At 31.9% G+C, this 57,671-nt stretch carries 63 protein-coding genes, 2 tRNA genes and 4 pseudogenes (1 of these 69 running past the window's edge); 18 read left to right on the top strand and 51 right to left on the bottom strand.

The annotated features are described in order from the left end of the window. Positions 1–653, bottom strand: the 5' portion of a protein-coding gene (locus JMI89_RS08575) for a leucyl aminopeptidase (RefSeq protein WP_187755260.1). 832 nt of this gene lie to the left of the window's left edge; only the first 653 of its 1,485 coding nucleotides appear in the window; it begins with the start codon at positions 651–653; the stop codon falls past the left edge of the window. A 261-nt stretch (positions 654–914) separates the two neighbouring features. On the opposite strand from JMI89_RS08575, the gene lptF reads away from it, so the two are divergent. From lptF to JMI89_RS08545, 6 genes are all read left to right on the top strand, one after another. Beyond that, a complete protein-coding gene (lptF, locus tag JMI89_RS08570) occupies positions 915–2,030 on the top strand; it encodes an LPS export ABC transporter permease LptF (protein WP_187755246.1) in 1,116 nt (371 codons plus the stop codon). Between the two features lie 12 nt (positions 2,031–2,042). Continuing rightward, positions 2,043–3,107, top strand: a complete 1,065-nt coding sequence (gene lptG, locus JMI89_RS08565) for an LPS export ABC transporter permease LptG (RefSeq protein ID WP_187755245.1) — start codon at positions 2,043–2,045, stop codon at positions 3,105–3,107. A gap of 93 nt (positions 3,108–3,200) precedes the next feature. Continuing rightward, a tRNA-Leu gene (locus JMI89_RS08560) sits at positions 3,201–3,287 on the top strand. A 385-nt stretch (positions 3,288–3,672) separates the two neighbouring features. Next, positions 3,673–6,054 (top strand): ABC transporter permease subunit, encoded by a 2,382-nt coding sequence (locus JMI89_RS08555; protein WP_187755244.1) that lies wholly within the window; start codon positions 3,673–3,675, stop codon positions 6,052–6,054. Between the two features lie 54 nt (positions 6,055–6,108). Next, positions 6,109–6,600, top strand: coding sequence for an L-2-amino-thiazoline-4-carboxylic acid hydrolase (locus JMI89_RS08550; protein WP_187755243.1), 492 nt, complete (start codon positions 6,109–6,111; stop codon positions 6,598–6,600). Then, positions 6,590–7,825, top strand: a complete 1,236-nt coding sequence (locus JMI89_RS08545) for a M20 family metallo-hydrolase (protein WP_220679843.1) — start codon at positions 6,590–6,592, stop codon at positions 7,823–7,825. The genes JMI89_RS08550 and JMI89_RS08545 overlap by 11 nt, the downstream gene beginning before the upstream one ends. Positions 7,826–7,953: 128 nt before the next feature. Here JMI89_RS08545 and JMI89_RS08540 read toward each other — a convergent pair whose 3' ends face one another. Next, on the bottom strand, positions 7,954–8,838 hold the full coding sequence (locus JMI89_RS08540) for a LysR family transcriptional regulator (RefSeq protein WP_187755242.1): 885 nt from the start codon (positions 8,836–8,838) through the stop codon (positions 7,954–7,956). A 131-nt stretch (positions 8,839–8,969) separates the two neighbouring features. On the opposite strand from JMI89_RS08540, the gene JMI89_RS08535 reads away from it, so the two are divergent. Then, positions 8,970–9,932: an aldo/keto reductase gene (locus JMI89_RS08535; protein WP_187755241.1), complete on the top strand. Its 963-nt coding sequence runs from the start codon at positions 8,970–8,972 to the stop codon at positions 9,930–9,932. Positions 9,933–10,531: 599 nt separating this feature from the next. On the opposite strand, the gene JMI89_RS11895 is transcribed toward JMI89_RS08535, so the two are convergent. Next, the gene (locus JMI89_RS11895) at positions 10,532–10,654 is read right to left on the bottom strand and encodes a hypothetical protein (RefSeq protein WP_255562880.1); all 123 of its coding nucleotides are present in this window, start codon (positions 10,652–10,654) and stop codon (positions 10,532–10,534) included. A gap of 358 nt (positions 10,655–11,012) precedes the next feature. Between JMI89_RS11895 and JMI89_RS08530 the strand changes: the two genes are divergently transcribed. The 3 genes from JMI89_RS08530 (at position 11,013) to JMI89_RS08520 (ending at position 13,615) form a co-directional block, all read left to right on the top strand. Next, positions 11,013–12,053, top strand: a complete 1,041-nt coding sequence (locus JMI89_RS08530) for a methionine ABC transporter ATP-binding protein (protein ID WP_187755240.1) — start codon at positions 11,013–11,015, stop codon at positions 12,051–12,053. Beyond that, positions 12,046–12,723: a methionine ABC transporter permease gene (locus JMI89_RS08525; protein WP_187755239.1), complete on the top strand. Its 678-nt coding sequence runs from the start codon at positions 12,046–12,048 to the stop codon at positions 12,721–12,723. Before JMI89_RS08530 ends, JMI89_RS08525 begins: the two co-directional genes overlap by 8 nt. A 64-nt stretch (positions 12,724–12,787) precedes the next feature. Then, complete coding sequence (locus tag JMI89_RS08520) at positions 12,788–13,615, top strand: MetQ/NlpA family ABC transporter substrate-binding protein (RefSeq protein ID WP_187755238.1); 828 nt, start codon at positions 12,788–12,790, stop codon at positions 13,613–13,615. A gap of 367 nt (positions 13,616–13,982) precedes the next feature. On the opposite strand, the gene JMI89_RS08515 is transcribed toward JMI89_RS08520, so the two are convergent. After that, positions 13,983–15,578 (bottom strand): ABC-F family ATPase, encoded by a 1,596-nt coding sequence (locus JMI89_RS08515; protein WP_187755237.1) that lies wholly within the window; start codon positions 15,576–15,578, stop codon positions 13,983–13,985. Positions 15,579–15,787: 209 nt separating this feature from the next. Here JMI89_RS08515 and yddG point away from each other — a divergent pair, with 209 nt between their 5' ends. Continuing rightward, a complete protein-coding gene (yddG, locus tag JMI89_RS08510; RefSeq protein ID WP_187755236.1) occupies positions 15,788–16,699 on the top strand; it encodes an aromatic amino acid DMT transporter YddG in 912 nt (303 codons plus the stop codon). Positions 16,700–16,809: 110 nt separating this feature from the next. Here yddG and fabV read toward each other — a convergent pair whose 3' ends face one another. The 5 genes from fabV to msrA form a co-directional block, all read right to left on the bottom strand. Further along, on the bottom strand, positions 16,810–18,015 hold the full coding sequence (fabV, locus tag JMI89_RS08505) for an enoyl-ACP reductase FabV (protein WP_187755235.1): 1,206 nt from the start codon (positions 18,013–18,015) through the stop codon (positions 16,810–16,812). 153 nt (positions 18,016–18,168) lie between these two features. Further along, positions 18,169–19,599 carry a deoxyribodipyrimidine photo-lyase gene (gene phrB, locus JMI89_RS08500; protein ID WP_187755234.1) on the bottom strand — a complete coding sequence of 477 codons (1,431 nt, stop codon included), beginning with the start codon at positions 19,597–19,599 and terminating at the stop codon, positions 18,169–18,171. 35 nt (positions 19,600–19,634) lie between these two features. After that, on the bottom strand, positions 19,635–20,081 hold the full coding sequence (gene msrB, locus JMI89_RS08495) for a peptide-methionine (R)-S-oxide reductase MsrB (protein ID WP_187755233.1): 447 nt from the start codon (positions 20,079–20,081) through the stop codon (positions 19,635–19,637). A gap of 78 nt (positions 20,082–20,159) precedes the next feature. After that, entirely contained in the window at positions 20,160–20,678 is a 519-nt protein-coding gene (locus JMI89_RS08490; protein ID WP_187755232.1) for a cytochrome b, read from the bottom strand. Positions 20,679–20,695: 17 nt separating this feature from the next. Continuing rightward, the gene (gene msrA / locus JMI89_RS08485; protein WP_187755231.1) at positions 20,696–21,229 is read right to left on the bottom strand and encodes a peptide-methionine (S)-S-oxide reductase MsrA; all 534 of its coding nucleotides are present in this window, start codon (positions 21,227–21,229) and stop codon (positions 20,696–20,698) included. A gap of 221 nt (positions 21,230–21,450) precedes the next feature. On the opposite strand from msrA, the gene JMI89_RS08480 reads away from it, so the two are divergent. Further along, positions 21,451–21,723, top strand: coding sequence for a DksA/TraR family C4-type zinc finger protein (locus JMI89_RS08480; RefSeq protein ID WP_187755230.1), 273 nt, complete (start codon positions 21,451–21,453; stop codon positions 21,721–21,723). Between the two features lie 46 nt (positions 21,724–21,769). Here JMI89_RS08480 and JMI89_RS08475 read toward each other — a convergent pair whose 3' ends face one another. Continuing rightward, the gene (locus JMI89_RS08475) at positions 21,770–22,552 is read right to left on the bottom strand and encodes a DUF421 domain-containing protein (protein ID WP_220679841.1); all 783 of its coding nucleotides are present in this window, start codon (positions 22,550–22,552) and stop codon (positions 21,770–21,772) included. Between the two features lie 492 nt (positions 22,553–23,044). On the opposite strand from JMI89_RS08475, the gene JMI89_RS08470 reads away from it, so the two are divergent. Beyond that, on the top strand, positions 23,045–23,248 hold the full coding sequence (locus tag JMI89_RS08470; RefSeq protein WP_220679840.1) for an NINE protein: 204 nt from the start codon (positions 23,045–23,047) through the stop codon (positions 23,246–23,248). Between the two features lie 544 nt (positions 23,249–23,792). Here the strand turns inward: JMI89_RS08470 and JMI89_RS08465 are convergent. The 8 genes from JMI89_RS08465 to JMI89_RS08430 form a co-directional block, all read right to left on the bottom strand. After that, entirely contained in the window at positions 23,793–24,422 is a 630-nt protein-coding gene (locus JMI89_RS08465; RefSeq protein WP_187755227.1) for a hypothetical protein, read from the bottom strand. Positions 24,423–24,641: 219 nt separating this feature from the next. Beyond that, positions 24,642–24,890: a hypothetical protein gene (locus tag JMI89_RS08460; protein WP_187755226.1), complete on the bottom strand. Its 249-nt coding sequence runs from the start codon at positions 24,888–24,890 to the stop codon at positions 24,642–24,644. Between the two features lie 650 nt (positions 24,891–25,540). Continuing rightward, a complete protein-coding gene (locus JMI89_RS12095; protein ID WP_187755225.1) occupies positions 25,541–25,690 on the bottom strand; it encodes an Arm DNA-binding domain-containing protein in 150 nt (49 codons plus the stop codon). A gap of 165 nt (positions 25,691–25,855) precedes the next feature. Continuing rightward, a tRNA-Arg gene (locus JMI89_RS08450) sits at positions 25,856–25,932 on the bottom strand. Between the two features lie 159 nt (positions 25,933–26,091). Then, entirely contained in the window at positions 26,092–26,934 is an 843-nt protein-coding gene (gene rluB / locus JMI89_RS08445) for a 23S rRNA pseudouridine(2605) synthase RluB (protein WP_220679839.1), read from the bottom strand. Between the two features lie 40 nt (positions 26,935–26,974). Continuing rightward, positions 26,975–27,673 (bottom strand): DUF3592 domain-containing protein, encoded by a 699-nt coding sequence (locus JMI89_RS08440; protein ID WP_220679838.1) that lies wholly within the window; start codon positions 27,671–27,673, stop codon positions 26,975–26,977. Positions 27,674–27,705: 32 nt separating this feature from the next. Then, positions 27,706–28,326, bottom strand: coding sequence for an L-threonylcarbamoyladenylate synthase (locus JMI89_RS08435; RefSeq protein ID WP_187755222.1), 621 nt, complete (start codon positions 28,324–28,326; stop codon positions 27,706–27,708). A gap of 34 nt (positions 28,327–28,360) precedes the next feature. Continuing rightward, positions 28,361–29,218: a PHP domain-containing protein gene (locus JMI89_RS08430; RefSeq protein WP_220679837.1), complete on the bottom strand. Its 858-nt coding sequence runs from the start codon at positions 29,216–29,218 to the stop codon at positions 28,361–28,363. Positions 29,219–29,307: 89 nt separating this feature from the next. Between JMI89_RS08430 and rraB the strand changes: the two genes are divergently transcribed. Continuing rightward, entirely contained in the window at positions 29,308–29,700 is a 393-nt protein-coding gene (gene rraB, locus JMI89_RS08425; protein WP_187755220.1) for a ribonuclease E inhibitor RraB, read from the top strand. A gap of 81 nt (positions 29,701–29,781) precedes the next feature. Here the strand turns inward: rraB and kdsA are convergent, their stop codons facing one another. The 4 genes from kdsA to hemA all read right to left on the bottom strand — a co-directional run bounded on the left by kdsA (position 29,782) and on the right by hemA (position 33,958). Continuing rightward, positions 29,782–30,636 (bottom strand): 3-deoxy-8-phosphooctulonate synthase, encoded by an 855-nt coding sequence (kdsA, locus tag JMI89_RS08420; RefSeq protein ID WP_187755219.1) that lies wholly within the window; start codon positions 30,634–30,636, stop codon positions 29,782–29,784. A gap of 27 nt (positions 30,637–30,663) precedes the next feature. Further along, entirely contained in the window at positions 30,664–31,500 is an 837-nt protein-coding gene (gene prmC, locus JMI89_RS08415; protein WP_187755218.1) for a peptide chain release factor N(5)-glutamine methyltransferase, read from the bottom strand. After that, a complete protein-coding gene (gene prfA, locus JMI89_RS08410; protein WP_255562879.1) occupies positions 31,500–32,582 on the bottom strand; it encodes a peptide chain release factor 1 in 1,083 nt (360 codons plus the stop codon). Before prfA ends, prmC begins: the two co-directional genes overlap by 1 nt. Positions 32,583–32,665: 83 nt before the next feature. Next, entirely contained in the window at positions 32,666–33,958 is a 1,293-nt protein-coding gene (hemA, locus tag JMI89_RS08405; protein ID WP_220679836.1) for a glutamyl-tRNA reductase, read from the bottom strand. Positions 33,959–34,301: 343 nt separating this feature from the next. On the opposite strand from hemA, the gene lolB reads away from it, so the two are divergent. Next, positions 34,302–34,925, top strand: coding sequence for a lipoprotein insertase outer membrane protein LolB (lolB, locus tag JMI89_RS08400; protein WP_187755215.1), 624 nt, complete (start codon positions 34,302–34,304; stop codon positions 34,923–34,925). Then, complete coding sequence (ispE, locus tag JMI89_RS08395) at positions 34,925–35,794, top strand: 4-(cytidine 5'-diphospho)-2-C-methyl-D-erythritol kinase (protein ID WP_370633736.1); 870 nt, start codon at positions 34,925–34,927, stop codon at positions 35,792–35,794. The genes lolB and ispE overlap by 1 nt, the downstream gene beginning before the upstream one ends. Before the next feature lie 176 nt (positions 35,795–35,970). Here ispE and JMI89_RS08390 read toward each other — a convergent pair whose 3' ends face one another. Continuing rightward, positions 35,971–36,897 (bottom strand): DNA replication terminus site-binding protein, encoded by a 927-nt coding sequence (locus tag JMI89_RS08390; protein ID WP_187755214.1) that lies wholly within the window; start codon positions 36,895–36,897, stop codon positions 35,971–35,973. 226 nt (positions 36,898–37,123) lie between these two features. Continuing rightward, on the bottom strand, positions 37,124–38,146 hold the full coding sequence (locus JMI89_RS08385; protein ID WP_220679834.1) for a tyrosine-type recombinase/integrase: 1,023 nt from the start codon (positions 38,144–38,146) through the stop codon (positions 37,124–37,126). 1,608 nt (positions 38,147–39,754) lie between these two features. Here JMI89_RS08385 and JMI89_RS08380 point away from each other — a divergent pair. Both JMI89_RS08380 and JMI89_RS08375 read left to right on the top strand, forming a co-directional pair. Further along, positions 39,755–40,090: a hypothetical protein gene (locus JMI89_RS08380; RefSeq protein WP_187755212.1), complete on the top strand. Its 336-nt coding sequence runs from the start codon at positions 39,755–39,757 to the stop codon at positions 40,088–40,090. Continuing rightward, the gene (locus tag JMI89_RS08375) at positions 40,090–40,554 is read left to right on the top strand and encodes a GyrI-like domain-containing protein (protein WP_220679833.1); all 465 of its coding nucleotides are present in this window, start codon (positions 40,090–40,092) and stop codon (positions 40,552–40,554) included. The genes JMI89_RS08380 and JMI89_RS08375 overlap by 1 nt, the downstream gene beginning before the upstream one ends. A 106-nt stretch (positions 40,555–40,660) precedes the next feature. On the opposite strand, the gene JMI89_RS08370 is transcribed toward JMI89_RS08375, so the two are convergent. From JMI89_RS08370 to JMI89_RS08240, 27 genes and pseudogenes are all read right to left on the bottom strand, one after another. Continuing rightward, positions 40,661–41,254 carry a hypothetical protein gene (locus JMI89_RS08370; protein WP_220679832.1) on the bottom strand — a complete coding sequence of 198 codons (594 nt, stop codon included), beginning with the start codon at positions 41,252–41,254 and terminating at the stop codon, positions 40,661–40,663. A 366-nt stretch (positions 41,255–41,620) separates the two neighbouring features. After that, positions 41,621–41,959 carry a hypothetical protein gene (locus JMI89_RS08365; protein WP_187755209.1) on the bottom strand — a complete coding sequence of 113 codons (339 nt, stop codon included), beginning with the start codon at positions 41,957–41,959 and terminating at the stop codon, positions 41,621–41,623. Between the two features lie 600 nt (positions 41,960–42,559). Beyond that, the gene (locus JMI89_RS08360) at positions 42,560–42,952 is read right to left on the bottom strand and encodes an Imm26 family immunity protein (RefSeq protein WP_220679831.1); all 393 of its coding nucleotides are present in this window, start codon (positions 42,950–42,952) and stop codon (positions 42,560–42,562) included. Positions 42,953–43,218: 266 nt separating this feature from the next. Beyond that, positions 43,219–43,329, bottom strand: a pseudogene (locus tag JMI89_RS12090) (RHS repeat-associated core domain-containing protein); the annotation flags it as partial. Positions 43,330–43,470: 141 nt separating this feature from the next. Next, positions 43,471–43,875, bottom strand: a complete 405-nt coding sequence (locus JMI89_RS08350) for a hypothetical protein (RefSeq protein WP_220679830.1) — start codon at positions 43,873–43,875, stop codon at positions 43,471–43,473. A gap of 5 nt (positions 43,876–43,880) precedes the next feature. Next, positions 43,881–44,252, bottom strand: coding sequence for a hypothetical protein (locus JMI89_RS08345; protein WP_220679829.1), 372 nt, complete (start codon positions 44,250–44,252; stop codon positions 43,881–43,883). A gap of 24 nt (positions 44,253–44,276) precedes the next feature. After that, positions 44,277–44,363 (bottom strand): annotated as a pseudogene (locus JMI89_RS12085) (RHS repeat-associated core domain-containing protein); the annotation flags it as partial. A gap of 116 nt (positions 44,364–44,479) precedes the next feature. Further along, a complete protein-coding gene (locus JMI89_RS08335; protein ID WP_220679828.1) occupies positions 44,480–44,872 on the bottom strand; it encodes a hypothetical protein in 393 nt (130 codons plus the stop codon). A gap of 47 nt (positions 44,873–44,919) precedes the next feature. Then, on the bottom strand, positions 44,920–45,174 hold the full coding sequence (locus JMI89_RS12080; RefSeq protein WP_370633735.1) for an RHS repeat-associated core domain-containing protein: 255 nt from the start codon (positions 45,172–45,174) through the stop codon (positions 44,920–44,922). Between the two features lie 407 nt (positions 45,175–45,581). Next, entirely contained in the window at positions 45,582–45,896 is a 315-nt protein-coding gene (locus tag JMI89_RS08325) for a hypothetical protein (RefSeq protein WP_220679826.1), read from the bottom strand. Positions 45,897–45,987: 91 nt separating this feature from the next. Further along, positions 45,988–46,233, bottom strand: a complete 246-nt coding sequence (locus JMI89_RS08320) for a hypothetical protein (RefSeq protein ID WP_220679825.1) — start codon at positions 46,231–46,233, stop codon at positions 45,988–45,990. A gap of 413 nt (positions 46,234–46,646) precedes the next feature. Further along, a complete protein-coding gene (locus tag JMI89_RS08315) occupies positions 46,647–47,090 on the bottom strand; it encodes a hypothetical protein (protein WP_220679824.1) in 444 nt (147 codons plus the stop codon). A 22-nt stretch (positions 47,091–47,112) separates the two neighbouring features. Continuing rightward, on the bottom strand, positions 47,113–47,385 hold the full coding sequence (locus tag JMI89_RS08310) for a hypothetical protein (RefSeq protein WP_220679823.1): 273 nt from the start codon (positions 47,383–47,385) through the stop codon (positions 47,113–47,115). Positions 47,386–47,750: 365 nt separating this feature from the next. Beyond that, a complete protein-coding gene (locus JMI89_RS08305; RefSeq protein ID WP_220679822.1) occupies positions 47,751–48,152 on the bottom strand; it encodes a hypothetical protein in 402 nt (133 codons plus the stop codon). Further along, on the bottom strand, positions 48,149–48,295 hold the full coding sequence (locus tag JMI89_RS08300) for a hypothetical protein (protein ID WP_220679821.1): 147 nt from the start codon (positions 48,293–48,295) through the stop codon (positions 48,149–48,151). Before JMI89_RS08300 ends, JMI89_RS08305 begins: the two co-directional genes overlap by 4 nt. Positions 48,296–49,595: 1,300 nt before the next feature. After that, positions 49,596–49,889: a hypothetical protein gene (locus JMI89_RS08295; RefSeq protein ID WP_220679820.1), complete on the bottom strand. Its 294-nt coding sequence runs from the start codon at positions 49,887–49,889 to the stop codon at positions 49,596–49,598. A gap of 150 nt (positions 49,890–50,039) precedes the next feature. Next, entirely contained in the window at positions 50,040–50,195 is a 156-nt protein-coding gene (locus JMI89_RS08290) for a hypothetical protein (protein ID WP_220679819.1), read from the bottom strand. A 4-nt stretch (positions 50,196–50,199) separates the two neighbouring features. Continuing rightward, positions 50,200–50,358 (bottom strand): annotated as a pseudogene (locus tag JMI89_RS12075) (RHS family protein); the annotation flags it as partial. A gap of 57 nt (positions 50,359–50,415) precedes the next feature. After that, a complete protein-coding gene (locus JMI89_RS08280; protein ID WP_220679818.1) occupies positions 50,416–50,757 on the bottom strand; it encodes a hypothetical protein in 342 nt (113 codons plus the stop codon). Positions 50,758–51,359: 602 nt separating this feature from the next. After that, a complete protein-coding gene (locus tag JMI89_RS08275) occupies positions 51,360–51,995 on the bottom strand; it encodes a hypothetical protein (protein ID WP_220679817.1) in 636 nt (211 codons plus the stop codon). A gap of 236 nt (positions 51,996–52,231) precedes the next feature. Further along, positions 52,232–52,363: pseudogene (locus JMI89_RS12070) on the bottom strand (RHS repeat-associated core domain-containing protein); the annotation flags it as partial. A 193-nt stretch (positions 52,364–52,556) separates the two neighbouring features. Beyond that, complete coding sequence (locus tag JMI89_RS08265) at positions 52,557–52,844, bottom strand: hypothetical protein (protein WP_220679815.1); 288 nt, start codon at positions 52,842–52,844, stop codon at positions 52,557–52,559. 736 nt (positions 52,845–53,580) lie between these two features. After that, a complete protein-coding gene (locus tag JMI89_RS08260; RefSeq protein ID WP_220679814.1) occupies positions 53,581–54,093 on the bottom strand; it encodes a hypothetical protein in 513 nt (170 codons plus the stop codon). Positions 54,094–55,056: 963 nt separating this feature from the next. Further along, positions 55,057–55,341 carry a hypothetical protein gene (locus JMI89_RS08255; RefSeq protein ID WP_220679813.1) on the bottom strand — a complete coding sequence of 95 codons (285 nt, stop codon included), beginning with the start codon at positions 55,339–55,341 and terminating at the stop codon, positions 55,057–55,059. 223 nt (positions 55,342–55,564) lie between these two features. Then, complete coding sequence (locus JMI89_RS08250; RefSeq protein ID WP_220679812.1) at positions 55,565–56,017, bottom strand: hypothetical protein; 453 nt, start codon at positions 56,015–56,017, stop codon at positions 55,565–55,567. A 123-nt stretch (positions 56,018–56,140) separates the two neighbouring features. Further along, positions 56,141–56,581, bottom strand: coding sequence for an RHS repeat domain-containing protein (locus tag JMI89_RS08245; protein WP_305038846.1), 441 nt, complete (start codon positions 56,579–56,581; stop codon positions 56,141–56,143). A 63-nt stretch (positions 56,582–56,644) separates the two neighbouring features. Then, a complete protein-coding gene (locus JMI89_RS08240; protein WP_220679811.1) occupies positions 56,645–56,890 on the bottom strand; it encodes an RHS repeat domain-containing protein in 246 nt (81 codons plus the stop codon). Positions 56,891–57,671 lie beyond the last annotated feature (781 nt).

Below are 57,671 nucleotides of genomic sequence, written 5' to 3'. Positions count from 1 at the left end.
AAGGAAAACGTTAAATGATGGTGTTTTTCACTTAACTGCTCAGCTTTATCTGCTAAATATTGCGCATTACAAATATTTGCCGGTTGATTAGCCAATGATTTTGTAGCATTAACTGCATTAGCAACGATTTGTCCATGCGTAATAGCCAGCTCTACTTTATCAGCGGTCACATTATCACCTAAAACCAAAAAGACATTTTCTGGTAACGTCACTTTGGATTTGGTCGTTTTATAGTCATTAAAGCGATAACAATGATGATTGAGATTTTCAATAAAGCTACGAATGAAATTATAATTATCTAATTTAATATTATCAGGTATGGCAAAAAGTATCGATTTACTATTTAAGTTATGGAATTTATCAGCTATATTTTGGGTGATTTTTTTGAGATTTATTATATGGTCATTTCCTTGTTCGCCAACTCCCACTAATAACACCTTATGAGCTGCAATATTCGGAACTTGATATAATGTTAATGTTTCACCAATATTTGCTTTAAAATCGCCTTTTTTGATTAAATTGCTAATTAAACTATCAGTAAGTTGGTCAAATTTCTCTACATAAGTAGTTTGTTTTTCTCCTTGAGAAATGGTTAAAATTAAACAGTCTGTTTCTTGTTTAAATAAATCGCATTGTTTAATCTGGAACTTCATCATTGAACCTCTATAATATAGTCTGTTGGATTTTTGGTATATTGAGAATATAAATAATATCAAATCATTTATTGCAATTCATTTCTATTATTTGATAACACTATCCATTATGGATAACCATATCATATAAATTGATGACTATTTATCATAAATTTAGCATTTAAGGAACTAATATCACTAAAAATTAATAACGAAATGAACAATTTCAAGTTATAATAGCAAGTCATTTCTTGTTAATTTATTGTTGTAGGCAAAGTTCGCGTGATAATTCGTCGTTACATTACAAAAGAGACTTTCAAATCGCAGTTAGCAATACTTTTTATATTGTTAATGATTTTCTTTTCACAAAAACTTATCAGAATTTTATCTAATGCGGTGGATGGTGGCATTCCGACCAATTTAGTCATGCCTCTTCTTTTGTTAGGCATTTCCGATATGGCAAAGCTTATTTTGCCATTAAGCTTATTTTTGGGAATATTAATAACTCTTGGTCGTTTTTATATTGATCAAGAAATGATCGCAATGTATGCTTGCGGTGTAAGTAAAAACATCATCTATAAAGTGGTCTTCTTTTTATCTTTTGTTACTTGTGTTTTTGCTATTGGTAATATTGTTTGGTTTGGTCCTTGGTCTGATTTGCAACAAGAACAACTAGTTGAAAATGCAAAATTAAATCCTAGCTTGGCCGGATTATTAGCTGGGCAATTTCAAAAAACTCCCCAAGGTGATGCAGTAATTTATATTAGTAGTGCAAAAAATAATACCATTGAAAATGTTTTTATTGCTAGCACCAATCACTCTAAATCCCAACGACCTAATATTATTATGGCAAACAAAGGTCAAATAATGACTGATGCTAATAATAATCAAATAATTATATTGGAAAATGCCAATCGTTATGAAGGGTCGGCAAAATTGAAAGATTTTAGAATATCAAATTTTAATCATTATCAAGGTATTATTGAAAGTAAAGAATTAAAAGAGTCAGATTATAAAAATGCCAATGATGTTGACCAAAGCTCATTAAGCCAATTGCGACAGATCAATACGCCAAAGGCTTGGGCTGAATATTACTGGCGTTTAACATTGATCATATCTGTTCCATTAATGGCTTTTTTGGTGATTCCGTTAAGCGTAGCAAATGCAAGACAAGGTCGATTAGCAAAGGTTTTGCCTGCGATCTTGCTCTATTTAATCTATTTCTTATTAGAAAGTTCAATAAAAGCTAATGCAGCAAAAGGTAGGTTAGATCCTGCTTTATGGTTTTATCTGGTTAATGGCACTTATGTTTTCTTGGCGATTATCTTTAATATCTGGGATACGTTACCAATAAAAAAAATGCGTTATAAGTTAACTAATAATCGTTTAGCTGTATAAGGAATTATCGTAATGTTTACTATTTTAGATCGCTATATCGGCAAAACGATTATAAGTATGATTAGTATAACGTTATTTTTATTGATTAGCTTATCAGGTATTATTCGCTTTATTGATCAATTAAGGAGAGTAAAAGTAGATTACACTGCTTTTTCTGCTGCGTTATACTCGCTTTTTATGGTTCCTAAGGATATAGAATTATTCTTTCCTATTGCTGTGTTAATTGGCGCATTAATTGGACTTGGTATGTTGGCTTCTAAAAGCGAGCTGGTTGTCATGGAAACTTCTGGTTTTGGTCGTCTTAATATTGTTAAGTCTGTATTAAAAACGGCTATACCGATGGTCTTAATCGTCATGGCAGTGGGCGAATGGGTTGCCCCACTTGGTGAACAAACCGCTCGAAATATGCGTTCTGAGAAATTATATGGTGGTTCATTATTAGCATCGCAAAGCAGTATTTGGGCCAAAGATAATAACGATTTTATTCATATTGGTAAAGTTAATGCTGATTTTTCCATCTCTAATGTTGATATATATTCGACCAAAGATGGAATTTTAACCGCTATAACTCATGCTGCTTACGGAACGTTTGAAAATAATCATTGGCAATTAGTTCAAGTTGATAAAACCGATTTAACCAATCCTAAGAAGATTCAAAATAGCAATTTATTTCATATGCAATGGAATACCACAATTACACCCGATAAATTAAACATTGTGGCACAAGATCCTGATTCTTTATCCGCTTCGGGATTATATCAGTATTCACAATATTTAAAGTCTTCTGGACAAGACTTCAGCAATTATGAACTTTTATTTTGGAAAAAAATTCTCAAACCATTATCTATTACCGTCATGCTGTTATTAGCTTTATCGTTTATATTTGGTCCACTACGTAGTGTGCCAATGGGGTTCCGAGTAGTGACGGGTGTTTTTGTCGGATTTATTTTCTATATTGCTGACAACCTATTTTCTAAAATTACTATTTTCATTGGATTGCCTCCAATTATTGGTGCATTGATATCAAGTATACTGTTTTTAGCTATCTGTTATTTTCTTTTTAGCCGGAAAAGCTGATTTTTTCGGCATTTAATATAAAAAAGTATAATTATTGTTGCATACAAATATCAGCTGGGTATAATGCCAACGTTTACCTTATTTACCTCCTGTGCCAGTGTGGCGAAATCGGTAGACGCAGCGGATTCAAAATCCGCCGCCCTTAAAAGCGTGTCGGTTCGAGTCCGACCACTGGCACCAAGTTTTAAACGAGCGGTTTATTTTAATCGATCTTATTAGCCTGCCCTATCTAAGCTTTCTTATTTTAATTAATATAAAATAACCATATTTAAAATATCGCTATCCTCTTTTTCCAAGAACGAGTAATTCAATAAAAAATTATATTATTCAAAAAAGTTAAAAATTATAATTTGTTTTTGCATGTTATGGTATTAAGCAACTAATTTTAATATTACTTCTTTAAATCACCACGATCACAGCAATAAATATAAGTTTTTTAAACATATTCCTAAATCACATATCCATATGACCATATATTATTATTTTAATTTTTTCATCAAATTATAATCACTACTAATAAAGTGTCATTACTCGCTAATGGTAGATAGAATAAGGATAAATAATCATGTATTGTTTCCGACGACTTAAAAACGTTATTTTCAATTTTATTACCTTAGCGATATTTTGTTTGACCACTACGGCTGTTGCTAAGACAAATAATCATTCAAATACATTGCGAGTAGGAATAGATTTAACATATGCCCCCTTTGCATATCTAGAAAATAACCAACCGAAAGGATTTGATCCGGATTTTATGCGCTTATTAGCTGAAAAAGCACAGACAACAGCTCAATTCAATGATACTCGGATTGAAAATATTATTATTGGTTTGGAATCTGATCACTATGATGTGGTAGCCAGTGCGTTATATGTAAATGGAACTCGGGCTAAACAAGTGGATTTTATTCCTTATTTACAAACCGGTGGTGTTTTGTTGGTCCGTCAAGGTGATACGTTTAATCCACAAACGCTTGAAGATTTATGCGGTAAACGTGTTTCATCAATGAAGGGCGCTGCTTGGATTGAAACTATGAATCAGGTCAGCCAGACGTATTGCCAGTCTCATCATTTAGAACCAATTATAGTAAAGGAATTTCCTAGCGCTCCCGAAGCATCTCAAGCACTACTCGCACATGGGGTTGATGTACAATATGAAGATGCCGCCGTTGCACAAATGGTCATAAACCAGTTAAATCATGCATTAAAGATAACGAGTAAAAATATGCTTAACCCCGTATTAATTGGCTTAGCAGTGCGCAAGAATGACCATGAGTTTAAACAATATTTAATTGATCTTATTAAGTTAGTAAGAAAATCCGGTGAATATGATGCATTGGTAAAAAAATATAATTTAGCCTACCCTAATCTAACATTACTTGCTGACAATCTCGAATATATTGCAACTGATTTACAAGGAAATCTGAAGCAAACCACGCAGATTAAGCAATATGGATTTCACTGGCACTATTTTATTACTGAATTGTTCAATGTTAATTTTGCTAAAGCCAGTGCTACTGTTATTGCATTAAGTATTTTGGCATGGATTAGTGCGATGATTTTTGGACTTTTTATTGCGTTAGGAAACCGTTCTAAAACGCTTATTCTGCATCAATTAACGGCATTTTATATTTGGTTGTTTCGTAGTTTACCGTTGTTGGTCTTATTAATTTATATTTATAGTCTGCCTCGATTCTGGGAAGCAAGTAGTACTGTTTTGTCTAATCCTTTTTGGGCCGGTTTGATAGCTTTGGTTTTGAGTGAAAGTGCTTACATGGCGGAAATTCATCGAAGTGCTTTACAAGCGATTTCTAGTGATCAATTGGATGCTGGTAAAGCTCTGGGACTAGGTTTTTGGGCAGTTCAAACCAAGGTGGTATTTCCACAGGCGCTGCGAATTGCTTTGCCACCCCTGACCAATCAACTAGTGACCATTGTAAAATTAACTTCATTGGTTTCAGTCATTTCATTAACAGAAATTTTATTAGTCGGACAGCAGCTTTATACGCGTAATTTTTTAGTTATTGAAACATTAAGCATAGTTGCGATTTATTATGTCGCTATCGTGACAATTGTGACTTGGTTAATTAAGCGATTCGAAAACTACTTAGATATTACTAAGCGCACAAGTGTAAAAACGCTTGAATCCGATATTTTAACCTCGAATATAACACTAAATAATCCTGTAACCCCATCAAGACCTAATCAAAGTGAATTTGTATTAGCACTCAAACATTTAAATAAATATTATGATCAAACTCAGATATTAAAAGATATCAATTTTAATGTTAGTTGGGGGGATGTTATCTCGATCATTGGTCCATCAGGTTCAGGAAAAACCACGTTGATACGCTTAATTAATGGATTATCAAATTTAGATCACGGAACGATTGATTTTGAAGGCCACACTTTTATTGAAGGCGGTAAAGTACATGACAAGCAATTTTATGAGCGTATCGTCCATGTTGGAATGGTATTTCAAAATTTTAATTTATTTCCACACAAAACCGTGTTAGAAAACCTATTACTTGCTCCTGAGTATCATGGTTTAGACCTTCAACAAAGTAAACAACTAGCCTTTTCCTTATTAAATAAAGTTGGCATGTCAGAACAAATGCATAAGTACCCACATCAACTTTCTGGAGGGCAACAACAACGTGTAGCAATTGCACGTGCCTTAGTAATGAAACCAAGCATCATGTTATTTGATGAACCGACTTCAGCATTAGATCCAGAATTAGTCAATGATATTTTATCTATTATAGCTCAACTAGCGGCGGAAGGGATGACCATGTTAATTGTGACACATGAACTGTCTTTTGCATTTAAAGTTTCTAACCGAATTATTTTTATGGAGCACGGTGAGATTGTGCATGATAAGGCGCCTGAACAATTACGAGCTCTTGATAATAGGCGCTTACAGCAGTTTTTAAATCAAAGTGAACATTGATTACGCTTTAATGTCATTAACTGTTAAATAATAACTAGCTTTAAGGATTACATAATGCAAGAATTTCCTGAAATAGGTATTTTACAACGACGTAAAATAGAGGCTGAAATTATTAAGCCGATTTATGAAATATTGATCCGTGATTATGGCAAAGATATCGCTAAAAAAATCATTGGTGAAGCAGTTGCACAAGCCGCTGTAAATGCTGGTAAAGAGTTTGCCGCCAAAGAACCTAACGGTGTGACGAGTGTAGAAAGTTTTGTGGCATTGCAACATCTTTGGGAGCAAGATGATGCGCTTACTATCTCAGTGCTTGAAAATGATCATGAAAAATATGACTATAATGTTCACCGTTGTCGTTATGCAGAAATGTATAACGAGATGGGACTGGCTGAAATCGGTTTTTTATTATCCTGTAACCGAGATAGTAAATTTATCGAAGGATATGCTCCTCATGTCAAATTAGACCGCGCTCATACCATAATGATGGGAGAAGGAATGTGCGATTTTCGTTACCGATTACAGGCGGAAAATAATGATGATTAAACAACTTAGTGTTAATGTTGATCGCCTTGAAACGTTACTACATGATTTTGCTCAGATCGGTAAAACCGATAATGGCGGCGTTACCCGTTTAGCTCTCACCGAATTAGATAAGCAAGCTCGCGATTTACTCATTAAACATAGTCAAGCTGCTGGTTTTAAGGTTCGTATTGATAATATCGGTAATATTTTCATTCGGCGTGCTGGGCGTGAAGATCTACCTGTTGTTATGACTGGCTCACATGGCGACAGTCAACCAAGGGGGGGGGCGTATGATGGTATTTACGGAGTATTGGCAGGGCTAGAAGTTTTACTCACCTTAAATGATTTTAATGTACAGACTCGCCATCCTATCGAATTAGTGATGTGGACAAATGAAGAAGGTTCTCGTTTTGTACCTGCAATGATGGGCGCAGCGGTATTTACAGGTAAATTAGCTGTTGAACAAGCATACTTGATCCAAGATAGAGATGGTATTAGTGTCAAAGAAGCTTTAGAGCAGATTGGATATTTAGGAACCGATCAGGTTCAGAATCAACCAATTAAAGCCATGATAGAAGCTCATATAGAACAGGGACCAATTTTAGAAAACCTTAATCAGACGATAGGTATCGTAAAAGGCGCTTTTGCACAACGTTGGTTTGAAGTCAATTTAACTGGGCTTGCCGCTCATGCCGGTACTACTCCTGTTACGATGCGTCAAGATGCCATTGTGGGTATGGCACAATGCATTACTGCCCTGAACCAATTAGCACTCAAACCAAGTAGTGGTGATGTGAGATTAACTGTCGGTATGTTAACTACTAGCCCCAATTCTCGCAATGTGGTTGCTGATCAAGCTTTTTTTACGATTGATATGCGTCACTATGAAGCTGATCTATTACAACGCTTAGAAACAGAATTACGTGCAGAGTTAACAGTCATAGCAAAACAGTTAAATTTACAGATTGAAATAAAGCGAGTTTTGACCATGCCGGTTATCGATTTTGATCCAAAATGTATCGAAACCATTCGAAAAGCAACGAACAAATATCACTACCCTGCCATAGATATAATTTCTGGTGCAGGGCATGATGCATGCTATATTAGTACTGTTGCCCCGACTTCAATGATATTTATTCCATGCGTTAAAGGAATTAGCCATAATGAAGCTGAGGCAATCACGCGTTCCTGGTGTGAAGCTGGCGCTAATGTATTATTAGATAGCTTATTAACATTGGCGACATAAACTAATGGAAAATGAAATAATAATACTAGTTGTTTAACATAACTCTAAGTATTTCATCATACAATGCATTATATTGACAAATAATGGCGGAGATATCGTAGATTTTTAAGGCAAATAAATATTTGCTATTACTCACACTTTAATGCTTCTAAAACTAATTTGAACACATTTGTATGCCCTTTTCGGTTTGGATAATAAATGTAAAAAGGCTCATAAGTAATAGCATATTTTGGTAATAACTCTATCAAACTACCTGTTGCCAACTCATTTGCTACTTCAGGAAGTCCAATCCAGGTAATACCTAATCCATCTAAGGCCGCTTGTTTCCGTAAATGGTTATTTATCAAAAAGTGGGATGACGGATGATATTTGATAATATTGTCATTTTCGACAAATTCCCATGGTAATTCTGTTCCGTGTTGGGCTGAAATACGTAAACCGATTAATTGATGTTGATTTAATGCTTGAATTTGTTTAGGTATCGCTCTGTTTTTAAAATATTCAGGACTTGCGACCAATGCCATTTTCAAAGGATCTGAAATCCTCATCGCTATCATCTCTTTTGGCAAGTCGTCACCTATTCGACAACCCATATCAAATCCCTGCTTGACAATATCGACCCAATTATTATCACAATGAATTTCAATGGTGATTTGTGGATAACGGTTTAAAAAATGTCGTAATTTGGGATAAATAATTGTTTCGACTGCAAGGTTTGCCGCATTTATTCTGATTGTACCAGAAGGTGTTTTCCGAAAATCGCTTAATGCATTCACTTCATTATTGATTGATTGGAATAATGGTGCGATTTGGTGATACAGCTGTTCACCAGCTTCGGTCAAAGAGATGCTACGGGTGGTACGATTAAATAAACGTAATTCCAGACGGCTTTCCAAACTGCGCATACTGTGGCTAAGTGCGGATGGTGAAATACTAAGTGACTTGGCCGCTTTGGCAAAACTTTTGGCATGAGCAATGGTAATAAAATAATTTAACTCATTGAAGTTATTCATGATAGTTTAATTAATGAATTTAATTCAGCATACTATAAATCAATCATTTGTTTATCTCAATAATTAAAGGGTCTAAAATTTATTAGATACTATCATTTAGTTATCATTAACTATTAGCAGAGAGGAAATTTATGGATTATGTAAAACTCGGTAATGCTGAATTTAACGTTTCTCGTTTTTGTTTAGGATGCATGAGTTTTGGCGACCCTGCCAGTAACATGCACGCTTGGACCCTTAATCCTAATGAAAGTGAAGCAATAATTAAACATGCTTTGGATCTAGGTATTAATTTTATTGATACTGCAAATACTTATTCTGCTGGTACCAGTGAAGAATATCTTGGTCGCGCACTTAAGAAAAATATCGCACGTGATAAAGTTATTTTAGCAACGAAAGTCTATTTTAATGAAGGTCAACTTTCTAAAGTAGCTATTGAGCGAGAAATAAATGGTTCGCTTAAGCGATTAGGTACAGATTATGTTGATTTGTATATCATTCATCGCTATGACTATAATACCCCGATTGAAGAAACCATGGCAGCATTACATAATTTAGTTAAAGCGGGAAAAGTAAGAGCGCTAGGTGCTTCAGCGATGTATGGTTATCAATTTTATAATATGCAAATAGCGGCTATTCAAAATGGTTGGACGACGTTTGTTTCGATGCAAAATCATTATAATTTACTCTATCGTGAAGATGAACGTGAACTTATTCCTATTTGTAAGCAATTTAATGTTGCATTGACACCCTATAGCCCATTAGCTGCTGGTAGGCTAGCACGTTTAGCATGGCATACTGATACTTTACGTAGTAAAACGGATCAAACTGCTATAACTAAATATGATAGTACTGAAAAAACGGATAGTAATATTGTGCAAAAAGTTCAGGAATTGGCAGAAAATTATGGTGTGACGATGACACAAATAGCATTAGCATGGCAATTTGCTAAAGGGGTCACCTCCCCTATTATCGGTGCAACAAAAACACAATATCTTGATGATGCTGTTGCTTCTTTAAATATTTCGTTATCAAAAGAAGATATTGCCCAACTTGAGGCGTTTTACCTACCACATCGTATCGTAGGTGCACTTTAGTAAGTCATTTAATAGCTGATATTATTGATGTTAATACACTAAGATAATAATCCGCTCAAACAGCAAATTTATGTTCGAGTGGATTCAATTTAAGGCGTAAATAAAATACATTAATATAAATATTGACATGAGTTATTTTACTAAATAACGCTATTTTTCATTAGGCCCAAAAAGCTTGATGTCATTTTAAATCAAAATTTCTTAGCCATAAATCATGATAGTCATTAGTTTGAGTTTTAACTACCGGTAGAATATTTTTACTTTCAGTTATTTCATGTTCACGTGATCTGTCGTCATTCTATTTTCCAGCTAAATCTGGATAAAAAAACATCGCTTCGGAAAATACGTTAATAATTATGTTATATTTTATGAGAAATAACTGTAATACTTTATTTCAAACCAACCCACCAGAATAATTTTCCAGAAAATATCTTTCAAGCTAAATCCTAAGGTATTTGATGCTAACAGATAATTAGCTAAATTTAATTTAAAATAAAGCTAACAAAGAGAGCTGATTAGTGTGAGTAATAATGTATCGCTTTTGATTTCAGTCAATTTAAAAGCACTCTGTTATCAAAATTATCGGTTAATTTATCAAATTAATAATTAGCAGTTAAATCCTGCATTTTTTCTGCAAAAAATGGTTTACCTTCCGAATGCTTTATGGTGTCGGGTATCGCATCTTGATTTGGCACAATTTCGGTATAAATCGCCGTTGTCATAAGAAACATAACTATAAAAGGTTATTTCATTTTTATCTTTATTTGAAAAGTTTTTTCGAATTAACAGAAATTTATTGATTAAATGGGAATACGCAATTGGCAATTTTGATTGAATCTTAGGGTATAACTATTTATTTTATAAAATAAAATTGCTAATTATATGTTTTTAATATTAAAATTGTGATGATTAGTCAATGATAATTCAAATAAAAGCACAATTCAGTAGGAATTTTTAACCGAATAGTTAACAAAAAGGCTATTTAGTTTGTAACTTTATCTATTGTGTAACAGCTCGCTAACAAGTGACCTTAGCTGTTTATGATACATAGGTATTAACTTAATAAGTGTAAGATTCCTCATGATTGAATTAAAACGTGTTTGTAAATCTTTTTATCATAATAAACAAGAAATTAAAGTATTGAATGATATTAATATCACTATTAATGATCAGGATATTTTTGGTATTATTGGTTACAGTGGAGCTGGTAAAAGCACCTTAATTCGTCTTATCAATGCGCTGGAAAAACCGACTTCAGGTGATGTGATCATTGATGGTCATAACTTAGCTAAATTTACTCACCATGAAATCCGCCAAATGAAGCAGAAAATTGGTATGATTTTTCAAGGTTTTAATTTGTTAGAAAGTAAAACCGTTGCTGAAAATATCGCTCTTCCTTTATTACTCACTGGTGTACCAAAACAAGATCGTGATAAGGTAGTTGATGAATTACTTGATTTTGTTGAACTAAAAGATAAGAAACAGGCTTATCCTAGTGAATTATCAGGTGGTCAAAAACAACGTGTAAGTATTGCTAGAGCTCTCGCTAATAAGCCAAAAATTTTACTATGTGATGAAGCGACATCAGCATTAGATCCTCAAACTACCCGCGCAATTTTAGATTTACTTAAGCGTATTAATCAGCAACAAAAAGTCACCATAATTATTGTTACGCATGAAATGAGTGTTCTTAAACATATTTGTAATAATATGTTAGTCATGGAAAATGGTAAGATAGTTGAACAAGGTAATGTGGTCGATATATTTCAAAATCCAGCCTCCCCCGTAACACGTAAATTTGTTAATGCAGTTATTTATGACAAATTGCCTATCAGAATTTTAAACAATATGCTTAAACATGACATTAATAATATTTACCGCCTCGAATTTTTGGGATCTTCGTGTCGACATTCGGTCCTTAGTGACGCAATAATGCGTGATTGTGGCAAAATTTCAATCAATATCCTCTTTTCTAATATGATTGATATTCAAGAAAATGTGATTGGTTATATGTTTGTTAATATTGAAGGTGAATCGAATGATGTTGAGGAAGCGATTGATTTTTTAAAGCGTAAACAAGTCCGAATAGCTAAACTGGATAAGGATGGTAATTATGTTTGATTTTAATACCTTATTAACGCCTGAGTTATTTTTTGTTTCCCTATATCAAACCTTTTTTATGGTTGGAATATCACTTTTTTTCGGGGCAATATTGGGAACACTATTTGCAGTAATATTGGTTATTACAAAGCCGAACGGTATTGCTGAACATAAGATTTGTTATTCTATTTTAAATACGATTATTAATATTGTTCGTTCTATTCCATCGTTGATCTTATTAGTATCCGTATTGCCATTAAGTTATTTTATCATCGGTACATCATATGGTACGACAGCGGCAATATTACCGTTAATATTCTTTGTTAGCCCTTATATTTCTCGTCTGGTAGAAAATTCATTATTAGAAGTTGATAATGGGATTATCGAAGCGGCAAATGCTATGGGCGCGACAACTTGGCAAGTGATTTGGCATTTTTTATTACCAGAAGCAAAATCATCTTTGGTATTAACTTATACCACAGCAACGATTGGTTTAATCGGCGCAACTGCGGTTGCTGGTACTATTGGCGCTGGTGGTATTGGTGATTTAGCACTAAATTATGGTTACTATCGCTTCGATCATGTTGCCATGATTACCACGATTATTACGTTGATTATTATTGTTCAAATCATTCAAACTATTGGTAATAAGTTATCTAAATCAATACGCAATCATCATCGTGAAACTTAAATTGTCTTTAAGTATCTTAATAAACATATTTTCTCACTTAAACAAAAGTTACTAAGGAATTTGTATGAAGCCGTTTTTCTATCTTCCATTTATGTTGTTATTAGCCTTGATGTTATCAGGCTGTGATCATCAGTCTAAAACGTCTGCTAATTCAGTAGAAAAGAAAGAAATAGTGGTAGGTTTGCCACCGAGTATGCATAATATTTTAATGGAGCGCTTAGTCAAACCTGAATTAGAAAAGCAAGGTTATACTGTAAAACTCGTAAATTTTAGCTCGTTACGTGATGCCAATTCAGCCTTAGTAGAAGGCTTTATCGATTTAAATGCAGCACAGCATCAGGCATATCTAGATGTTTATAATAAAGAAACACATAATGATCTGATATCATTAGTACACATACCGTCAATACCGGCTGCGCTATATTCCCAAAAACATCGATCAATTAATGAAATTGCTCAAGGGCAAACAATAGCTATACCTAATGATCCTTCTAATACTGCTCGCGCTTTAATTATGTTGCAGAAACTTAATTGGATCACGTTAAAACCAGGTATTGACTTAGGTACAGCGAATTTGACCGATATTGCTAATAATCCTCATCAGTTACAATTTAAATCGGTTTTATCAGAGTTGATTCCTCGAATGTTAAGTGAAGTTGATTACGCTATCATGCCAGGGGGAGTGGCATGGTTAAGTAAAATTCCGGCAACTGATGCTTTAATCTATGAGCAACTATCGCCAAATTTAGAATTAATGGTTGTCATAAAAAAAGAAAATCTAAATACCCAATGGGCTCAAGATGTTAAAAATTTGTATCAATCAGATCTGCTTAAAAACTTTATCAATGAGGATCCTGATGCTAAAGGTCGCTTTATTTGGCCACAGAAATAATTGATTAGAAAATAGTTATCCAAATCGATCTTAATGAATATTTTAAGGATTAAGATCGATTTGCTTATCTAAAAAATCATATTGCAGCCGGTTATGATATGGTTAAAGTTGGGGTAAAATTAATTTGATGTTGACTGAGTTATTAAGTTCACAACAAGGTTTAAAAAAGGGTAATGATTTTAATCAAGATGATCATCTCTTAACATATTAAGAAAAGGTCGTTTTTATTGATACTTTTATTGATACTAGTAAGTAATCAAAAAAATACTGGTCATGATGGATAGTAAAAAACTAAGGATTTCACTAAAACTATAGCCAGTGAAATCCTTTTTAGTCGATAATTAAATTATTATTTAATGATTATTAACTAAGCTTCAATGCCCTGACTACGTAAATAATCCTCATAGTTTCCGCTATAATCTATCACTTTATTTGGTGTAATTTCAATAATTCTGGTAGCTAATGAACTAACGAACTCACGGTCATGTGAAACAAAAAATAATGTGCCTTTATAAAGTTCTAATGCCATGTTCAGCGATTCAATTGATTCCATATCCATATGGTTAGTTGGTTCATCCATCACAATAATGTTTGGTCGTTGTAACATTAATTTACCAAATAACATCCGCCCTTTTTCACCACCAGACAATACTTTCACTTTTTTCTTGATATCATCTTGTGAGAATAGTAACCGGCCAAGAATCCCCCTTACGGCTTGCTCATCATCCTGAGGTTGCTTCCATTGACTCATCCAATCAAATAGATTTAGATCTTGTTCAAATTCGTATTCATGATCTTGCGCATAATAACCAATATTAGCATTTTCTGACCACTTTATTTCACCACAATCTGGAGTTAATTCCCCCATTAACGTTTTGATCAATGTGGATTTACCAATACCATTCGTTCCTAAAATGGCTACCTTTTCGCCAACCTCAACCATCAGCTTAAGTTGTTTAAAAAGTGTTACGGAATCAAATCCTTTTGTAAGATCCTCAACAACCAGCGCATTACGATAAAGTTTTTTATCTTGATCGAAACGAATAAAAGGATTTTGACGGCTAGATGCTTTGACTTCTTCCAGTTGAATTTTTTCAATTTGCTTAGCTCGAGACGTGGCTTGTTTTGATTTGGAAGCATTTGCACTAAAGCGGCTAACAAATGACTGTAATTCACTTATTTGAGCTTTTTTCTTAGCATTATCAGCCAATAAACGCTCTCTAGCCTGAGTTGCGGCTGTCATATATTCATCATAATTTCCTGGGTAAACGCGTAACTCGCCGTAATCTAAGTCAGCCATGTGAGTACAAACCATATTTAAAAAATGGCGATCATGTGAAATAATAATCATGGTACTTTCACGTTCGTTTAGTATTTGCTCTAACCAGCGAATAGTAGCAATATCTAAGTTATTAGTCGGTTCATCTAACAACAATATATCAGGATCTGAAAATAACGCTTGCGCCAACAATACTCGAAGTTTCCAACCAGGGGCAATTTCACTCATCAATCCGAAATGTTGCTCTACAGGAATACCAACACCTAATAATAATTCACCTGCTCTAGACTCAGCACTATAACCGTCCATTTCGGCATATTGCACTTCAAGATCGGCGACTTTATATCCGTCCTCTTCGCTCATTTCTGGGAGCGAATAGATATGATCTCGTTCTTGTTTTACTTGCCATAGTTCGGTATGACCCATAATGACCGTATCAATAACAGTATATTGTTCATAGGCAAATTGATCTTGTTTTAATTTACCAATGCGCTCGTGTGGGTCGATGGCAACATTTCCTGAAGTAGGTATCAAATCACCGCCTAGAATTTTCATAAAGGTCGACTTCCCACTACCATTTGCGCCAATAAGACCATAACGGTTCCCACCACCAAATTTTACGGAAATATTTTCAAAAAGCGGTTTGCTACCAAACTGCATTGTAATATTATTTGTACTTAACACGAATTAACTCTCTAAATAAAACCACTATGAGAGTGGTTAACAAAATTTTCTGCGTATTATGCCATAAGGTGCGAATTGGTGCGAGTAAATCAACTTAATAATCGTTTACACAGAAATAACTCTTTTATTTACGTAGAAATTCTGGCCGTTGTTCCGGTATAATATCTTTTATATTTAGTATTCCTTATTATCTGGTTGTTATTTTCTATATGACAAACAAAAATCGCGCAACACTCATTGGTTTTTCTGCCATCTTTTTATGGAGTTCTTTAGTCGGCACTATCCGTATTGTGTGTGAAAATTTAGGCGCCCATGCTGGTGTTGCAGTGATCTATACCGTCGCAAGTTTGATCTTAATATTAACCTTTGGGTTAAAACCGCTTCGCGCTTATCCTTGGCGTTATTTAATTTGGGGTGGCCTATTATTCGTCAGTTATGAATTGTGCTTTTCATTATCGATTGGTTTAGCCAGTACAGGTCGGCAAGCTGTAGAAGTGAGTATGTTAAATTATTTATGGCCAACTTTTACTATTTTATTTGCCATATTTTTCAATAACCAAAAAGCCAATTGGTTAATCTTACCTGGTAGTATATTACCTATAATTGGTATTGGCTGGGTTTTAGGTGGTGAACAAGGTCTTGATTTAGCAATGATGTTTGAAAATATTAAAAATAATCCATTGAGTTATAGCTTAGCATTTATTGGATCATTAATTTGGGCCAGTTATTGTATTATCACGGTAAAACTCGCAGCAGGAAAAAATGGTGTGACACTTTTCCTGATGATAACGTCAATGGTTATGTGGATTCAATATGGTTTCTCATCAGAACCGCCCCTTTCGTTTAAAAATGGTTTTATGATTTTTTGCATTATTCTAGCAGCATTCGCAATTGGTGTTGGTTATGCAGCATGGAATTATGGCGTATTTTACGGCAACGTCACGGTTTTAGCCGGTGCATCTTATTTTATTCCGATTATTTCTGCGAGTTTATCATCGGTTTTACTAAATGTTTCACTCACTTTTTCTTTTTGGCAAGGGGTTGGATTTGTTTGCTGTGGTGCATTACTATGTTGGTTAGCTACTCGACAAAAACAGCAGTCGGTAAAAAAAATCAATTAATAGTGTTGTTAAATTTAATATATAAGGTTGTTAGCAACTCGTAATTTATTGATTATTATCTGATATTCCCCCTTATTATAGGGGGAATAAATTAATGCTTTATAAATATATTAATGGGCTGTGAGATCGATGACATCAAATTGCACGTTAGGATTTACGTCCGCATCATAATCGACACCTTTAATACCAAAACCAAATAAACGTAAAAATTCATCTTTATAGCCTTGATAGTCAGTGACTTGATAGATGGTATCATCAGTTACTTTTGACCAAATTTCTTTACATGTATTTTGGACTTCTGGGCGTAGTTCCCAATCATCTAAGCGTAAACGATGTTTTTCATCGGTTTGTGGTTGACCATTCACGTAAAGCTTAGTGGCAAACATACGTTGTATTTGTTCGATACAGCCTTCGTGAATTCCTTGCTCTTTCATTACTTTAAATGACATAGCAATGTATAATGGCATAACTGGAATTGCAGAAGAAGCTTGTGTTACCACAGATTTTAATACAGCCACATAAGCATGCCCTTGTTTGGTGGCTAATTGTTTATCAATTGCCTGTGCTGCCCGATCTAAATCTTCTTTAGCTTTACCCAGTGTACCATGCCAATAAATTGGCCATGTCAACTCTGTACCAATATAAGAATAAGCGACCGCTTGTGCGTTATCCGCTAATACACCTGCTTCAGATAATGCGTTCATCCAAAGCTCCCAGTCTTGTCCCCCCATTACTTTAACGGTATCGGCAATTTCTTGTTCGCTAGCCGGTTCTACCGTTGCTTCAATTAATACATCTTTGTTGGTATCAAGGGCGACAGATTTGTAAGATTGACCGATAGGTTTTAATGCTGAACGAACAACTTCACCAGAATCTGGCATTTTACGAACTGGCGATGCTAATGAATAAACAACTAAATCGATTTGACCTAAATCTTGCTTAATTAGATCAATCACAGTTTGTCGGCATTCATTTGAAAAGGCATCGCCATTCACGCTTTTCGCGTACAAACCAGCTGCTTTAGCCGCTTTATCAAAAGCAGCAGAATTATACCAACCTGCTGTTCCTGGTTTAGTATCAGTACCTGGTTTTTCGAAGAAAACGCCGATGGTTGCTGCATCTGAACCAAAAGCGGCGGTGATACGTGAAGCTAAACCATAACCGGTTGAAGCACCAATAACCAATACTTTTTTCGGTCCATTGGAAATTTTTCCTTTTGACTTAACGTAAGCAATTTGTTCATTAACATTTGCTTCACAACCAACAGGATGAGTGGTAGTACAGATAAAGCCACGAATTTTAGGTTTAATTATCATATTTTTGTCTCATCAATTTTATAACATTTTTGTTTACAGAATATTTATAAACAAAATAAATTCATGCATTTTAATTTGTTATGTTAAAAAGGCAACTAATTTTATCACCACTTTGGCTATTGTGCCAATAAGTGCGAATGAGCTTATACATTGTCAACGTGATTTTGCATCATTATATGCATTTAACGTGTTTAACCTGGCTTGAGAATGCGTTATGATCGGTGTTGGATAATCTAACTTTATTTGTTGTTGTTTAGCCCATACATGTGGTTGATGTATATATTTATCAGGAACTTGAGCTAATTCAGGAAGATATTGACGAATAAATTTACCCTTAGGATCAAATCGTTGCCCTTGAGTTGTAGGATTAAAAATCCGGAAATAAGGAGCTGCATCAGTACCAGTTGATGCAGACCACTGCCACCCACCATTATTGGCAGCCAAATTACCATCAATTAATTGCGACATAAAATAAGTTTCTCCCCATCGCCAATCAATCAATAAATCTTTCACTAAAAAACTAGCTGTAATTAAACGTAGTCGATTATGCATCCATCCCGTTTGTTTCAATTGACGCATAGCAGCATCAACGATAGGATAGCCAGTTAGACCATTTTGCCATGCAATAAAATCAGATTGGTTATTGCGCCAGACGATATACTTAGTCCAATCTATAAAAGGTAAATTTTTTGATAATTTAGGATAACGCGCTAATAAATGATAATAGAATTCTCGCCAGACTAATTGACAAAACCATCCATAAGCACCAGATCGACTAAAATCCAAAAATCGAGGATGCTCTGATTGCAGTTTGGCAAGACATTGCCTTGGTGACAATATACCAATAGTTAGATAAGCGGATAACTGACTGGTACCATTAATGGCTGGCAAATCACGTAAATTTAAATAATCCTCAACATCCTCACGACAAAACTTATCTAAGAGTTGTAATGCTTGTGTTTCACCAACAGGGAAAAAATGATTCGCTTCCAATGGATAATTAAACGGCCTGATTAACTCAGATTGTTGTAATGGTAATTGCTGTTGATGGCGTAGATTTGGTTGATCGACTATCTTTAGCGCATTTTGGAGAAAATATTGATGATAACGCCTTTGGAATGGCGTAAAAACGCGATACATACTTCCATTAGCGGTAACAATATGATTTGGTGAAATTAGTACAGCATCGTCGAAAAAATGGCATTGTATATTTTTTCTATGCAACAACTGAATCACTTTATGATCACGTTGTTGTTCATTCCATTCATATTGTTGATTAAAGAAAATATCAGTTACTTGATACTTTTGGCAATACAGTTCAATAGTTGATATTGCATCTTTGAAATAATCAACTTCTTGATATATTAGAGAAATATTCAATTTATTAAGTGAAATATGCAGTTGTTGTAAATGTTGATAAATAAAATGACATTGTCGAGGCGACATATTATGCTGTCGCCATTGTTTTGGCGTAGCAATATATATCGCTATTACCTGAGCACTATCATCTTTACAAGCATGATAGAGTGCTAAGTTATCTTGAATGCGCAGATCATTGCGAAACCAAATTAAATGGACTGCCATTTTATGTTCCTGAATTTTGGATTGCTGAAGTAAATCTATTTTGTTTTTTCAAAAAGTTTTAAATATTGCCCATAACCTTCTTTTTCTAAATCCATTTTTGGAATAAAACGCAATGCTGCAGAATTAATGCAGTAACGTAATCCTCCCAATGTTTTTGGCCCATCAGGGAAAACGTGACCTAGATGGGAATCGGCATTAGCCGAACGCACCTCGGTTCGCTGCATACCATAACTATTATCTTGTTTTTCAATAACATTATTAGGTTCAATCGGTTTAGTGAAACTTGGCCAACCACACCTTGAGTCAAACTTATCTAATGAAGAAAATAACGGTTCGCCAGAAACAATATCAACATAAATTCCTTCAGCTTTGTGATGATAGAATTCATTGTCAAATGGGGGTTCAGTACCATTTTGTTGCGTCACATAACGTTGCATCGCATTTAAGGCTAAAATGGCCTGTTTTTTACTTACATTATTCATACTACACCCCTTTTGATATTGCTTACTCATAAAAATTATTAGCAATGTTTTCGCTAATATAAAAAATTTTTTAAACGTTTATACCATAGACCTAACTACATTATCTTTAATCCACCAATGATGATAAATCGCAGCAAGAATATGCATCAAAATCAGGACCATTAATAGATAAGATCCATAAATATGGACGGAATGAAAAAAAACGTAGCCATAATTCGGTAACGGCATGGCTGGTATGTTGATAAAATTGAAAAAATTAAGTGATCTACTACTCATTAAATAACCCGACAGTGGCAACAATATTAATAATAAATAAATACACCCTTGTACAGATTTAGCGAGAGCACGTTGTAATTTTTTTGTTTTAGGTAAAGTATTGGGTACACCTTGTTTTATAATGAAGAATATGCGCCAAAAAGTAAAAAATAATACTAATGTGCCTAATGATTTATGTAGCATATAAACATTAGTCATTCCTCCTAACCAATGGCTTAAACTAATCTTAAACATGGGTAATATGATAACAGCAAATATTAATAATGCTGTAAGCCAATGGTTCCATTTTTGTTGAGTAGTATAGTGTGGAAAATTTTGCATTATGATCTCTCTTTCTGTTATTTGTTATCATGCCAATGTTTAATGATAAAATCAGCTCGACCAGACATTTTATGATAACGTTGATAATGATTTGGTTGTTTACGATAAAAATCTTGATGGTAATCTTCAGCTGGATAGAATTTTTTTGCCGGTTCAATGGCGACTTTAATCGGGTGAGCAAATCGATGACTTGCTTGTAAGGCTGCTTTGGAGTCTTGTGCCTGTTGTAATTGATATTCATTGTGATAAAAAATAACAGGTCGATAAGAATCACCACGATCAGCAAATTGACCGTTGCTATCAGTTGGATCGATTTGTTGCCAAAAAATATCTAATAACTGTTTGTAGGTGATTTTTTGTGGATCAAAAGTGATTTGTACTGCTTCGGTATGCCCTGTTCCGCCATGACAAACTTCCTGATATGTAGGATTTTCTAGAGTTCCACCTGTATAACCCGATACCACTTTTTCGACGCCTTCATATTGATCAAAAGGTTTTACCATACACCAAAAGCATCCGCCAGCAAAAGTCGCTAATTCAAACTGTTTCATCACACACTCCTCGTTTTGATGTATGGTATTATCTAAAATAACTTTTTTTCAAGAAAATAAACACAAAAAACAAACTAATTTAATTAGTTAACTAATTTTATCATATCATTATTTATGATAACTACAAGAGAAGGTTATTAATAAAATAAGTGTAACTTATTGATATTTATCGAATTAAACCCAATATTAGCTATAATTAATATGCTAAGGAGGTTTTTATTATGGCGGTAGGCTGGGCATCTGAAGATGCCGTTAATCAACAAATCGAAAGTACTATTTCTGATGCAATTGAAAATGCCAGACGACACTTAAATCAAGCTAAACTTAGTGCAAAATTCTGCTTGGAATGTCAAGAACCCATTCCTCAAGCAAGGAGACGTGCCATTAAAGGAGTGCAATACTGTATTGATTGTCAAAATCAATTTGATAAATTGCAGGAAAAATCTTTACAACTTTATAATCGTCGAGGATGTAAGGATAGCCAATTGCGCTAAACAATAAAATAAAGGTGGATAAAATTTATCCACCTATTGCTTAATGTTATTCGGTTGGCTGTGCTTTTTTAGTCGTTTTTGGTTTAACCGTTTTTTTGGTAGTCGTTTTTTTTACTGGTTTGTCAGTAGATTTTTCAGTAAGATTCTCTTGTTTCTCTTGTTTCTCTTGTTTCTCTTGTTTTGGAGCTTGTACTACAACACCATCATTTGGATAAATAAATAATTTATTATCAAACCATTCGGCACAAAAAATTTCACTAATATCATTATAACCCTGTTCTTTGATTTGTGCAGTTAGCCACGCTTCATTTTTATGTAACTGTTCAAGATTTCCCTGACTAATTGCACTTTCTTCAATCAATAAAACGGCTATATCTTTATCGCCTTTTTTTATGATGGTTAAAGAACCGTTTAGTTCATACCAGACCTCTTTTAGTTGATTAAAAGAACAAATCCCTTGAACGTTAACGAGTGTTTCGAAATCTCTTACCGGTAAATTGGCTTTAAGAAAGTTAGCAGAAATTAAATGGCCACTTTTCACTAATTGAATCGGTTTACCATCTATTGCATCACGAAGTTTAGAATTTTTAGATTTTATGTAACGTATTAAAACTAATAATCCCCCCCAAATTATAACTAAACAAGCTGCATCGACAGCAGAGACCGATGGACTCAATAATGCTCCCCCAACTAATGCACCGATGACCATACTCCCTACTTGATCCAATTGAGACATGGGAGCTATCTGGCTTTTCCCTGATAATTTTACATAAATAAGTAAAATTACTAATGCTAATAAAAATTTCGGTGCCATTTCAACTAAATACATAACCAATCTCCAAATAATTAACAAGTTAAGTCATTGTATTATTAGAATATCATTAAAAATCAATATAATACAGGTAAATTACCAGCGAGATTGAGTTTGAAATTTTAGCTGGTTTGAGAACAAATTTTATAATAGTAGTAAGAAATAATTTTAAACCAAGTTCACTGAATTTGTTTCTAAAAGTTGAGCATAATGTAGAATGCAATTTGATTGAAATAAATAAACACATATACTTGAATATTGATAATCCATGTAAACTATCGTAATATACCCCCACTTTAAAAGTGATAAGTTTCAGATTTCTTTTTAATAGGTTTGGAAAAAGAGTATTTTTGTAAAATTGAAAATGGGTATTGTGATCCACAAATTAGTTTATACATTACTACTTTATTTTTCTTATTTATTAGTTTGTGTTTATAACTGTTAAAATTTTTTTTAAATGATTATTGTTGTTTTTATAAAAATCGTTAATTTGTAAAATTGAGAATAAAGATGAAAGATAAAAGTTTAGCATATATATTATGGTTTTTTTTAGGGGTTCTAGGTGTTCATCGTATGTATTGTGGTAAATGGATTACTGGGATAATTTGGTTTCTTACCTGTGGTCTATTTGGAATCGGATGGTTACTGGATGTTTTTTTAACTAGCCGTATGGTTGACTATGCCAATGCAATTTATAAAAGTAAATATAACTAGTAAAATAATTTTAGTCACATCGAGTTATTATAGGGGAATACCTGCCTTATAGGGTGTGTTTTGATATAATTCATATTAAAATGCTATTTAACACCATACCTCATTAAATTTTAATGAGGTAAGTTTCACTAATCCACGATAGAATTTCATTTAAACCTCCACAGGTTCGCCTCCTATTCTCTCCATATCATTAAGCTTAATAATGTAGTGGTGATAACGAGCATTTAAAAAATCATCAATGTGATATGGGGCTAATCCATCGTCACCAGCAACAGCAAAATCAAATGTTAAATTGCAGACTAATTTGTAGTGTGCCAAGTGATAATTTAATGCCGTTTATTGATTTTTTTATAATTTACATTCATGATCCATATGCCAGATAATTCAAAAAATTTAATTGGAGATTGATTTTTGTTTCTTGAAATAAGATTAAACGTATTTAAATTGGATCATTTAATATGTCTTGTATTTTTAACACTGTTTTACCTTATTTTAAGTAATAAAAAACCCGCCAAAGCGGGTTGTGTTATAAATGTAATTCGCATTAATCTCTAGGTTTAAAAGCGCCAACTATTGCAAATTTAGCTTTGAATAAATGATCAATACTTGCATTTGAAAGTTTTATATTTGGTGCTGACTCTGGTGGGATAGATGCTAATGCATAAGAATAACCATCACCATTAATAAATGCCCCATAGATTGAAAAGTCTATTTCTTTATTTATATCATTCTTAATGCTAAATGATAAATTAGGCTTAATATTAATAATCGATTTACTTTTAGATAAGTTAACCATGTTTACAAACTGATCAGATACTTGAACTAAAACAGTTGTTTTATCTGGAGCAGATATTTGAATATCTCCAGTTTTATCTTTTCCTCCTACTGTTATTGAAATCTTAAATAGTGCTTTTGAATTCATTTTTTCACGATAACACTCAATATATTTAGCTTCGTCAAATATTGATAGCACCATTTTCTTAGCTTCTATCAATGTTTCAGATTCTTTACGTGAATCTTGATAATCACTACAACTCATAACTTCTACTATTAAATTAGCATCAATTGTTTTAGGCTCATCACTAACAACATCGCTATAATTTACATCTGTTGACAAATCCACTTTACAACCAAATAATACAAATGCCACTGCTATTAATATCAGTTTTTTCACTTTTCACCCCTTTTATTATATTCAATTTCGTTAATTATTTTATAATCCATTCAAAAACACCGCTAAGTGTTGATTGTTTATATAAATCTCTCACGTTTCCACTTGACTGAACACCTTTGTCAACATTGCTAGCTGTCGGGGTTGAACTTGATGGATTTTTCATGTACTTAGTTAAATCAGTGCATAATACAGTCTGAACAACGCGGACTTCCTTTGCCGTTAATCAAAAAGTGGTAAAAAAGAGATCATAATATTGTTATATGATTTAAATCGAGTTTCTATTGTTGCTAATTGCCTGCAATTAACTAATGTATCCATCGCTATAACGAATTGCTCAGCTATTCCGCCACTTTGGTTGCCAAATAAATCAACAACATTATAGGCAGAGTTTACAGCACTATCAATTTTATTCAATTTATCATTTATCTTGTTAGCAATCTCATTTATTTTTTGCAGTTGATACACCATCTAGTTGCTAGAAAATTAACTGGTAACACTCCCTATCGCCTGTGTTGATTCAACGATCTAAGAAACAGTTGAATCAAGCTTAATATACATATCAGACATAACCCCATTAAACGTAATGCAAACAGGGTTGATAATATTATGATCACTAACGAAACTACCATCTTTTAAAAAATTAGTTGGCGAACTTGACGAAGAGCTCTACAGCTCTACAAGTGCAAACAACCGCTATTAAACCGGCAAGACAGATATTAACTAGTTCCCCGAGATTAAATAAATTACTAATCATTCTCTTACCTCACAGCATCTATTGAGCATTTGTGTCCCTAAGTTGATCCCCTAAAATATTTTCCACTGCGCCAGCCGTATTAGCTAAATCGCTTGCTGTTACCGTCATGTTAAATTTGATTCAGATTTTCATTTTCATGATTTACTGCACATATTGGTGAACTGGCATGTTCAAAGCAGAACACCTCTATTTATTCCTAAAAAGTTAGGGCTGGGACACACTTGAAATAGTGAAAGGATACGCTCATTTGAATGCTGATTATTTAAGTCAACTTCCTAATGCAGTCACAATTTGGTCACAAAATAGTAATAAAAATAACCAAAGCTTAAACTTTGCCGGCATAACTAATTGATTATTTTATGTTTTAATGGCGTCTTTTACCGTTGAACTGATAATCGTATCGCCATGACTTAGTCCCTGATGGCGTAATATACAAATATAAGCTTTCAAAATCTGGTAACTTATAGGGCTTATCTTTGGGTTTTGCTGAATCGATGGCTTTTATAGTTAGCATTATTACGGTATTTTTTGTTGCGGTATTAAAATATACCGTAAATATACCGTTAATAGATTGTCGTTGTCAATCGTATAGAATCGTATTCGGTCGCATTGAAAACATTAAAACATCAGGTTAAATAAGGCTTTAATCGTATTGAGTCGTATTGAGTCGTTGATGGAATGGCGTCCCCTACAGGATTCGAACCTGTGACCTACGGCTTAGAAGGCCGTTGCTCTATCCAGCTGAGCTAAGGAGACTTAGTTTGGATTGACTCTTGCGTTAGGTATTATATAAGGCATATTTATTCAGTCAATAAATTTTAACGTTTTCCTTGCTATTGTATTAAAATATCATCAATCTAAATGTTAACAAGGCTATTAGTAAATTTTAATAGCCAAATTTAGATTAATTCAACTCTAACTTTTGATTGGTCGTTTTGCTTTAATACGTTTATATTTGTTTTTACGTTGTTCTGGTGTTAAAAAGCTTTTTTCTTCAGCTGCTAATCCAACCTTTTCACGTAAATAGTTAACATCATTAATATTAAGTTCTGTCCATCCACCACGTGGTAATCTTTTAGGTAAAATAATATTGCCATAACGGATCCGCATAAGACGACTCACTTTTACTCCAACAGCATCCCACATACGGCGAACTTCCCGATTACGTCCTTCGGTTATCACCACATTGAACCATTGATTGGCATTTTCTCCCCCTTGAGATTGAATAGATTTAAATGCGGCAGGACCATCCTCTAACTGTACACCTTTTCTAAGTTGATTGATTTGCTCATCATTTACTTGTCCAAACACACGAACTGCATATTCACGTTCAATCTCATTACGAGGATGCATAAGGCGGTTAGCCAATTCACCATCAGTAGTAAATAATAATAATCCAGAGGTATTAATATCTAAGCGACCAATATTAATCCAACGGGCATTTTTTAATCTTGGCAAATTTGTAAAAACTGTTGCTCGCCCTTCAGGATCATGACGGGAACAGATCTCACCTTCTGGTTTATAATAAATAAGGACTCGACAAATATCTTGTTCTTTCATTCTGGTTGAAATTAGGTGTCCATTTATTCGGATTTTAGGTTGTGTTTGGACATCAATACGATCACCTAATTTGGCTAATTGTCCATTGACACTAATTTTTCCTGCTTGAATTAAACCTTCGACTTCCCGACGTGAACCGTGTCCCAAATTTGCTATAACTTTTTGTAACTTTTCTGTTTTGTCTTTGATACTTTTCATAATCTCCTCTTGCTACCTTCACAGGTATCATGTTCGTTGCTTAATAAACTTTTGGTAAAAATTGAATATCCATGTAATAACGTCGTGGCTTTTGGATATCAACATAGACATTAATGGTTTTATTATCCTTAATATAAAATTCTGGATTAAATTTTATATTTTCACTTCTAAATATATGGACAACATCTGGCTGCATTTCATCTACCCATTCACTATAAATGACATAAGAATGACCGACAAAATTTAAAAATGAAGTTGTTTCGATGGATAATATCGAAGTTTCAAGATATTTTCCGTTATCAATTAGCCAATTTTTTTGCTTATTTCTCAAGTAAATATAACAAAAAAATCCTATAGTAATCAAGAAAGGAATAATGCCCAATATGCCTAGTAAAATCACTAATGACCAATGGGATTTAAAACTATTAATTTCAGCATGATTTATCGTATAAAGCACATCAACCGGTTCGCCTAATTCATATTGGGGTGTTCTATGCCCTATATCTGAAAGAAAATAAGCCGCTAGACCGTCTTTATTAATGTATTTTACGATTGGATGATAATAGCGATTTTTATTTCCTCTACCATCCTCCAAATAACTGATCCGAAAATTAATAACAATACCCTGTGCCTGATCAGAATGATTAATAAAAGCAAGTTGTTTAATAAATAAAAAAACTGTGATAATTAATAGTAGACTACTTATTATTAATAAACTTAACATTACCCTTTTAATCATTATTATTTTTCTCACTTAATTTTTTATTATTCTTAGATAAATGGAGTTACATCACCACTGCCTGCTCGGATAATTTCTGGATAATCATGTGTTAAATCAATAATGGTTGTTGGTTGTTGGCCTATATAACCACCATGAATAATTGCTTCAAGTTGATGTCCTATATTATTGTCAATCTCTTCGGGGTCGGATTGAGCAAAATCGTCATGGGGTAAAATTAAACTTGTCGTCATTAATGGTTGATTTAATAATCCTAATAACGCTAGATCAATTTTATTATCAGGAATACGTAAACCAATGGTTTTACGTTTTTCATTCATTAATCGTCTAGGTACTTCTTTATTAGCTGCTAGAATAAAAACATACTGACCGGGTGTATTATTTTTAAGTAATCGAAAAGTTGAATTATCAACATAAGCATATGAGGATAATTCTGATAAATCACGACACATTAAGGTGAAATGATGGTTTTTTTCCAACTCCCTGATCTTACATATTCTATCAACACCATTTTTATTATCTAATGTACAACCTAATGAATAACCAGAGTCAGTTGGAAATGCAATAACCCCATGATTATTTAATATATAAACAACTTGTTCAAGTAACCGTTTTTGGGGATTATCTGGATGAATATAAAACATTTGTGCCATAGAGAATATTACTCATTATAAAATTACAATGTTATTAAGACCAATTATGCCATATTGGTTTGACATTAGATGGTAATGGCTGTGTTTTTCCAAGATCTAAATAATTATTAAGATCGTGAAAATCAGAGCCTTGAGAAGCAAATAAACCAAACTTATTTGCAAAATGTGCTAATAGTTTAAGATCCTCTAATGTTTGCCGACTTTGTGAAACTTCCATACCATCACCGCCATTTTCTTTGAAGTAATTGATTAATGTTTGCATTTTAGTAACCGTAAAATCATACCTTGATGGATGAGCTAAAACAGCTTGACCATTTGCTTGATGAATAATTTTAATCGCCTCTTCTATCGTCGTCCATTTCGGGGATACATAAGCATAACCTGACTTTCCTAGATATTTTTTAAATGCGCGTTTTATATCCTTAACGTAACCTTTATCCACTAAGAAACGGGCAAAATGAGCACGGGAAACAATATCACCTTGTGCATATATTAACGCATTTTCATAAGCATGATCTATGCTGACTTTTTTAAGCTTATGACTAATTTGTAACGCTCGGTCGATTCGACATTGCGCTTGAGACGCCAATAATGAATTTAGTTGTGGATTATTAATATCAATATTTAATCCAACAATATGTATTTCAGTATTTTTCCATAATGTTGATATCTCTACTCCATTAATTAATTTAATTGGTAAACAATTCGCTTGAATATATTGGTGCGCTTCATTTAAGCCGTTGATGGTGTCATGATCAGTAATCGCCAAAACATCGACTTGATTATTAACCGCTCTTTGGACAACTTGAGATGGGGTTAATATGCCATCAGATGCCTTAGAATGACAATGAAGATCATATTGTAACGCTCCAATCGCGTTAATTAAGGTCATTAATCCTACTTTATCGATAAAAAGGTTATTCTTTACATTAGAAACGTGTAATATACCACACAAAGTATTTATTACTAAACAGGTAAATTATGAAAACAGAAATTGCTTTAGCACAAAAAGAGACAGATTCAATTATTGAAGAACTACTTTCTGACGGCAGCGATCCAGATGCATTGTATTTAATTGAACATCATATTTCATCAATTGATTTTGACACATTAGAAAAAGTAGCAGTAGAAGCCTTTAAATTGGGTTATGAAGTAACAGATCCAGAAGAAATGGAAGATGAGGATAATCAACCGATAATATGTTGCGATATAATCTCAGAGATTCCGCTTGATGCCAGCCTAATCAATAGCCAAATAGAACAGATCATTAATTTAATTTGTCAATATAATGTGACCTATGATGGTTGGGGAACCTATTTCGAAGATGGTGAAGATGAGGATGACATGATAGAAGACGAAAGTACTTTTCATTAATTAATGATCTATTAGAACAATATAATAAAAGCGGATAATGTTAATTTCCGCTTTTTTGTAATTTTATTCAGCGACTGTTAATTAATTTTCTGTATCAAGCTCTGCAAAATTTTTAATTAACTCATCAATTGCTTTCATCTGTTTTAAAAAAGGTTCTAATTTAGCAAGTGGTAATGCTGAAGGTCCGTCACATTTAGCGTTAGCCGGATCTGGGTGTGATTCAAGAAATAATCCAGCAATACCAACAGCCATACCTGCACGCGCTAATTCTGTTACCTGACCACGACGTCCACCTGATGCAGCGCCCATTGGATCTCGGCACTGTAAAGCATGAGTGACATCGAAAATAACAGGCGAACCTTTGCTGACTTTTTTCATGATGTTGAAGCCAAGCATATCGACTACTAAATTATCATAACCAAAACAGCTACCACGATCACAAAGTATAATTTGATCATTACCAGCTTCTTCAAATTTTTCAACAATATTACCCATTTGACCAGGGCTAACAAATTGTGGTTTTTTTACATTTATTACAGCGCCCGTTTTCGCCATGGCCACAACTAAATCAGTTTGACGAGCCAAAAATGCTGGTAATTGAATAACATCAACGACATCAGCCACTGGTTGGCATTGTTGTTCCGTGTGAACATCAGTAATAATTTTTACCCCAAACTGTTGTTTTAACTCTTGAAAAATTTTCATTCCCTCATCAAAACCAGGTCCTCGATAAGAATGAATAGAGGATCGATTGGCTTTGTCAAAAGATGCCTTAAAAACATATGGAATGTTTAATTTTTGGGTAACTGTCACATAATGTTCGCAAATTTTCATGGCTAAGTCACGCGATTCAAGCACATTCATACCACCAAAAAGAACAAATGGTAAATCATTTGCAACTGGGATATTATCAATTTTAACAATCTTTTGTTTCATATTTGTTCCTATATATTTAATTCATTATTATGGTTTAAACCAGCGACCAACTGTTACTCTATCATTACCACTATAATCGATATGGGTTTCCACTAATTGAAAACCATTTTGTTTGAAAATTGTTCTAACTGCTTCACCTTGTTTCCAACCATGTTCAATCAAGAGCCAACCATATTGATTAAGATGTTTAGTTGCTCCCGCAACAATTACTTTAATATCGGCTAACCCTTCATCGTCAGCCACCAAAGCACTTCTTGGTTCAAATCTTACATCACCCTGTGAGAGATGTATATCGGTTGAATCAATATATGGCGGATTACTCACAATCATCGAAAATTTCCGACCTTTAATCGGTTTATACCAATTACCTTGTAAAAAATAAGCATTGTTCACGCCGTTATATTTAGCATTACCTTGTGCTAGTATTAATGCTTGTTCATTTTTCTCTATCGCAGTAAATAGGCAATCTTGTCGTTCTGTAGCCATAGCAATAGTAATCGCCCCAGTTCCAGTACCTAAATCCAACACTTCACAGGGTACTTTAGGGAGATATTCTAAAGCAATTTCTACTAATTTTTCAGTATCAGGTCTAGGGATTAATGTTGACGGTGATACTTGAAATTTTAATGACCAGAATTCTTTGACTCCTGTTATGTAGGCAATAGGTTCACCGGTTTGCCGACGTTTTAAACAAGTATTTAGTGAGTCTAATTGTGATTGTGTTAATTCTGTTTCACTAAAGGCCATCAAAAAAGTTCGAGATTTGTTGGTAACAAAACCCAAAAGAATTTCTGCATCACGCTTTGGACTTTCACTCTCTTTAAGTGTTGAAGATGCCTGTTTAAGCCATTCTAAATAGGTCATTATTCTTGTTCCGAAAGTGCCGCTAATTGATCTGCCTGATATTCTTGAACGATAGGATCAATTAGCATTTCTAATTTACCTTGCATAACTTCATCTAAGCGATAAATTGTTAAATTGATACGATGATCAGTGACTCGGCCTTGGGGATAATTATAGGTGCGAATACGATCTGAACGATCTCCTGATCCCAAAAGATTACGACGCGTAGACGCCTCTTCTTGTTGACGCCTTTGCCTTTCTGCATCTTGAATTCTTGCTGCAAGCACGGACATTGCTTTGGCTTTGTTTTTATGTTGAGAACGTTCATCCTGACATTCAACGACAATACCCGTTGGTATATGTGTTATACGAATAGCAGAATCAGTAGTGTTAACATGCTGACCACCAGCACCCGATGAACGGTAAGTATCAATTCGCAAGTCAGCAGGATTAATTTCAGGTAAATCTGCTTCAGGCACTTCCGGTAAAATAGCCACCGTACAGGCTGAAGTATGAATACGGCCTTGTGACTCTGTTTCAGGTACACGTTGTACGCGATGACCACCTGATTCGAATTTTAAATTACCGTATACATTGTCACCACTAACAAGCATAATCACTTCTTTGTATCCACCATGTTCACCATCACTTGAACTGAGTATTTCGACACGCCAACGTTTTGTCTCCGCATATCGTGTGTACATTCTAGCTAGATCACCCGCAAAAATAGCTGCTTCATCTCCTCCGGTGCCGGCACGAATTTCAAGAAAACAGTTATATTCATCGTTGGGATCTTTTGGTAACAGTAGTAATTGCAATTGAGTTTCTAAATGATCAACTTTTTCTTTAGCTTGAGCCAACTCATCCTGAGCCATTTCGCCCATTTCTGGATCTGATAACATCATTTGAGCCGTTTCAATATCTTCTTGAGCTTGTTTCCATTGAGTAAAGCAATTAACAACGTCGGTTAACTGAGCATATTCTTTTGATAAAGCACGAAAACGTTCTTGATCAGCTATTACACTGGGATCAGATAAAAGTGCTTGTACTTCTTCAAAACGTTCTTGTAGTGTTTCAAGTTTTGCAATGATTGACGGTTTCATATAAACATAATACCTAATTAACGGTTAAAATTTTATTCTGCATGAGTGTATATAATTGTAAAAGAAAGGCAAGTTAAACATTGCTAATGTTCTTTAAGCCCTAGTCCGTGACTTAATACTTCTAAACAATTGTGACAATTTTGGCTGGCTGCCTGAAGCAATGATTGGGTAGGTGCATGTATTAAACGATTAGTTAATTGATGGGAAAATTTAGCCATAATTTCATCAATATCCCGCCCCTCTTTAATTGCATTAATAGCTTTAATTGTCAATTCGGATTTAATGATTTCGGCCTGAGAACGATATTGTTTAATTAAGGCAACAGCATTTCTTGAGCGTAACCATTGCATAAAGATTTCTGTTTCTTCATAAATGATCTGTTCAGCTTCTTTAGCTGCCATCATACGTTGTTCCAAATTTGTTTGGACAATTTGTTGGAGATCATCAATCGTGTAAAGATGTACATTAGGCAAACAACTAATTTCTCCTTCAACATCACGAGGAACAGCTAAATCAATAAATAACATAGCATTATCATGGCTGTTATGCTGAAACTGTTTACGTAAAGCCATTGAACTTTCAACCATCCCTTTACCGATAATAGGCAAAGGGCTGGCGGTTGAACTTATCACAATATCTGCTTCTTTTAATCTGAATGGAATATCTGATAAAGCGATAATTTCAGCATCCAATAAATTAGCAAGTTTCAATGCTTTTTCTCGGGTACGATTAGCAACAATAATTTTTTTAAAGCCATGAGGTTTAAGATATCGGGCGATTAATTCTATAGTTTCCCCAGCGCCAACTAACATAACATTTAGCTTAGCCGGATTAGTAAATAATTGCTTGGCAATTTGACAAGCCGAAAATGCAACAGAAGCCGAACTCGAACCGATACGGGTTTCGGTACGAATACGTTTGGCTATATGAAAGGTGCGTTGAAATAACTTAGTTAATTCACCCGATAAACAGTGAAATTGATCAGCATTAGCATAAGCTTGCTTTACCTGCCCTAAAATTTGTGATTCGCCAATGATCATAGAATCAATACCACTGGCAACTTTGATAAGATGCTCAATTGCTTGCTTATCAGTATAGCAATAAAGACTATTGGCATATAAAGTCAGATCAAGCCGATGATATTGACTTAACCATTGTTCAACTGAATATTTTACACGAACCCAATCTGATTGTTGTTGGTAGCTTATATAAATTTCAGTACGGTTACAGGTAGCTAAAATTACACATCCTTCAATTAATGGATGCTGTTTTAAGCTATACAACGCTTTATCAATAACATCGGGAGAAAAAGTTATTTTTTCTCTTATTGTAACGGGCGCTGTTTTATGATTAATACCTAAAATTGCTATAGACATTGCGTATTTAAATCTGTTCTAAAACACTCATTGCGATAATTATTCTATTTTTATTGTGATGACTTAAGTTGGATTTAAAATAATAGGATATCCCTCTTATCGTTATAGCTTAATTATTATTAAATAGAATACTATACGTGATGATCAACAAAATGTATCAACCATTAACAGTTTGTTAGATCATACAATCTGACAGTAGATATATTAAAATTACCATGATTATACATTATTTTTTAGTAAAGGTTAATGAATTGCATTTAAAGTAAACGTATTTCCATTAATGTGAAGTATTAGCTATAATAACAATTATTGTTTTATCAGCTTATTGAAATGAAGAGTATCTATGGTAAAAAAATCAATTTATCGATTATGTATTATTTTGATAGCATTATTAATAAATGCGTGTAGTCTAAATCAGAGTAACATATCTTCAAATCCAATATTAGATTGGCCGCAACATCAACAAGAATTAAAACAACTTACCGCATTTCAAGCTTCAGGAAGCTTGGCATATTTTGATACAAAATCACGTTACTATGGGCGCTTTTATATTAAACAATTAGCAAAAAATGAATATCAATTGAAGTTAACCTCACCTATTGGAACCTCAATCTTTTCGCTTAGCGTTAATCCTTTTGAAGCGGTATTAACAGATAAAAATGGGGAAAAATATCGTAATAAAAATGTTGAAAGTTTAGTTGAAGATTTGACTGGGATGAATATCCCCTTACGTAACATGACCGATTGGTTGATCGGATATGCGAATAATAACGATGATAAAATTGATGATTCAGGAAAATTAAGTCAAACGCAATTTAAACAAACTGATAAAATTTGGACTGTAACATATCGTAAATATACCGATGTTAAATTTCATAGCAATACCATTGATTTACCATCGACTATCTTTTTAAATAGTGGTCGTTCTGAGTTACGTCTATCAATTAATAATTGGAAAATTCTTTAATAATGAAAAAATGGATATCACCGGCAAAATTGAATCTTTTTCTCTATATTACCGGTCAACGTGAGGATAAATACCATAATTTACAAACATTATTTCAATTTGTCGATTTTTACGATGAGTTAACTTTTTTAAATCGCACTGATAATAAAATCCATTTAGTTACGCCATTTGAAAAGGTTATACATGATGAAAATTTGATTATTAAAGCAGCTAAGTTATTACTTGAATTTGCTCAAACTCATCGTATTAATTTACCGAGGTATTATGGCGTTGATATTGAAATTATAAAAAGATTGCCAATGGGAGGAGGTTTAGGTGGTGGTTCATCTAATGCGGCTACAACTTTAGTCGCTTTAAATTATATTTGGAATTTAAATTTGTCTTGTCAACAGCTTATGGAACTTGGAAAAAAACTTGGGTCGGATGTGGCCATTTTTATCTATGGTCATAGTGCTTTTGCGCAAGGTGTTGGTGATGAATTGCAATCAATTATAGTACCTGAGAAGTGGTATCTTATCGTAAAACCAAATATTAACATTGCGACAGTATCTATTTTTTCACATCCTGATTTAAAACGTGACAGTGTCACTAGAAATATTAATCAACTACTAAACGCTCCTTTTAAAAATGATTGTGAGCCGATAGTAAGAAAATTGTATCCTATAATCGATGCCTTAATTACTTGGTTATCCTCTTATGCCCCTACTCGCTTGACGGGTACCGGAGCATGTGTTTTTAGTGAATGCGATTCGTTCCAACAAGCACAACAATTACAAAATCGTTTAAACGATCAAGGCCTTTTTACCGATTTATATACGAGTTTTATTGCTAAAGGCTGTAATCGTTCGCTACTTTATAGAGCGATTTAAATCAATTTATAATATTATCTCAGTATGGATAATAGTGAATACTAAACAATTGTGTGCACGATGATGATAGAAATTATCATTCCCATCCAGTTTTACAGTGGTACTAAATTGGCTAAATAATGATACGGTTTAATATCAACCATCCTGGTAATATTTTTAACATAGCTTGAAAAAAATTAATCATTTATAGCTAACTCTAAGTTTATGCTAGGTATAAAATCGGTATATTTGCTTTTGTTGCATCGATTAGCTGTCCGGTTTAAATCCAGCCGATAATCGTTTAATAAAACAATTTTTTGGGGATGACTAAACACAATAATGGGAATCGATGAACGTTTATTCAATATTATCGATTTATCGTTGCATTGCATGGAAATATTGGCTGCCGGTGTGGGAATAGTGGAATGTCTTTTGATCCTAAATTGACTCTCTTTGGGCAGTTGTGATACTGCCTCAATAAAAGAATCAACTTCGCACCAAACTGCAAGGTTCTTATTAAAAATTTTATTTTTGTCGGCAATGAATGTTTTTTTGTTGTATAAATATTCTAATAACTGTTGTCGATTAAATTTTTTAGTTACCATCGTTTCACGCCAATAAAATTTGATGCGATTAATTTCATCGTTTTGTTCGATACATTGTAGTTCTCTAAAAACTTGAAAACTAATCAGCATAGGAAAAATTTCATGAGCAATTTTAAATCTATCTTCATGGTTATTTGCTAATTTACGAAATGATTCGGCACACTCTTGCTTTATTTTATTAATTTGCATTATTTTCATGTAAATATGTTGTTTTGCTTTGTAGGGTAAAACAATCACACCTGGGAATTTTTTAGTTATTTTCGTTGAAGCTAATGTTTGGCCATCTACATAAAAGTTGCCGTAAATTTTTTTTAATAAATTTTGTGAGTTAAGTAACCCATTATTTAGTGGATAAACCGAAATTTTATCCGGCGCATGTTCTTCATGCGATTTATGCATTGTTTCCACTTCAGTTACATAGGCAAATAGCTCGCCCATATTCCACAATTCTTTGCAAAAAGCGTTAATATTATCTTCAAGATATGTCACATTTAATTTGAATTTGCTACTATTAGACATAATTATTCATTATAAATTTAAATGACTTAAACTAACTTTCAAAAAGTTGATTATATAGTTACAGTAGTAAAAAAAATAGGAATTTTATAATTAATTAATCTTTATCATCTAAATCCAAAAAATATTAATATCACTTAATAAAATTGTTAATTTTCCTAGAAAAAAATTCCGCTATAACATTATTGTAATGGGAGATGGAGTTTTTTATAATTTGATTCGGTTATTATTAATCATCCATATCAAATTCCTGCATTGGTCCATCTTTGGTCTCAAGTTTTCTAATGTAACGGATAACCATTTCTGGTTTTTTCCAAGTCCCTTCGTGCATAATTTGTGTTAAACCAACGTTTTTTTCTGCCATGTCAATTGCAGCACCTACACGTGCGCTATGGGCCGACCAAGCTTGATAACGACCAGTTTGATCTTTTTTAACAACATTAAGCAATCGATAAGCAGAATTAAAAACTCTTCTAATGGTTTCTGTAGTAAGTTGACAATCCGGTCTTTGTATTTCATTCGATTTTTTAATAGCACAAAATAAATAGGCATTATCATGTAAATCAACGCCGGATAAATCCAACCAGTTTTGAATCAGTTTGGTAGGTAACTTACCTAGATGTTTATAAAGCCCTTCGATAGTCAAAACAGTTTTTGTATGTGAAATATGTAAAGTTGATTTTCCGTTACGTTGTAACTTAAAATCTTTCACTTTTATTCTGGTTATTTCAGAACTTCTCAATAAAGTGTAGTAAGCGGTGGATAATATAGCTAAATCTCTTATATCTTTTAAATTTAAGCTATTTTTTTTCATATCATATATCTGTTTTAAATCTTCAAATCTAAAAGGGATTGCCTGTGTTAGATCTTCACCCTCATCAATTGCCATACGTAATAATTTCTTTTTTATTCGTTTTACTTTTGATGAAGTATTAATAGGAGTTAAACCAGATTGATTCTGAAGCATCGCCAAAAATGCATTATGAGAATTAATACTGTTGTGTTTTAGTTGTCGATCTGTTTTTAAATAAAATAGATAATCACGTAAATCATCAGGTGAGATAGGTAAAAAAGTCCGATTATTTTGGTTACACCAATTTGCCCAAGAATTGATGGTGCTCTTAAATTGTTTTTGCGTATTTGAGGAGTAAGCATCTATATCAGAAAAAAAATCTTGAAGGTTTTTCTTTATCGTTTCATTGACTAAAGAAAAATTATTTGATTCTGATATTGTTAAACTCTCTTTCACCATGCCCTAACCTATTATCACATTTATATAGTTAATAACTCCCTAAAGATCATCTAAAATTTAAGAAATTATCTGATCAAATATAAGGGTCAAAATGAATATATTTAAAATACTCATTGTTAATGTTGTATAATGGATATTATACAACATAATTAATTTAGAACATAGATCATTAATTAATAAGAGATTAGATTGTTTTATTTTTCACATTGATGGCATGTTTAGATTAACTAATCTCAAGATGTTATTGAAAATTGCTTAACAATAAACCACGGTTAGGTTTAGAGAATTAAGGTGAAAATTATGTTATCTGATTTAAAAAAAGAAATTAAATTTGTGTGTAAACTCTTAAATGATCTAAAAATTTAATCACAATTTATGAACCTATCTAGATTTAAATAAACTGATATAAAAAATAGTTCAATTAAATGGATAATATCCTTTGATATATATTTGGTTAAAGTTTATTGAAAATAGTATTTAGCTAAGTATTAACAATATCTGGTTTAATGATATAAACTTTATATCACTACCTAAGTACAACTAATAAGTTTATAATTGTTGTTCATTATGAGAATTCAAACTAAAGCATAATTATTTAAATTAAAGGAAATAAAATGCGAAAAATAATACTATCATTGATCTTTATAACAATGTTACTTTCAGGATGTGGCATTATAGACATTCCTTGTTAGAATTTTAATTACGACCTTATCCTAGATTTTGTGTATTTACCAGTTAAAGGTGACGGTTAATTCTGTCACCAAATTCTATTCTAGAATAAATCGAGTCATTACTTTTTTCATCAAGAACACGGTATTTTTATTGGTATATTTTAAGACCCAGTGATTTTTGCCATTATCCGACCTGTTCGTCGTCGAGATAAGATTATGCCCAAACTGTAAGAGTCTTGTATCATAAGCACGATTATTATCATTAAAGACTTTTCCCGCTATTTCATCGAGCAAGGTATTTTGTGAGGGAGCTTAATTGCCGTTGATTATAGAAACGATTTCTTGTTATTTTTAAGCATTGACATAATCTGCGCAAACTATATCAATGCTTATTGTGTGAAATTAACAAAAATTATTTTTTAGATAATCTGATAATAAATGCTTTTTCTAATTGCTATAAATCAATCAAAATATAAATACGCCGATATAAAAAAAAGTTTTGTTAAATGTTATTTCATAATTATTAACTTTATAGCAATTTTTTATTTTAGCTTGCTTTCCGAGTCTAACATTTTTCTCCAGGCTATCAATAAAATAATAATGAAGTCCCCTTCTTTCTTGTTTAGCTTTGTTTAATTGCAGCGGCGCTTTTTTAGTGTAACAATCTCATATTGAATGTTGTCTTAGAATATATTTAATTTTTTAAAATAGTTTAACTACATGGACAATATCCTTTAATATCTATATTAGGTTAATATTCATTGAAAATAGTAAATAGTAAATAGTATTTAGTCAAGTTTCAAAAATATTTTGTTTTAATATATGAACTATATATATCAATAGATAAGTATAAATAATAAGTATATAATGTTTTTAGTTTTTAAATTCATACTAAAGCATAATTATTAATATTATATTTTAAATTAAAGGAAATAAAATGCGAAAAATAATGCTACCATTGATCTTCATAACATTGTCTCTTTCAGGATGTGGCATGATAGACGGTTCGATTCGTTCTGATGAAAGTATTAAACAAAAAACAGCATTTGCTCTTGGTACCACTCCAGATAAAATTACCATTTCCAATAAAACTAAAGAAATGGACTCAGTAAAATTTAATGCTACCTTTAAAAAGAAAGTGTATCAATGTTATTATACCACAGCCTTAGTAACTTCCAGTGATGTTCTATGTTCACCAATGGGTAAAAATGGTTCTTTACCCAAAACAGCACAATGCAATGCCTTAACCAAAGCTGCGGGACAGTGTAACTGATGAATGTGGAGATTGTCACTTTTCCTTTAACGGAAGTTGCAGTTATTGAACATATTGGTCCAACGGAATTAGAATATCAAACAATAAATCAATTTATTGCTTGGCGTAGAGAACAAAATTTATTTGATCCACAAATAAACCGTAATTATGGTATTCATTACACCGATCCGAATACTACTCCGCCACATTTACAGCGAGTTGATTTTGCTATTTCGATCGATAAGCCTATCGGGGTTAATCGCTATGGAGTAACAAATAAAACTATTCCAGAATTACGTTGTGCTAAAGCTGTAGATATTGGATCACCCTATAATAATCAGGCCATTATTTACTTAATCAAACAATGGCTACCATATAGTGGAGAACAATTAGGTGACTTTCCGCCAATCTTTCACTATGTGAATGTTGGACCTGATATACGTGAGGAAGATATGATTACAGAGGTTTATTTACCATTGAAATAAAATGCTGGACCTTTTTATGGCAACTTATTAATTCCTTTGTAAAAAAATAAGTTGCTATACCGAATAATTAACTGCATTTAATCATCATTAGTTGCAATAAATGCAATTAATAACTCGCTAAACAGCTATCAATTTTATCCACTTCTTCATCCAATTTTTTCACAACAGATGTAGCCCCAGATGCACTCCATTTATCAGTAAAAATTTGGCTAAAACCATAATTATTCATACTACCTGTATTTTGTTGCGCTTGTTGGATATTATTGAATGTATAGCTGATATTATCATTATTTTGACGAACTGTTAATTGATACTTAACAGCATAGCCAATTAACATTGAAGAATAATAAGTCACCCCTTGGGCTACAATTCCATTTGGTAATTGTTGTTGGATGTTTGCTCCACCATTAACAACATATTGTTTATTAATATTATAATAAGTTCCTGATGCTCCAACAAAACTATTAGCATTATCTTGGAGTACAACTGCATGATTATCAATTGAGTTTCTTACACACATGGATAATATATTATTCGATGAAGTTTGGTTTCTAGTTACAGTGTAACTTTCTATAATTTCTGCGCCAAAACTCCCTACGCCATATTGTAATCCATTGATATTATTTAACTCGGACATTCGTGTTGGTGTACAGGCGGATAATAGCATTAAGGCTGGTACGGCTATTAAAAAATTTTTCATCGTTGATTCCCATTTAATAAATTTTAAATATAACTGAACTATGTTTTCTGATAATTTATACAATCAAATGTATAAAATACCACTTTATCATATTTGGTTAATTTACTTTTGTCTTTAATTGCTGTATTCCCAAACCTTCATCAAATTATATTATAATGAACCATATGTTGGTCTAGCAAAATATCTATATATGAATGTCTACATACATTCTTAAAAAATTAGTTTTAATATTGCCCTAAAGGTACGAGAAAAAATTGAAAGCAGGAAGATTATTCAACTAAAAAACAAACTAGAATGGCTATACAGCGAGTAATTAATCTAAATTATTAGTGACAACGTCACAATATATTAATCATTAATTTTATTTTACGCTAATATTACATCTTTTATTTTTAAGTAAATATTAGTTATTTTTTCAGAATTTAAAGTTTCATCATAATTGACTATTTTATAATAATCATTTGGAGAATTATTACAATAAAATAAAAAAATAGTATGTAAAAATACATTAAACAATCCTTGTAAAATTTCCATATATTCAGGCTCATTTACAGAACTATTTTTTAAAAAACAATCTGTTTTTTCTAATAAAATGTTTAGTTTTTTTTCATCATAATAGTTTTCTTTGTCTAATTTATAAATAAAAGAGCTTTCCATTTTGCCTTCTATTTCAGCTAGTAAATATTGTTTAATATCTTCAACCATTATATGATCCACATTTTACCCCATTTGCTGCGGCTTTAACTTTTCCTCCAGATAATACTCCCTTATACTTACCTAAGCAATAATATAGCCCTATTTCCAGACCTGCTTTATGAAATATATCTAAATTGAATAAATCACTTTTTTAACATCAGGAAGATCAACCTTTTTAACGAATTTATAATTTTTACTTTGTTACACTATCCTAATAAGGCCTAATAGGATCTTTGACAATATCGCAAAAATAAGAGCTAAATAGTCTCTATCTCCTCCTGACATCACCGCAAACGGGTCAACTTCTAAATTAGAAGAAAATGGAAACGTATAAAGTTCGGGTTATTATGTGCAAGTATTATTGAGTCTTGGCTGATATATAAGCCAGTTCCAGGAATGTAATATCGGTACAGCTTATAATAAAGCCCTATTTCAACATTCTCATACTGCCCAAGTTACATGAATGGCATTTCGGTATCATTTAATTGGGCAAATTATTGTATTATCATTTTTAAGTTTCTTCATTTGAATAATTTATTTTTTAGCCTTATTTCTAATTAAGTTGGAGTCCAAACAATCCATTGTTCATAATTTTTTGCTTCAGTTTCACTAATTTTTTTCGATACCATTTTGCCATAATCTAGAATCTTCTCCTCGCCCAATTATTAATTGAATTTTTGATAAATTGGATTCTTTTTCTGGATCATAATTATCTTGTGTATAAATCTTTTTCCATCTTCCTTTTGAAATTCCTAATTCAGAAATAGATATTGGAGAAAATAATCTGGGAAAGTTTATAATAGATTGAATATCTTCTTGTAACGTCCCTATTTGATCAAATACTTCTACAAATATACGGCTTCCACCTTTATCATTTATAATTCTACAAAAAGCAAATTCTTTCCCCCTATTATCAAACTTCTCTTTTTTATAATTCTTTAAATTTTCCATAATATCTTCAGTAGGTAGAAATAGAGGAATTGCATATATTTCTCCTGGCATAACTTCTGTTTTTTCATGATTAATGGCATTTTATTTCTCTTATTAGTACCTCACCTTAATACCTGTTTTTGTTTGATATGTTACATTATTTTTTCAATATTTCATGTGTTACCGTATATCTTCTTGATTCAATGTTTTGAGACATTTATTATCTATATCTTGTTTTGTTATCCTTATATAATAAGGCTTAACAAAATCTTTTTCATACAATGGATGTTAAGATAACCACTTGTACCTAAAGGTTTTAATCCAAACGGTACAAATTCCTAATTAGAATCAAACGTATACACATAAAAATTCGGGTTGTTTCCTGCTACCCCGATAGGAGCCTGGCTTATATAAGTTCCCGTATTACTGTGGTAATACCTAAAGCGATTGTAATAAAGCCCGTCTAGTTACTCGTCTTCATAATATACTAATTGTCTAAACTTATCTTCATAATAACAAGCCGACTCATAGAGTTAACTTGTTTGTTATTCTTACTTTCTAAGTTACTTAAAAATAATATTAAGTAGGGTCTACTCTATTATTAGTTCATAATCTTTTGCAATAATATCATAAACATAATCATATATTTGTAAAACATAGTGCCTATGATTTTCTTTTATCTTAGAAGATTTACGTCCAGTTTTTAATTCTTCTATTAGATATGAATTATGAACTAAATCAAAAGATGAATCCATCTTTGCTTCATTTATATAAGTATCTAATTCACAACATTGATAATAAATAATATGAGAAAAATAAAATATATAAGGGATATATTCCTTTTCAAAATTTATTTCAATCAATTTAGAATTAAACTTCCCTTTGAAAACACAAATACATTGTGAATTACATGTCTGTCTGAAATCATCCAAAAAAATAGCATCTCTTCCATTAATGATTCCAACTTCTTTTGTTTTAATAGCTTGATATTCCATAATATTTAATTACATCTTATTTTTATTGACATAGCCGCATTATCTGTACTAAATTGTTTATTGAGATTTATTTCTGCTAAATTTTCAGGAGTAGCCCATCTGGTGTTTACTTTTGTCCCTGCTTCACGAGCTGCATATAAACGTCTATTATCTAATGTAAATACAGCATCTGCATGTGCGCCTTGTTTTAATAATCGTTCTTGAATATTTACAGGGAGATCTTTGATTCGAACTAATTTTATTGCCTCAACTGATTCCGCTGCTGCTGGATTGTTTTTTAGTAACCCTATCAAATTGTTTAATTTAATACCATCATCAAAAATGAGATTTAGAGAATCTTGACTAAAAAATATTTCAAACGGATTTTTTATTGTCAACCCGAACACATCAATCATCGTATTCTAATCACTTACATACGCATAAAAATTCGTGTTATTCCCCTCCAGTTTTATGGGATCTTGGCTAATATATAAGCCGGTTTCAGGATGATAATATCGGAATTAATTATGATAAAGCCCCGTTTTAGATTTTTTGGAATTTGGAGACAGAATCAACTATTGCTTTTAGTGGACAAATACACAAAATTTAGGATAGGGCCCAAAATTTATTTGATATATAATTTTACTATGTCATCATACATTACTAAGATTCTATCTAAAAATCTACTTAATTGATCTTTAGTTGCATTGACTTTATCAATTATGTGAAATGAATCATAAATATTTCCATCTCCAGCATAAAATTCTCCTTTTAAATCTATCGCATTTAAATTAAGTATCTTATATGTTATTTCAATATCTATAAGATCTATGTCCCTTTCATTTAAACATCTGTCATTTAGCATTATTTCAAAAATATATTTGTTACAATCATTATCAATCTCTATAAAAATTTTGTTTATTTCCAAATTATTTGATAATTTATGTTTTATCTTATTTAAAGATTCTATTATAAAATTTTCCATAAATAACATAATAAATCTTACGATTATTTTCATTTAACTTTTGCTTCATTCGTCTTTTAAAGTCAAGAACATTTTCCGGTCTAATATAAACGTTTTTCCATGATGATATACAGCTTCCAAACCTTTTCAATCCAATTTATAAAGATTTGGGTTATCCCTACAAGTCCTATCAGGTCTTGGCTAATATATAAGCCGGTTTCAGAATTATAATATCTGAACTGGTCATAATTAAGCTCAGTTTCTACATCCTCATACTGTCCCAGTTGTCTGAACAGAATAAAACGGCTGATTGTTAAACGACATTCCCGTATTTTGCCATAGATGTCAAACTCCACCGACCAAACCAGCTCACCTTTATCATCACAGGCCTGAGCGGGTCTGCCCAAATAATTTGATACAATTGAGTAGGACTTGCTCTAGTATAGCTTTGCAGATGGTACTAAACTGCCCTCTTCATAAACCCAAGTAGTCAAGTTTTCAGCCGGTTCGGGTTGTTCTAAGATAAGCATTCCCAGCTCGTCAGAAACAACCTTAGGACGCCGCTCATTCTCATAAAATCACTCATGCAATAAAAAAGAAAATTCTTCAGTTAATTTTTGGTAGAAGCCTGACCTATTGCCACAAACTGCTGTACTTATTTAATATCTTTACCCTTATTAAAATCCTTATTCCTGAGGATAAACTGGAACTATTAGATAAGCTGAACGGTTGAAAAAACTATCATCATGACAGCCTCTTTTTTTTATATTTTGTAATCTTTTAATCTGGAATATACTCCTTTTTTTTCGATTTCATTAATTGTTCTAACAAGATTATCCTTAGTTAGTCTTGTTAGAAAAATGATGTTTTCTTGATAAAAAAAAGAAGATTCTTGCAACTCTTCCGATACATCTTGCGAAAATCTAGAAATATCATAAAAAGAAATTTTGTACATAATATTATTTGAAAATTCTACAATAATATTAAGTAAACATCCTTTACTTTCTACTTCAAGTTGATACAAATCATCATCAAAATAATATTTAGCATCGTATACTTTAGGAAATTTATTTGACATAATTTTATTTACATTTAATTTGAGAAAGACTTTTTTTATAAGCATCTTCAGACATTGGATTTTTAGGCACTATTTCATAATACTTAGGATCTTATCCTCGTAGATTAATTACTAAATCATTAGGAAAGGTGCTCATATCTATCATATAAGCAATAAACCCTTTACTTGTAACATTATCGGCATTGTCGAAAACAGAATCCCAATGTATATTCTTAACTAAACCTGTTTTCCTGTCTATTTTGTAATAGATCGTTCTGGGGTAAAACTTATATTTTTCCACTACGTGCCCACCTAAAAAAAGATAACCCAAACAGATCAACCCATGCATTACTATCATACACATACTCATAAAAATTCGGGTTATTACCCGCCAGTCCTATCGGGGCTTGGCTAATGTATGAAACTGTTTCAAGATTATAGTAACGGAAATGATTGTCGAACAAAATGAAAATTTTTCCAACAGCATTACCCCTGAAAACTCCTAAGAGTTTTAACTGCCTTGGATAGGCTTTCTTTCCTAGAAAGCTACCAACAGTTGGATTTTACACATAACTTTCTTTGTAATATCGGGCAAACAGCCCTTTTAGCGGAAACGGAATGTAAAGGGCTTACGCTCTACCATTCTACGTGAGACTTTTACAACCTGCTTTGGCTTGTTAAAGCCCTTCTCTCTAACTCGGAATATGAAATTTAAGACCAGTTAAATAATAAGAAGCTAGGAAATCCAACTTTTAAAGTTGGCTTTAGTTTTTATATAGAGTTTTCTAAAAAAAAACTTAATATATTTTGAAAAGATTGAGACATATTTGATATCTCATTTTTTAATTTTGTGGTTAAACTATCAAAGTAAATATTAGGATATTCTACATCTTTTAATTCTGATACAATATCTCTGGTTATTAAAACTTTTTTATCATAGGATAATCGTAAAACAAAACCAATTACAACATCATTGGGCCTTTGACCTAAATTATCTTCTATATCATCAAAAAAAGTATAGGTTAAAGAGTAAGTAATTAATTGAGATATTCCCTTATCGTTTATTAGTTTACTTATACTTTTTTTACCTATAACTGATTCTTTCTTTATTAAAAAATCTAACCAATTTTGACATTTTAATAACTCGTCTGTAGCATTCTCTAAATTAAGTAAAAAATTCCTTATATATAAATGTAAAAATTCAGTATTATTCATTTCTCTTGGCATTAATTTTATATTAAGTACATTTTACAGAATTACTAAGTTCTTTACTTAAAGCATGATCATTTCCCTTAGCATTCCAATCTTCTATTGCTTCCAGCATTGACATATTATTCTTTTTCAAGTAATTATCTGAAGGAATTATACTAGCATGCGCTTTTCCATCTAATACAGCTTGTAAACTAGATAATTTTGTTACATCTATTTCCAAAATTTTTATGACACCAATTTTTTCAAAAAATTTAGTTGCTTGAATATTTAATTTAGGCTTTGTAGATAATCCAAGCATACTTCCAGTATTTTTAAAATGAGCTATATCATCTAAACTTGGAAAAAATGGTTCCTGTCCAATCTTAACTCATCTAAAAACAGAACCATCAGTTAAAATTTTAGGATCAAATTATCCCAACGGATCAATTCCAGTATTCAAATCACTTACATACGCATAAAAAATTCGGATTTTTTTCTACCAGTTTTATGGGACCTTGGCTAATATATAAGCCGGTTTCAGAATTATAATATCGAAACCGATTGTAATAAAGCCCGTCTAGTTCCTTATCTTCTAACTGTCCTAATTATCTATAGGAATGGTGTAGCTGTTGTTAAATAATAATTGCAATTAGTCATTTATTTTTGAAAATTTATTATTTAAACTCATTCTTCCAAATTGGAAACTCGTAATAAATTTAATTTCCATTTACTTATAAATTCATATTCTAAATAAAGATATTTATTGATTTTTATAACTAAATAATGTTCATAACTATATTTTGAAAAAATATTCCATTCTATATTTTCATCTGAAAGATGTTTTAAAGTACTCTCTAAAGAATTTTTTATTAATAAACTTTCTTTTAATTTTTGAATATTATTAAATTCTATAGTATATAGAATATCCTCATGAAACATGAATTGATTTTTATCTATAAGTATTTCATAGTCACCTTCTTCTTTTTTTGAATAGTATTGTTTTTTAAATGTTTTCTTTTTTAATCTACAAAATTCGTTATATGATAAGTTTAGATAAGATTCTAATTCTAAAATTTTTTTCTTCATAGTAAATCATCAATAAGTTCAACCATTTTTTCAAATTTTGGGATATTTCTTTTAGCAAAATCAATTTGTCTCTTAGTACCATTAGTTAAATATTCAGGCATTTCTTTTATAGCATGTTGAGACTGTTCTTTGGCTCCTTTCATAATTGATTTATTTTTTAATAAGTTATTTATAGTTTTATCTGCTTGTTTTGTAATTTTTTTATCTTTAACAATATCTTCAATCTTAAATTATTATCTACAACGTCTAATAATGCCTAGGTAACCTTTTTATTTTTATATAGTATATCGTTATGTTGTCCTTTACATAAATCATTAGATCTATATGGTTGTAGTCAAGCTTCACAATTCAATCCAAAACGTCAACCTGTGAATTACTGTCATGCGTATAAGCATAAAAATTCGAGTTATTTCCCGCCAGTTCTATCGGGTCTTGACTAATATATAAGCCAGATTCATGATTATAGTAACGAAACCAATTACATCCTCATACTGCCCGAGTTGTTTGAACAGAATAAAACGGCTGATTGTTAAACGAATCTTCCCGTATTTTGCCTTAGATGTCAAATTCCACCTGTCAAAATAGCTCACCTTTATCATCATAGACCTGAGCCGGTCTGCCCAAATAATTTGATACAATTGAGTAGGACTTACTCTAGTATAGCTTTGCAGATGGTACTAAACAGCCCTCTTCATAAACCCAAGTAGTCAGGTTTTCAACCGGTTCGGGTTGTTCTAAGATAAGCATTCCCAGCTCGTCAGAAACAACCTTAGGACGTCGCTCACCCTCATAAAACCACTTATACAATAATGTATTACCATCCAATCTTTTTTATTTAGAATCTTCGCTGTTCTTCTTAATAACGCGTTGTATTTAAAAAGAAACCAAGTTTTTTAGTTGATAATTGGTAGGATCCTTCCTCTTTGCCACCATTCGCTGGACTTATTTAATATCTTTATCCTTATTCTCTGAGGATGAACTAGAACTCATCGATAAATTAAACTCTTAATAAACACAAAAACCAACTTTTAAATTGTATTTACTTTAACTTATCTTATAGATTATACCCTTTAAAAATTTCTTCTATTGAATTTCTAAATATTTCAGTCTCTTTAATTTCATTAGGAAGTTTCTTAATAAACATATCAAGTTCTTCTCTTCCTAAAAACTTTTCAATATTAAATAAGAATAAAGCAAATTAGATGATTTAAAACATTGTTAAGTTTTACTAATAATTATTTAATAAATATTTTAAGACTATATTTTTATCAATATTTAATACAAAAGTAAAAATGCATGGGTAGACAGAACTATATTTAATTAGAGCTTCAGGTTCATTTGTAGTTTAACTAAAAGAGGTGTTATTTATAAAAGTAATAAAAAATTTTAATTCATGTTTTTCGTATTCTATTTATTTAATCCTATCTATTACATCTTTCATTTCTAATAGTTTTCTTGAAACAACATGCATTTTCCAATAATGTTAGGACCATCCATAAAGTTAAATTTGAATCCTTCTTTAAATATTTCGTTCGGGGCTTTTTCTGACAAAAAAAATACTTCGTCTGCTATTGTCCTATATCCCTGATCTCTTGGCGCAATATTAAATTTAAAACCAATACTCCAACTTTCTTTTAACTGTGGTAAATGAATTTGAGTATATAAAACTTTCGTTGATGGTAACAGTCTTTTTTCTCCATCAAATATATTCTTATCCCAAATAATTAGTGATTTCATTTTTTACATCCTATTCTAATTGGTTTAACTTTTTTAACTTCAGTCTTTCCATTAAAATGAGCAACCTCAATAGCTCTCGTGGGACTTATTCTGTCTAGTTGATCTACTTTATATACACCTTTTTCTACTGCACATCTACATAAAAAGATACTACATAAAATTTTGAGACGCTGCCAGGTTCCATAGTCTTACCCCTTCTACAGCATTATCTAAAACTTTCAACAAACCATTTTGCATCCATACCGCCACTATCTCCCCCTGCTTTCCAACCTTCTTAATAATATCAAAATATTCTGCTCCAGTCATTGTTCTAAATAATTCCATCAATCCTATAGGAACGCCCCCAAGCATTAGAATCATGCACATACGCAATAAAGATTCGGATTGTTTTTCTGGCGAGTCCAATGGAATCTTTGCTAATATATAAACCGGTTTCAGGTTTATAATATCGAAATCGATTATAATAAAGTCCTTCTTGTTCTTTATTTTATATTCAAAACCAATTTTAATGGTTAACTTGTTTATTTTATTTTTCCTCTAACCTCTCCCAAAAAAGGTCTAGTAAATCACCATTTATAATTTTACCGTTAGAACGTAATTCAAATAAACCTTCTTGGTTAGCAAAAGATGAAATATTATCTAATTTTGAAAAAATACTACTAACAGTATTAACCGTTATCAAGTTGATAAGAGATTTAAGCTCTTCTTTTTGAGAGTTATCTAAACTATCATATAATTTTTTAATTTTTAACCAGTCAGGGTCTTTAATTTCTTTATTATTGAGAGATTTAAGGGTATCTATATAATATGAAGATTTACCTTTTATAACTTCTTTAATAATATTATCTACAAATTTTATATCATTCATATTTATTTACATTTTATTTCAGGTTTTTTTAAACGCTTCAGGATACATTTTTTTATTAAGCGCTATGAGCTCTTTTAGCTTTGAACTTGGAATATTTTGATATACTCTTTTAAGTTCTTTAATGTTTCTAGCTAATAAATTTTTGCCGAATTAATTCCTTTTGTACTACTTGAAACTACAGTGTTTGTTATAGCATCTTTTATTATATGACTCTATTAAGGTACTAATATAGCTAGTGTTTTTCTAAATTGTATTTAGGTATAAATTTGACCTTTCCCCCCAAATAAATACCATATTTTAAATTGATTCCTGATGATAAGAATTTAGGTTTTACGCTTAACTCTCTTGATAATATCGAGCAAACAGACCTTTTAGCGGAAACGGAGTGTAAAGGGCTTAAGCTCTGCCATTCTACTTTAGACTTTTATAACCTTTTTTTGCTTGTTAAATCCTTACTCCCTAATTCGGAATGAGAACTTTTAAACCAGTTGAATAATATTCTAAATTTAAAAAGCCAACTCATTGAGTAGGCTTTTTTATTTAGTTATTAATGTGTTATCTAATTTTCTAAAAAAATTTCTCTAATTTCAAAACCAATAATATTATTTTCTTTTAATGCATAAATTAGCTCTTCTGAAAAAAAACATACCTTTTCCTTGTATATTAATAATATCATAATGATATTTATTAAGTAGAAATAGATTCAATGCTGCTAGATTAAAATTTATCTCGTTATAATCTTGATAACTTTTGAAGTTAACTTTTTCATTTCTTTGTGTATCATAAAAAATGGATTTTTTTAAATCTATTTCGGTATCAGGAATCATCGGAAAACCTATCAAATAAAATTTATCATTTTCCCATCCTTCAATATCTATATTAATTTTATTTAATAATGATGGGATTTTATACATTTTAATTACATCATAAGCCTTTTCTGAAATTATATAATTTAATCCAAATTCATAAGGCAAATAACTTATAAAATCTGTTTTTTTTATTTTTTTTCGCGTTGGATAATATTTTATTGAAGATATTTTTTCCTCATTAATAGATTTGAAAGTTTTAAAAAAAAGTCTATTTCTATTATTTAAATTCTCATCAATATATTTGTTAAATTTATTTTTTTCCTCTTTAGAGATGAAAGATTTATTTTCTTTTAATTCTAATTGTGCTCCACCGTTATTAATTCCAGTAATTACTGGATCATAAGAAACATCGAATTTTTTATATCTCATTTTTTTCTATATTATTTGCAACCACATTTAAAAAGTCATTTAATTTTTTTCCGCTTTTTTTAGCTTCTTTTATTTTATCTATTAGATGATCCTATAGTTTTTGATATATTTTATATATAACCACTAATATTTTTTTAAAATTTTTTCTAAATTCCTTAAATATCTGATTGGGTATAATATGATGTAACCCCCCCAAACGGGTCAACCCACGAGTTACTATCATGCACGTAAGCTTAAAAATTCGGGTTATTTCCCGCCAGTCTAATCGGATCCTGACTAATGTAGGAGCCTGTTTGATGAGAGTAGTAACGGAACCCGTTATAATAAAGCCCCGTTTCAACGTCCTCACACAGCCCCAGTTGCCTGAACAAAATAAACGGCTTTTCGCGTTTAAACGGAATACAGAGATCTTACTTTTTGTTATAAATCCTTGAATTTATTTAATATATTTACCTTTATTAAAATCTTTGCTCCCGAGTATGAAATCAAACTCTTAGATAAGCTGAATTCTTAGAACAAACAAGCCAACTTTTAAAGTTGCTTGTTTGTTTATATTTATGGTTAATCTCCTGTTATTCTTATTTTTTCAATATTCTCTCCATTAATTTTAGTTAAAATTAATTTAACTTCATCTTTATATGGTGTTAGATTTTTAATTTTTTCAAGCTCCTGAATTAATATTTGTAAATCTTTTCCGGAATATTGGATGTTAGTTTTATAATAATCCTTTATTTTAAAAATTCCTATAAATTGTTTAGGGTTTAAATTAGCTTTACTAAATAACCAAAAATGAAATTCTTCATCAATCTCAAAAATTTCAATTTTTTCCCCTTTTTTATTGTATGTCAAAATATCTAATCCCTTAAATTTGTTATGACGCCTAATTATTCATATTCTGTTAATTTTTAAATTCTTTTAAAGGGAAAGCTATAACTAATTCTCCATCAGGTTCAACAACTACATGTAATTTATATTAATATATTGTACAATCAGCATATGATCCTTTAGATTTATTTATATTTTTTTATATATAAATCTATCTCCACTTTGACCAACTTTATCTTAATTTAAAATGTATCTCGAGAAGTTGTTTTCCATTCTGATTTTTTCCAAGTCTATTTATTTCTATGAGCCTAATCTATTCCTATGCTAACAGGTCTTTCTAAGACTTGATCAGTTGCTGATTTTAGATCAATTTTTGGTAGTAAAGATACCTCTTTAATTTTTAACCTAAACGGATCTACTCAAGCATTACTATCATGCACAGACACAGAAAAAATTCGAGTTGTTTCTCGCCAAACTTATTGAGTTTTGGCTAATATATAAGTCAGTTTCAGGGTTATAAAATCAGAACCGGTTATAATAAAGTCCCGTTTCCACATCCCTATACTGCCCCAGTTGCCTGAACGGAATAAACGGCTTTTCAGGTTGAAACGGAATACAGAAGTCTTACTTTTTGTTATAAATCTTTGGACTTATTTAATATATTTATCCTTATTAAAATCCTTATTCCCGAGTAAGAAATCGAACTCTTAGATAAGCTAAATGCTTAGAAAAAATCTAACTCTATAGGTTGGATTTTGGGTTAATTTAAATATCTATCTAAATTTTCTAATAAATAAAAATCTACTAGATTTTCTTTATTGTAACCCGTTTTTTCTAAATCTTCTTTTATTTGATTTAATAACTTTAACCATTCTTTAATAAATGCATCTATATCTATAATTAGTTCATTAGATACTTTATTTATTTGATTAAGTATTTCATTTCCCCCTCTTAATGCATTCCAATTAGATTTTATCTTAATGGTGTTTTTATATTGCAAACACTCCCATGTTCCAAAGAATATATTACTTCCCCAATTAATACTGAATTGTTTCTCATTTTTTAACGAATTTATTAATGATAAAATATCTTTGATAATATCTGATATTTCTGCACATAACCAAAGTTCTAAAATATAACCATTCCAATACATATAAATTGATGATTCTCTTGTGTATGGATAAATTGTTTGTAAAGCTTCATTTATTGTAATATCCTCTTTATCTCTTGGTAAAAGATTATTAGGTTGACTTATTAATAATTTAAAATTCATTGTAATACCATTTTAATGACAAGTTGATTTTATATTAGCTTCTTTCCCTTGAGCTATAGGTTCAGTAGTACTATCTAATGGAAAAACATGAAATGTAGTATTTCCATTATTTTTAACTCTATAATGTGTCGAGGGGGGAGGAATTGCTAAATCAGGATCTATGCCTGAACGAAATACTACACTCTTACTATCAGCATTTACAGAGAATCCTTTATCCATCAGGTTCTAATGTATCTGCTAAATTTTCCCATAATTTAAATTAGCTTTATTTCCCCATTTTCAGTGTGGTAAATTCTGCGTATTAACTAAAATTTGAGCATCTTTACGGATCCATTTTCCCTGATGATTGCGTACCGCTTGTAACATTCCGTTTCCCTGCCATTGTGGAGGTTCTGAATTTTCAAGCGTTCTTTTTTCGTATTGTTTAAGTTCAGATTTTGAATTTCGCCATATTTCGGCTTTACGGTCAAATTCATTTTCTTCAATCCAAAAATTGTTTTTAGAATTTATATGTTCACTTAAGAAAGATGAATTTTTTGGTAAATTATTGGCAGAATTATTAAAAATCCTCCGAGTTTTTAAAATAAGATTTCCCTGTTTATCATAAATATAATTCCAATTTTTATCCTTTAGAATCTTACCCGATGCACCATATATTTGATCGGATTTTTGTGGATCGGAATAGAAATTTTAAAAAAAATCTTAATCACTTTACCCTATCTTAAATTCATCCCTGATGATAAGAATTTAGGTTTTATGCTTAACTCTATTTGTAATATTGAGCAAACGGCTTTACTGGCAAAAATTTCGTTTCCGAATTATACGGAACATAATAAATGGGATATCTACAACATCCTGCAACTGATTCGCTCCCTTATCCCCGAGGAAGAAATGGAACTACTGGACAAGCTGAACCGTTGAAACACAAAAACAGAAAAGCCAACCCTAAAGGTTGGCTTTTTGTTATGTTTTTTTATAATATTCATACCATATATTAACATAGTAATCTATTAAATCAGTTTTCGGATAATCTAAAATGAATCTTGGATAGGCTGGATCAGATTGTTTTTTATCCAAAATTAAACTCATTTCTTTTAATTCATTTTTTATATTGATTAAAGCACCTCGTGATAATTCCTGATAAAACTTACCTTCTTTAAGATGGCTTAAAATTTCATTTGCTTTTACAATACCTTCCTCACAAAGTTTCTTTACATAAGCTTTTTTTTCAGGACTAGCCTTTTTCATAAATTTTATATTAAAATTAATTAGAATAAACTTCCATATTTCCAAGGTTCCCAAACGAACATATGCTCTACACTTCCAACCCCTCCGCTTTCTTATCCCTAAGGAAGAATTAGAGTTGTTAGATAAACTAAACTCTTAAAAGAAAAAATTCAACTTTAGAGTTGGATTGGTTTCTAATATTGTTGAATGAGTTAACTATACAAAACTTATCTAATCTAATACTTTACTCATAATTACTGATATCTTCTTCTTTAATCGATATATTTTTAAATTTCAGAATTATTTTAGATCTATCAGTAAAGATAAATTCATATTTATAACTATTATCTTTATTGATCGAAAACTGATGAATCAATAAATAAGAGCTTTTTAAGTAATCTAAATCACAGTTTAATTTTATTTCTATTACATTTTGAAACTCAAAACAATATTTTTTTGTATTAAAAGCATTGGTAAAAATTATACTTAATAAATCTTTTTTCTTTCCTATACCAATACTATACTTTAAACTTTTAAAATAAGAATCATATAATGTTTTTTCTCCTCTAATAAGATATCTTTCATGATCCAGTATAAAATATTTAGTATTTTCTGGTATTTGTTTTTCGTTTTTATTTAAATAATCAAAATAATCATCAAAATACCAAATATTATTTTTTTTTATTATTCTTGACATACCTAATCTTTCTATTTACACATATTTTTCAATTTATATTAACCGAATCAGGTAATTTAGGAGTTTCAGTATGTCCATGTTTATTTATCCATCCTCCCTCAGAATTCATAACGCCTAATTCTTTTAATTCTTTTCCTTTAGTTTTATAAACATGAACCTCAAAATCAGAAGATCCTTTATAGTTAAAAACATCTTTCCGAGCTCTATATATCCTTCTCCTAAATCAATTGGAGCCATTTTCCTCATTGCGTCGTTTCCTTTCTTCGCCATTAACCCGAACGGATCGACCTCGGAGTTAGAATCGAAGGTATAGGCATAAAGATTGGGGTTGTTTCCTGCGAGGCCAATAGGGTCTTTAGAGATGTAGGTGCCAGTTTGAGGGTTATAGTACCGGAAACGATTATAATAAAGCCCCGTTTCAACATCCTCATACTGCCCCAATTGCCTGAACGGAATAAACGACTTATTGTTAAATAAATTTTCCCGTATACTTCCATAGATGTCAAGTTCTACCTGCCAAACCAATTCACCTTTATCATCATAGACCTGAGCCGGTCTGCCCAAATAATCCGATACAATCGAGTAGGACTTGTCCTCACATAGCTTAGTAGTCGGTACTAAACTTGCTTACTCATAAACCCAAGTAGTCAGGTTTTTGACCGGTTCGGGCTGTCCCAACATAAGCATTCCCAGCTCGTCAGAAACAACCTTTGGACGCCGTTCACACTCATAAAACCACTCATGTAATAATACATTACCATCCCAAAGATAACGATAAATCTTTGTATTTACAATTTTCGCTGTTCTTCTACCTAATGCGTCGTATTCAAAACGGATCCATTTCCCCTGAGGATTGCGTACTGCTTGTAACATTCCGTTGCCCTGCCATTGGTATTTCCGGTAACCTTGCCGCCATTGTGGAGGGGCAGAATTTTCAAGCGTTCTTTTTTTTCTTATTTTATCGTATTGTTTGAGTTCGGATTTTGAATATCGCCGTATTTCGGCCTTACGGTCAAATTCATTTTCTTCAATCCCAAAATTGTTCTTAGAATTTATATTTTCACTTAAGAAAGATGAATTTTTTGGTAGGTTATTGGCAGAATTTTTAAAATTTCTCGGAGTTTTTAAAATAAGATTTCCCTGTTTATCATAAATATAATTCCAATTTTTATCCTTTAGAATCTTACCCGATGCACCATATATTTGATCGGATTTTTGTGGCTTGGAATAGAAATTTTATAGAAAAAATCATTTGAAAAATGAAAAAAGAACTCTTAATTCTCAAAAAATCTTAATCACTTTACCCTATCTTAAATTCATCCCTGATGAAAAGAATTTAGGTTTTATCCTAAGATCTTTATGTAATATCCGGTAAAAGGCTCTTTTAGAGAAAACGGAAGGTAAGGGGCTTGCACTCTACCATTTTTCCGCTCGACTTTGACAATCTGCTCTTGCTTGTTAAAATCTTCTTCCTAATTCGGAATGGGAATTGTTAGACGAATTGAAGAATTATTAATTAAAAAGCCAACTTTAAAGTTGGCTTTTTGTTATATCTGAATAATGAATCCTTATTTATAAATAATTAATGTAATCATTTATCACATTTTCATATTTTTTTAAGCAAGAGCTAATAAAGCTGTCTATCTTTAATAAT

Source organism: Frischella sp. Ac48 (genome assembly GCF_019641635.1).
Taxonomy (GTDB): domain Bacteria; phylum Pseudomonadota; class Gammaproteobacteria; order Enterobacterales; family Orbaceae; genus Frischella; species Frischella japonica.
Note: the sequence above shows the minus strand (reverse complement) of the source record. Positions and strands in the feature narration are given on the sequence as shown.

Coding starts and splice junctions, on each gene's coding strand:
- lptG (WP_187755245.1), top strand. CDS start 2,043: ATGTTTACTATTTTAGATCGCTATATCGGCAAAACGATTATAAGTATG.
- JMI89_RS08555 (WP_187755244.1), top strand. CDS start 3,673: ATGTATTGTTTCCGACGACTTAAAAACGTTATTTTCAATTTTATTACC.
- JMI89_RS08550 (WP_187755243.1), top strand. CDS start 6,109: ATGCAAGAATTTCCTGAAATAGGTATTTTACAACGACGTAAAATAGAG.
- JMI89_RS08545 (WP_220679843.1), top strand. CDS start 6,590: ATGATGATTAAACAACTTAGTGTTAATGTTGATCGCCTTGAAACGTTA.
- JMI89_RS08540 (WP_187755242.1), bottom strand. CDS start 8,838: ATGAATAACTTCAATGAGTTAAATTATTTTATTACCATTGCTCATGCC.
- JMI89_RS08535 (WP_187755241.1), top strand. CDS start 8,970: ATGGATTATGTAAAACTCGGTAATGCTGAATTTAACGTTTCTCGTTTT.
- JMI89_RS11895 (WP_255562880.1), bottom strand. CDS start 10,654: ATGACAACGGCGATTTATACCGAAATTGTGCCAAATCAAGATGCGATA.
- JMI89_RS08530 (WP_187755240.1), top strand. CDS start 11,013: ATGATTGAATTAAAACGTGTTTGTAAATCTTTTTATCATAATAAACAA.
- JMI89_RS08525 (WP_187755239.1), top strand. CDS start 12,046: ATGTTTGATTTTAATACCTTATTAACGCCTGAGTTATTTTTTGTTTCC.
- JMI89_RS08520 (WP_187755238.1), top strand. CDS start 12,788: ATGAAGCCGTTTTTCTATCTTCCATTTATGTTGTTATTAGCCTTGATG.
- yddG (WP_187755236.1), top strand. CDS start 15,788: ATGACAAACAAAAATCGCGCAACACTCATTGGTTTTTCTGCCATCTTT.
- fabV (WP_187755235.1), bottom strand. CDS start 18,015: ATGATAATTAAACCTAAAATTCGTGGCTTTATCTGTACTACCACTCAT.
- phrB (WP_187755234.1), bottom strand. CDS start 19,599: ATGGCAGTCCATTTAATTTGGTTTCGCAATGATCTGCGCATTCAAGAT.
- msrB (WP_187755233.1), bottom strand. CDS start 20,081: ATGAATAATGTAAGTAAAAAACAGGCCATTTTAGCCTTAAATGCGATG.
- JMI89_RS08490 (WP_187755232.1), bottom strand. CDS start 20,678: ATGCAAAATTTTCCACACTATACTACTCAACAAAAATGGAACCATTGG.
- msrA (WP_187755231.1), bottom strand. CDS start 21,229: ATGAAACAGTTTGAATTAGCGACTTTTGCTGGCGGATGCTTTTGGTGT.
- JMI89_RS08480 (WP_187755230.1), top strand. CDS start 21,451: ATGGCGGTAGGCTGGGCATCTGAAGATGCCGTTAATCAACAAATCGAA.
- JMI89_RS08475 (WP_220679841.1), bottom strand. CDS start 22,552: ATGTATTTAGTTGAAATGGCACCGAAATTTTTATTAGCATTAGTAATT.
- JMI89_RS08470 (WP_220679840.1), top strand. CDS start 23,045: ATGAAAGATAAAAGTTTAGCATATATATTATGGTTTTTTTTAGGGGTT.
- JMI89_RS08460 (WP_187755226.1), bottom strand. CDS start 24,890: ATGGTGTATCAACTGCAAAAAATAAATGAGATTGCTAACAAGATAAAT.
- JMI89_RS12095 (WP_187755225.1), bottom strand. CDS start 25,690: ATGCTAACTATAAAAGCCATCGATTCAGCAAAACCCAAAGATAAGCCC.
- rluB (WP_220679839.1), bottom strand. CDS start 26,934: ATGAAAAGTATCAAAGACAAAACAGAAAAGTTACAAAAAGTTATAGCA.
- JMI89_RS08440 (WP_220679838.1), bottom strand. CDS start 27,673: ATGATTAAAAGGGTAATGTTAAGTTTATTAATAATAAGTAGTCTACTA.
- JMI89_RS08435 (WP_187755222.1), bottom strand. CDS start 28,326: ATGGCACAAATGTTTTATATTCATCCAGATAATCCCCAAAAACGGTTA.
- JMI89_RS08430 (WP_220679837.1), bottom strand. CDS start 29,218: ATGACCTTAATTAACGCGATTGGAGCGTTACAATATGATCTTCATTGT.
- rraB (WP_187755220.1), top strand. CDS start 29,308: ATGAAAACAGAAATTGCTTTAGCACAAAAAGAGACAGATTCAATTATT.
- kdsA (WP_187755219.1), bottom strand. CDS start 30,636: ATGAAACAAAAGATTGTTAAAATTGATAATATCCCAGTTGCAAATGAT.
- prmC (WP_187755218.1), bottom strand. CDS start 31,500: ATGACCTATTTAGAATGGCTTAAACAGGCATCTTCAACACTTAAAGAG.
- prfA (WP_255562879.1), bottom strand. CDS start 32,582: ATGAAACCGTCAATCATTGCAAAACTTGAAACACTACAAGAACGTTTT.
- hemA (WP_220679836.1), bottom strand. CDS start 33,958: ATGTCTATAGCAATTTTAGGTATTAATCATAAAACAGCGCCCGTTACA.
- lolB (WP_187755215.1), top strand. CDS start 34,302: ATGGTAAAAAAATCAATTTATCGATTATGTATTATTTTGATAGCATTA.
- JMI89_RS08390 (WP_187755214.1), bottom strand. CDS start 36,897: ATGTCTAATAGTAGCAAATTCAAATTAAATGTGACATATCTTGAAGAT.
- JMI89_RS08385 (WP_220679834.1), bottom strand. CDS start 38,146: ATGGTGAAAGAGAGTTTAACAATATCAGAATCAAATAATTTTTCTTTA.
- JMI89_RS08380 (WP_187755212.1), top strand. CDS start 39,755: ATGCGAAAAATAATGCTACCATTGATCTTCATAACATTGTCTCTTTCA.
- JMI89_RS08375 (WP_220679833.1), top strand. CDS start 40,090: ATGAATGTGGAGATTGTCACTTTTCCTTTAACGGAAGTTGCAGTTATT.
- JMI89_RS08370 (WP_220679832.1), bottom strand. CDS start 41,254: ATGAAAAATTTTTTAATAGCCGTACCAGCCTTAATGCTATTATCCGCC.
- JMI89_RS08365 (WP_187755209.1), bottom strand. CDS start 41,959: ATGGTTGAAGATATTAAACAATATTTACTAGCTGAAATAGAAGGCAAA.
- JMI89_RS08360 (WP_220679831.1), bottom strand. CDS start 42,952: ATGCCAGGAGAAATATATGCAATTCCTCTATTTCTACCTACTGAAGAT.
- JMI89_RS08350 (WP_220679830.1), bottom strand. CDS start 43,875: ATGGAATATCAAGCTATTAAAACAAAAGAAGTTGGAATCATTAATGGA.
- JMI89_RS08335 (WP_220679828.1), bottom strand. CDS start 44,872: ATGAAAATAATCGTAAGATTTATTATGTTATTTATGGAAAATTTTATA.
- JMI89_RS08325 (WP_220679826.1), bottom strand. CDS start 45,896: ATGTCAAATAAATTTCCTAAAGTATACGATGCTAAATATTATTTTGAT.
- JMI89_RS08320 (WP_220679825.1), bottom strand. CDS start 46,233: ATGATAGTAATGCATGGGTTGATCTGTTTGGGTTATCTTTTTTTAGGT.
- JMI89_RS08315 (WP_220679824.1), bottom strand. CDS start 47,090: ATGAATAATACTGAATTTTTACATTTATATATAAGGAATTTTTTACTT.
- JMI89_RS08310 (WP_220679823.1), bottom strand. CDS start 47,385: ATGCTTGGATTATCTACAAAGCCTAAATTAAATATTCAAGCAACTAAA.
- JMI89_RS08305 (WP_220679822.1), bottom strand. CDS start 48,152: ATGAAGAAAAAAATTTTAGAATTAGAATCTTATCTAAACTTATCATAT.
- JMI89_RS08300 (WP_220679821.1), bottom strand. CDS start 48,295: ATGAAAGGAGCCAAAGAACAGTCTCAACATGCTATAAAAGAAATGCCT.
- JMI89_RS08295 (WP_220679820.1), bottom strand. CDS start 49,889: ATGAAATCACTAATTATTTGGGATAAGAATATATTTGATGGAGAAAAA.
- JMI89_RS08290 (WP_220679819.1), bottom strand. CDS start 50,195: ATGACTGGAGCAGAATATTTTGATATTATTAAGAAGGTTGGAAAGCAG.
- JMI89_RS08280 (WP_220679818.1), bottom strand. CDS start 50,757: ATGAATGATATAAAATTTGTAGATAATATTATTAAAGAAGTTATAAAA.
- JMI89_RS08275 (WP_220679817.1), bottom strand. CDS start 51,995: ATGAGATATAAAAAATTCGATGTTTCTTATGATCCAGTAATTACTGGA.
- JMI89_RS08260 (WP_220679814.1), bottom strand. CDS start 54,093: ATGAATTTTAAATTATTAATAAGTCAACCTAATAATCTTTTACCAAGA.
- JMI89_RS08255 (WP_220679813.1), bottom strand. CDS start 55,341: ATGAAAAAGGCTAGTCCTGAAAAAAAAGCTTATGTAAAGAAACTTTGT.
- JMI89_RS08250 (WP_220679812.1), bottom strand. CDS start 56,017: ATGTCAAGAATAATAAAAAAAAATAATATTTGGTATTTTGATGATTAT.
- JMI89_RS08240 (WP_220679811.1), bottom strand. CDS start 56,890: ATGTTACAAGCAGTACGCAATCCTCAGGGGAAATGGATCCGTTTTGAA.